This window comes from Chlamydiota bacterium (assembly GCA_012729785.1).
Classification (GTDB): Bacteria; Auribacterota; Tritonobacteria; order UBA1439; family UBA1439; genus UBA1439.
Genome location: JAAYCL010000044.1, coordinates 1 through 57671, shown reverse-complemented (window position 1 = coordinate 57671; position 57671 = coordinate 1). Strand labels below are relative to the sequence as shown.

At 68.9% G+C, this 57671-nt stretch carries 38 protein-coding genes and 1 pseudogene (1 of these 39 running past the window's edge); 8 read left to right on the top strand and 31 right to left on the bottom strand.

Annotated features, from left to right (window positions below):
• A protein-coding gene (locus GXY35_11295; protein NLW95161.1) for a hypothetical protein crosses the window boundary here: on the top strand, positions 1–1197 show its 3' portion. 456 nt of this gene lie to the left of the window's left edge; 1197 of the gene's 1653 nt are visible here — the last part of the coding sequence; the start codon falls outside the window, past its left edge; it ends in the stop codon at positions 1195–1197.
• A gap of 36 nt (positions 1198–1233) precedes the next feature.
• Here the strand turns inward: GXY35_11295 and GXY35_11290 are convergent, their stop codons facing one another.
• From GXY35_11290 to GXY35_11235, 12 genes are all read right to left on the bottom strand, one after another.
• Positions 1234–3402, bottom strand: a complete 2169-nt coding sequence (locus tag GXY35_11290; protein ID NLW95160.1) for a hypothetical protein — start codon at positions 3400–3402, stop codon at positions 1234–1236.
• Between the two features lies 1 nt (position 3403).
• Positions 3404–5482 carry a hypothetical protein gene (locus GXY35_11285; GenBank protein NLW95159.1) on the bottom strand — a complete coding sequence of 693 codons (2079 nt, stop codon included), beginning with the start codon at positions 5480–5482 and terminating at the stop codon, positions 3404–3406.
• Between the two features lie 131 nt (positions 5483–5613).
• The gene (locus tag GXY35_11280) at positions 5614–6732 is read right to left on the bottom strand and encodes a hypothetical protein (protein ID NLW95158.1); all 1119 of its coding nucleotides are present in this window, start codon (positions 6730–6732) and stop codon (positions 5614–5616) included.
• Entirely contained in the window at positions 6725–7342 is a 618-nt protein-coding gene (locus GXY35_11275) for a hypothetical protein (GenBank protein ID NLW95157.1), read from the bottom strand. The genes GXY35_11280 and GXY35_11275 overlap by 8 nt, the downstream gene beginning before the upstream one ends.
• 31 nt (positions 7343–7373) lie before the next feature.
• Positions 7374–8936: a glycosyltransferase family 39 protein gene (locus GXY35_11270; protein ID NLW95156.1), complete on the bottom strand. Its 1563-nt coding sequence runs from the start codon at positions 8934–8936 to the stop codon at positions 7374–7376.
• 77 nt (positions 8937–9013) lie between these two features.
• Positions 9014–10159 (bottom strand): glycosyltransferase family 4 protein, encoded by a 1146-nt coding sequence (locus GXY35_11265; protein NLW95155.1) that lies wholly within the window; start codon positions 10157–10159, stop codon positions 9014–9016.
• Positions 10156–11373 (bottom strand): radical SAM protein, encoded by a 1218-nt coding sequence (locus tag GXY35_11260; GenBank protein NLW95154.1) that lies wholly within the window; start codon positions 11371–11373, stop codon positions 10156–10158. The genes GXY35_11265 and GXY35_11260 overlap by 4 nt, the downstream gene beginning before the upstream one ends.
• Before the next feature lie 34 nt (positions 11374–11407).
• Positions 11408–13708 (bottom strand): ATP-binding cassette domain-containing protein, encoded by a 2301-nt coding sequence (locus tag GXY35_11255; protein NLW95153.1) that lies wholly within the window; start codon positions 13706–13708, stop codon positions 11408–11410.
• A gap of 4 nt (positions 13709–13712) precedes the next feature.
• The gene (locus GXY35_11250; GenBank protein NLW95152.1) at positions 13713–14567 is read right to left on the bottom strand and encodes an ABC transporter permease; all 855 of its coding nucleotides are present in this window, start codon (positions 14565–14567) and stop codon (positions 13713–13715) included.
• A gap of 69 nt (positions 14568–14636) precedes the next feature.
• Positions 14637–15668: a class I SAM-dependent methyltransferase gene (locus GXY35_11245; GenBank protein ID NLW95151.1), complete on the bottom strand. Its 1032-nt coding sequence runs from the start codon at positions 15666–15668 to the stop codon at positions 14637–14639.
• A 25-nt stretch (positions 15669–15693) separates the two neighbouring features.
• Entirely contained in the window at positions 15694–17445 is a 1752-nt protein-coding gene (locus GXY35_11240; GenBank protein ID NLW95150.1) for a radical SAM protein, read from the bottom strand.
• A gap of 74 nt (positions 17446–17519) precedes the next feature.
• Positions 17520–20372, bottom strand: a complete 2853-nt coding sequence (locus GXY35_11235) for a TIGR03663 family protein (GenBank protein NLW95149.1) — start codon at positions 20370–20372, stop codon at positions 17520–17522.
• 218 nt (positions 20373–20590) lie between these two features.
• On the opposite strand from GXY35_11235, the gene GXY35_11230 reads away from it, so the two are divergent.
• The 4 genes from GXY35_11230 to GXY35_11215 are packed head-to-tail and all read left to right on the top strand — an operon-like array spanning position 20591 to position 24430.
• Positions 20591–21367: a glycosyltransferase family 2 protein gene (locus GXY35_11230; GenBank protein NLW95148.1), complete on the top strand. Its 777-nt coding sequence runs from the start codon at positions 20591–20593 to the stop codon at positions 21365–21367.
• A gap of 24 nt (positions 21368–21391) precedes the next feature.
• Entirely contained in the window at positions 21392–22585 is a 1194-nt protein-coding gene (locus tag GXY35_11225; protein ID NLW95147.1) for a glycosyltransferase family 4 protein, read from the top strand.
• The gene (locus GXY35_11220) at positions 22582–23730 is read left to right on the top strand and encodes a glycosyltransferase family 4 protein (protein ID NLW95146.1); all 1149 of its coding nucleotides are present in this window, start codon (positions 22582–22584) and stop codon (positions 23728–23730) included. Before GXY35_11225 ends, GXY35_11220 begins: the two co-directional genes overlap by 4 nt.
• On the top strand, positions 23714–24430 hold the full coding sequence (locus tag GXY35_11215) for a class I SAM-dependent methyltransferase (protein NLW95145.1): 717 nt from the start codon (positions 23714–23716) through the stop codon (positions 24428–24430). Before GXY35_11220 ends, GXY35_11215 begins: the two co-directional genes overlap by 17 nt.
• A 17-nt stretch (positions 24431–24447) precedes the next feature.
• On the opposite strand, the gene GXY35_11210 is transcribed toward GXY35_11215, so the two are convergent.
• From GXY35_11210 to GXY35_11200, 3 genes are all read right to left on the bottom strand, one after another.
• Positions 24448–25821, bottom strand: coding sequence for a glycosyltransferase (locus tag GXY35_11210; GenBank protein NLW95144.1), 1374 nt, complete (start codon positions 25819–25821; stop codon positions 24448–24450).
• Positions 25822–26006: 185 nt separating this feature from the next.
• Entirely contained in the window at positions 26007–27503 is a 1497-nt protein-coding gene (locus tag GXY35_11205) for an oligosaccharide flippase family protein (protein NLW95143.1), read from the bottom strand.
• 34 nt (positions 27504–27537) lie between these two features.
• Positions 27538–29226: a hypothetical protein gene (locus GXY35_11200; protein NLW95142.1), complete on the bottom strand. Its 1689-nt coding sequence runs from the start codon at positions 29224–29226 to the stop codon at positions 27538–27540.
• Positions 29227–29353: 127 nt separating this feature from the next.
• On the opposite strand from GXY35_11200, the gene GXY35_11195 reads away from it, so the two are divergent.
• Together GXY35_11195 and GXY35_11190 are read left to right on the top strand one after the other, a co-directional pair.
• Positions 29354–31189: a glycosyltransferase family 39 protein gene (locus GXY35_11195; GenBank protein NLW95141.1), complete on the top strand. Its 1836-nt coding sequence runs from the start codon at positions 29354–29356 to the stop codon at positions 31187–31189.
• Positions 31186–33738 carry a hypothetical protein gene (locus GXY35_11190; GenBank protein ID NLW95140.1) on the top strand — a complete coding sequence of 851 codons (2553 nt, stop codon included), beginning with the start codon at positions 31186–31188 and terminating at the stop codon, positions 33736–33738. The genes GXY35_11195 and GXY35_11190 overlap by 4 nt, the downstream gene beginning before the upstream one ends.
• Before the next feature lie 25 nt (positions 33739–33763).
• Here GXY35_11190 and GXY35_11185 read toward each other — a convergent pair whose 3' ends face one another.
• From GXY35_11185 to GXY35_11175, 3 genes are read right to left on the bottom strand one after another with little or no spacing between them, the layout of a single operon-like run.
• Positions 33764–38911 carry a hypothetical protein gene (locus GXY35_11185; GenBank protein ID NLW95139.1) on the bottom strand — a complete coding sequence of 1716 codons (5148 nt, stop codon included), beginning with the start codon at positions 38909–38911 and terminating at the stop codon, positions 33764–33766.
• A complete protein-coding gene (locus GXY35_11180) occupies positions 38908–39672 on the bottom strand; it encodes a glycosyltransferase family 2 protein (GenBank protein NLW95138.1) in 765 nt (254 codons plus the stop codon). Before GXY35_11180 ends, GXY35_11185 begins: the two co-directional genes overlap by 4 nt.
• Entirely contained in the window at positions 39669–41939 is a 2271-nt protein-coding gene (locus GXY35_11175) for a hypothetical protein (protein NLW95137.1), read from the bottom strand. Before GXY35_11175 ends, GXY35_11180 begins: the two co-directional genes overlap by 4 nt.
• 227 nt (positions 41940–42166) lie before the next feature.
• Here GXY35_11175 and GXY35_11170 point away from each other — a divergent pair, with 227 nt between their 5' ends.
• Complete coding sequence (locus tag GXY35_11170; protein NLW95136.1) at positions 42167–43657, top strand: radical SAM protein; 1491 nt, start codon at positions 42167–42169, stop codon at positions 43655–43657.
• A gap of 45 nt (positions 43658–43702) precedes the next feature.
• On the opposite strand, the gene GXY35_11165 is transcribed toward GXY35_11170, so the two are convergent.
• From GXY35_11165 to GXY35_11105, 13 genes and pseudogenes are all read right to left on the bottom strand, one after another.
• Positions 43703–43915, bottom strand: coding sequence for a hypothetical protein (locus tag GXY35_11165; GenBank protein ID NLW95135.1), 213 nt, complete (start codon positions 43913–43915; stop codon positions 43703–43705).
• Positions 43916–43931: 16 nt separating this feature from the next.
• Positions 43932–45002: a response regulator gene (locus GXY35_11160; protein ID NLW95134.1), complete on the bottom strand. Its 1071-nt coding sequence runs from the start codon at positions 45000–45002 to the stop codon at positions 43932–43934.
• Positions 45003–45335: 333 nt separating this feature from the next.
• Positions 45336–47186, bottom strand: a complete 1851-nt coding sequence (uvrC, locus tag GXY35_11155) for an excinuclease ABC subunit UvrC (protein ID NLW95133.1) — start codon at positions 47184–47186, stop codon at positions 45336–45338.
• A gap of 92 nt (positions 47187–47278) precedes the next feature.
• The gene (gene uvrB, locus GXY35_11150) at positions 47279–49327 is read right to left on the bottom strand and encodes an excinuclease ABC subunit UvrB (protein ID NLW95132.1); all 2049 of its coding nucleotides are present in this window, start codon (positions 49325–49327) and stop codon (positions 47279–47281) included.
• A gap of 12 nt (positions 49328–49339) precedes the next feature.
• A complete protein-coding gene (locus GXY35_11145; protein NLW95131.1) occupies positions 49340–49564 on the bottom strand; it encodes a hypothetical protein in 225 nt (74 codons plus the stop codon).
• 29 nt (positions 49565–49593) lie between these two features.
• Complete coding sequence (locus GXY35_11140) at positions 49594–51339, bottom strand: PQQ-binding-like beta-propeller repeat protein (protein ID NLW95130.1); 1746 nt, start codon at positions 51337–51339, stop codon at positions 49594–49596.
• Positions 51340–51391: 52 nt separating this feature from the next.
• Entirely contained in the window at positions 51392–52696 is a 1305-nt protein-coding gene (rsmB, locus tag GXY35_11135) for a 16S rRNA (cytosine(967)-C(5))-methyltransferase RsmB (protein ID NLW95129.1), read from the bottom strand.
• 566 nt (positions 52697–53262) lie between these two features.
• Entirely contained in the window at positions 53263–54204 is a 942-nt protein-coding gene (locus GXY35_11130; GenBank protein NLW95128.1) for a methionyl-tRNA formyltransferase, read from the bottom strand.
• A 13-nt stretch (positions 54205–54217) separates the two neighbouring features.
• Positions 54218–54715 carry a DUF192 domain-containing protein gene (locus GXY35_11125; protein ID NLW95127.1) on the bottom strand — a complete coding sequence of 166 codons (498 nt, stop codon included), beginning with the start codon at positions 54713–54715 and terminating at the stop codon, positions 54218–54220.
• Positions 54705–55493 (bottom strand): DUF1189 family protein, encoded by a 789-nt coding sequence (locus GXY35_11120; protein NLW95126.1) that lies wholly within the window; start codon positions 55491–55493, stop codon positions 54705–54707. Before GXY35_11120 ends, GXY35_11125 begins: the two co-directional genes overlap by 11 nt.
• A gap of 58 nt (positions 55494–55551) precedes the next feature.
• Positions 55552–56523 (bottom strand): UDP-glucose 4-epimerase GalE, encoded by a 972-nt coding sequence (gene galE, locus GXY35_11115; protein NLW95125.1) that lies wholly within the window; start codon positions 56521–56523, stop codon positions 55552–55554.
• Positions 56520–57038, bottom strand: a pseudogene (gene def / locus GXY35_11110) (peptide deformylase). Before def ends, galE begins: the two are co-directional and overlap by 4 nt.
• Before the next feature lie 229 nt (positions 57039–57267).
• On the bottom strand, positions 57268–57671 hold a 404-nt coding region (locus tag GXY35_11105; GenBank protein NLW95124.1), incomplete at its 5' end, for a hypothetical protein.

Genomic DNA, 57671 nt, shown 5'->3' with positions numbered 1-57671 from the left:
GCCGGGATCGCAGCCGGGTACGCACTGCTCCGGCGGCTCGGAAGGCCCCCGAAGGTCGCCGCCGCGGCGGTGGCGGCCACGGTCCTCGGCCTCTCCCTCGGCTTCTACCTCATCTTCCAGAACGCCTGGACGCACGTCATCTCGTTCGCAGGGGTCACTCTCTACCTCCTCCTCTGCGCCCGGTGGCACGAGGACCTGAAAGGGCGCGCGGGGGGCACCTTTCGCCCTCTCCTGCCGCTTCTGGTCGGGATTTCCGGGGGGGTCTGCTGTTCGATCAGGTTCAACAATCTGCTGATCATGCCCGTCCCCCTCATCGCGTGTGTCCACGAGGGGTGGCGGCGCGCGCGCGAAGGGACGGGCATCGGGCGGGGCTTCCGGCCCAGCGCGCTCTCCTCCCTCGGCGTCATCGGCGCGGGGTACATCATCGGGTTTCTCCCGCAAATGCTCGTGTGGCGGTCCATGTACGGCGAGTGGCTGCTCAACACCTACGGGCGCTTCAGGGAACCCCTGTACCCGTACTCAAAGTTTTTCCTCCATGTGCTGTTCAGTCCCCTCTGCGGGCTCTTCGTCTGGACGCCCCTCGCACTGGTCGCCACGGCGGGAATGATCCTGGGGATCAGGCGGGAAGGGCGCGCGTCGCCGTGGCCGTGGATCTGCTGCTACATCCTTCTCGCGGACGTATGGTTCTCGGGCTGCTTTCCGGGGTGGCACATGGGCAATTCGTTCGGCGCGCGGTACCAGTCCGACTACACGTTCGTGTTCGCGTACGGCCTGTCGGTCGTCTTCATGCTCGCGCGGCGCGGGAGGGCGGCTTGGCTCGCCCTGAGAGCGGCCGTCGTCATCCTCGTGCTGTGGAATTTCTACCTGATGATGGCATTCCGCGCCTACATCATCGGCGCACCGGATATGTGGCGCGCGCAGAAACCGTTCGCTCCCGGCCCGCTCGTCGCGCAGCGGGAGGCGGTGCTGCGCCAGTTCAGAAAGGATCTCTCCACAGCATGCGACCCCGGCCTCTATACCGACTACCGGCGGCGCTACCCTCTCATGACGCCCGCGGACCTCGACCTTCCCACGCCGGAGGAACGCGAGCGGACGTTCGATCCAGCCGATGAGATGGGAGAGCTTGAGCGGTGGCGGCAGAGGTGCATCGAATACTCCGAGAGGATCATGAACCCGCCGCGGCAGGGAAGCCAGTGATCGTGCGCCATACCCCCACAGGCGGATCGCCGGGAACTACTCCCCCTCCCTCGTGATTCGAAGCTGCTCTGTGACGGAAAAATACTCGTCCCCGAGGAGCTCCACCTCGCCCACCCCCGCCTGAACGCGGAACGATCCGATGCGCTTCATCCCGCCGTTCGCTTCCCGCGGATGGCGTCCGATGACGGGCTTCCCGTTCACGGAGGCACGAGGAGGCGACGCCTCCCGATCCTTGAGTTTGATGGAAAGCGCGTACGTCCCTCCCCGCTCAAAGGAGAGGCGGTACCGGGCGAAGTAGGGCTCGGACGGGTCCCGGCGGGCGGGCGGCACGAGCGGGAACTCGAGGTCGTACGGGAAGAGGACGTCGTAGTCGCCGATCGTCGGAGGGCGCCGCAGCCGTTCGTCCACGCCGATCCGGGGCCAGGCGATGAAGACGTTGGCGCTCACCAGATGCGCGGCGGGGATGACGGCGTCGTCCTCCACGGGGAAGGGGGGCTTTCGCATCAGGAACGCGCTGACGCCGTCAGGGTACAATAGCTCGCGGTCGAGGAGTTCGTACCTTCGGTAGCTCTCGATGAGTCGCGCGAGGGTCGCGGGACCATTCAGATACTTCGCGCAGAGAGAGGCGCCGCTGCCGTTGCTGAAGTACTCCTCAAACCGCCGGAAGTCCGGCATAGGCTTGTCTCCCTCCTCCAGGACAACGAGGTAGTTGAAACTGTCCATGCACTCCAGGAACGAGTCGGTTGAAAAGTGGCTCCGGAACACATAGACAGCGGGATTCACCGACTCCATGAAGTATTCGAGCGAGTCGACGAGCAGGTAATCCTTGTTCGAATACTCGAATTCGCAGACGCCGATCCGCACATACCTGTTCCCTCGTTCGTGGGAGCCGATCTCTTCGATAAACCTCCGCGCGACCCTCTCCAGGTTGTTGGGGAAGGCCGGGTGCGCCCAAACGGGGTAGCCGTCCGCACGCAAAGCATCGCTCGAATACGGCCTGCAACCTCTGTATGGCGGAGGGCCAACGGCGAACGAGAGTTGCAGAAAGTGGATGAGGCCCCACCCAGCGGCGGCGGCACACAGAAAGTACTTCAGCGCCCTCGTCCTGAGGGACGCGAGCCCCGCACCGATGACCACGCCGACCGCGGGGAGGCTCGACAGATAGAATACGGAGTACTTCAACTCGATGAGGGTGAACATCGCGTACGGCACAAGAGCCCAGAGGAGTACGACCGCCCTCGCCTTGAAGCGGGAGAGGATGAACACCGGGAGGAGCAGAACCCCGAGCGCGAACAGCGGCGGCGAAACGTAGACGATCGCCGCCACGAGGTAGTATGCGAAGTATCGGGCGCTCATCACGGGCACGGAGAGGTGGTGCGGGTCGATGCCGTCGCGCGCCTCGGCGTGCCGGATGAACACCGCCGCGATGTTGTCGATGTTTCCCCACCAGAATGGAATCGAGAGAAGCAGCGCGGCGAGACCCGCGAGCGCGACGTTCGCGAACACCCTCCCGGCGGTGATCCCCCGATCGCGCGACCGACGCCACCCGCACACGAGCGCGAAGAGGAGCGGGCCGCAGAGGAAGATGAGAAGCTGCACCTTCACCAGAAGCCCGATGCCGAACACGCAACCGAAGACGATCGACGGAGCCCTCCGGGAAAAGGCCTCCGTCCTGATAAGCCAGTAGACGGCGAGCGCGGCAATCCCCATCAGGGAGAAGTCGAGACCGTAATTCCTTGAGAGGCCGTAGGTCGCGGGAAACAACGAGGTGATGAGCGCCGCCATGAATCCCGCTTCGGGGCTCATGCACCGCGATCCGATGGAGAAAACCGACAGGAGCAGTACCGCAAGCCAGACGATGTTCGAGAGGATGATCACCCGCGGCGTCAGACCCCAGATGGCCGCAGCTGGCGCGGTCACCACGTAGGTAAGACGGGGCCAAATCCATATGTGCTCCACCGGTATGCTCTCCTGGTGGAAGAGCGAGGCGAGTCTCGTGAAGCGCTCCAGCAGGGGTGCGCCGCTGCGGATCGCGTCCCTCGACTGGAGGAGATACTTCGTGCACACCTTGAGGTGCGCCGCAACGTCCTTCTGCTGGGGATAGAGATCGCCGGCGAGGTAGCGCCAATTGCAGAGGGCATGGCACAGCACCACCAGAACGAGGAGGAGGAGGAGGCATGCGTGTCTTCTCGCTGTCGTGTTCATACTACCCGCGCTCCCCTCCGAGTGGCGCGCGCCCTCCGCTCAAAACAAGAATCTCCTCGGCGCATACGATGATCGATCCCTCGACAAAATCGGTGCCCCCGAGCCTGCCGAGCACGGCTATGTGGTCCCCCTCCGCAAGCCGTTCGACCGTTCCACCGGGCGCAACGACGACCGCCCTTCCCGAGCCGATGGAGTCTGGGTCGCGGTAGGAATCCACGATCAGCATGAAGAAGCCGGGGTTCTCCATCTCCGACACGAACCTCGCCTGCGCCGAACGGAGGTAGTATTCGCCCTGGAAATCGGCCCGGGAGGGGGGGTTAATCCACGTGGCCTCGCCCCGCCATAGGATCTCCTTTCCCAATATCCCGCCGAGGTTTCCGGCGCCCTCCACCTGCCGCTTCCAGACCTCCCTGTACCCCGGCCCGCCTCCCCCCTCCCGCGCGCCCCGACCCATCCGGGCCTCGATGTCGGCATCCGAAACGCGCACGGCGCACTGCGCCCTCACCGCCTCGCGGAAACCGTGAAGATTCCACGAGCACCTCGCGGCGAGCGCCGCCGCGACGGCCGCCCCGGCGAGCAGGGCTGCGTTCGGCGCGACTCGACACGCCAACCGACGGGGGGGGCCTTCCGGCTCGCCGGCGATCCGGAATCCGAGGGTTCGAAGCCCCGCGCATACAAAGCGGAAGAGCGGCGAGAGCGCGCAGGCGATCCCCGCCCCGGCGACGACGATCATAAGGTATTCCAGCGGGAAGCGAAATCGCTGCATGGTGACGGAGATCGTGTTGGCGGCCGTGTACCCCGCGGCAACCAGCACGAAGAGGGAATACCTTCGCACCGCCTCTCCTGTCTTCCCCGCGAGATGCCGCGCATTGAGCGCCGCGCAGGCGAGGAGGGCGAGGGCCATGAGGTAGAATGCCCCTTCGAAGGAGAGCAGCGGGACGCGGACGCCGAGGATGCGGAGTTCCCTGCTGAACGGGAGCTGCTCGATGATCTCCGTGTCGCCGAGGTACACGGCCGGATCGAAGATCCGTCTCTTCCAGTATATGATCCCGTACGGATTCTCACCCGTGTCGGGGAGGACGGTGCCCTGGCCGTCAAGCAGGCCGGAACCGAGCCACGCGCGGTACACCCTCTTCACGCCGAGCGAGAGGCACCGCCGCGGATCCGCCCGGAAGAAACGCGACGTCTCCGCGGAGACGGCCGCCAGGTACTCCGCCTCCGGCATCCGCCAATACCTGAATCGAAGGGCCATCAACTGCGCCCACTCGTGCTCCAGTTCCCGCCCCTCCTCGGGCCCTCGCTGCGTGAAATCGCCCGCCTCGGGGTTGTAGGCCAGCCAGGTGTTGTACAGGCCCCGCAACGACGAGAAGATGACAGGGGAAACCGGCATGCCGAGCGTCAGGCGGCAGTAGGCCGCCCACGGCGCCGTCGCCGCCGCAAGGCCGAGCAGGAGGCACGCCGACCGCACGATCCGCCGGCCCCGCGCCGCGGCGACCCACGCGAGAACGAATGGGAACACCCCGAGCCACACCGGCCTCGTCAACACAAGCCCGCCCGACAGCGCCCCCGCGATGAGGCATGCCCACGGCCTGTTCCCGCGGCGGATCAGGAGCAGGAGGGAGAGCAGCATCAGGAAGCAAAAGAGGTTCTCCGAGAAGATGCGCGTGGCGAAGAAGGCCGCCGGGCGGTAGAGCGCCGCGAGGAGAAGGGCGATGCAGGCGGCCTTCCTCCCTGCGAGCTCGCGCGCGATGAGCGCGGCCAGAACGGCGCTGAGGGCGGAGAGCACGGCGTCCGCGATCCTGAGGTGGAGGAATTGCATCCCCGAGATGCAGTACACCGCGGCGATGAAGAGCGGGTAGCCCGGGGGGCGGAGCAGTCGATAGTCGAACCCGCCCTCCGAGAAGGTGCGCAGGCCCCTGCCCCGGCAAAGATTCTTGGCGAGCCAGTGGTACTCCATCCCGTCGTAGTTGCCGCAGGAGAGGTCCATCCCCGACAGGTCGTCGGTGAAGGAGATCCGCACGGCCAACGCCGCGACGAAGCCGAGGACAAGGAAAAGGAGATAGATGCTCAGGCGGTTCACGGATGCCTTCTCCCGATGGGGCGGTCCTGATCCGCGCGAGTATACCACCAGCGATGCAGCGATGCACGCGCTCCCGGTGTAGCCTCCCGACAGGCCCCTCCCGCAAGGCGGGTGAGCGCACACCCGAGGGATCAGCGGCGGCGATTGTTCTCGGGGGGCGGCGCGGGGGCAGCCGGGTAGGGGTTCCCGTCGGCCACCTCGCGCACCACCTCCTCCAGTTTTCGGGCGATCAGCGAATATCCCCTCGCGTTCGGGTGGGTATCCCGGGGGTAATCGATCGAGAGATCCTTAACCGCGTAGTCGGGGTTCTTGCACAGGATCTCGTTGACATCCACAAGGGGAATACCCGTCTCCGCGGAGAGTTTCTCGAGCCTGTCCCTGCAGGGGCATGTCCCGAGATAGAAGAGGAAGACAACCGCGCAGTTGTTCTGCCGCGCGAGGGAGATGATCTCCCTCATGTTCGCCTCGTAGTCGTCCGGGGAAACCCGCTGCGGCCACTCTTGAATCGGCGCGGCGCCCTCCCGTCCCAACGACGCCCTTTTCTTTATCCCAAGAAGTTGGTTCCTGAAAACTTGATAGAACCGACTCTTGCCGAGCATGGACTGGACAAGGATGACCCATTCCCCTATCCGGGGCTGCTCCCTGTCGGAAAAGAGCCTCGACCGTCTCGCGTCATTGCCGCCGAAGCATATCGTAACCAGGTCGGGGGCGAGCTGCCGGATGTACTTGGCGAGCAGTACCTTCCCCTGGTACGAGCTGTAGCCAACGCATCCGAGATTCAGCACCTCGAAGCGGCGAGGGGACGACTCGGCGTTGAGCACTTGGCAGAGCTGCGCCGGATACGTCTCATGGTCGTTGACCATAACCCCGTAGGTCCATGAATCCCCCAGGCAGACGATCCTATAGACGCCGTCCGGCTTCGAACCGTATTCCTCGCTCCCGCGGAAACCGCGCGAATTCGTGGTCTCCGTGTACATCGTGGCCGAGATATGGTTGTAGGAGAGGGGGCCGAAATGCGGCCTGATCTTCCAGAACAGATCCGGGTCGCGTATAAACTTGCTATGGAGGTCGAGAAAATCGCCGTGCCCGCTGTCCCCCGCGAACTGCTGTTTCAGGGAGTAGGGGTCGTACACCTCGACCTCGCAGAAACGCGCGACGTTCTCCAGCAGGCCAAAGGCGGCGATACAGACCAGGGCTGCGATGAGAAACTTGTGGAGGGTGGGAATACCGCTCTTCTCCGGTTCAGTCATGCGCCATCTGTCTTTCGATCCCTGAAAGCACGCGCGCCCTCTCCACGGGGGGGGGCATCCTTTCAGGAATCAGGCGCGCCTTCGTGAGCCGTTCGAGCTCGGTGAGGCCGAATATCCAGCTCCTGTCGTCGCCGATCTTCTCGCGCAGATGGGCGGTCACCGTGTGGATCTTCTCCCGGCGGCTCCTGCGCAGGTACTCTGTCCCGTTCCACGGGAAGGGCGTATCGGCGGAGACGAGGGAGACCGCGCGGCGGCTGATCACCTTCAGGAAAGCGCCATTTCTCAACATCTGCCCCTCTGGATACTCATCATCGATGGCGCAGCGGGCGAGCTCGCGAAGGGAGCAAAAATAGTCCCCCTCGGCAAGCCCGATGATCTCCCCCTCCTCGTCCGTCACGACGGTCGTCTCGGGAGACAGAAGCTCGATGGCGTGCCCGGCATCCCCCGCCTTGATGGAGAAGAGGAAATCCTCGATCACGGCGAATCTGACGCGGGAAGGGATCCAATAGCGTCTCGCCGCGTAGCCGGCCGCGTTCACGAACGCGAAGGCGGCGCCGATGCACAGCAGCAGCGAAAGGTAGACCCTGCAAAGCCGTATCGAAGGCGACATGCTCACAAAGACGGAGTGGAATTGACGCCCCTCAGTAGAAGAGGTATTCCCCGTCCCCGAACAACTCCCCGCGTCGCGCCGGCAAGGTGCGGCTCAGAACGCCGTTTCGCGCCGCGGCGTGGATCCCGAGCCAGAAGGCCGAGGAGGCCCCGTACTCGTCGCCGAAGTCCTGGGACATGTACACCGCCACGCCACCGGGAGCCATCGAGGCGACCTTCGCGCACTCCCCGGCATCCATCGGCATCTCGACCGCCGGCCTGTCCTTGAGCCACGCGATTTGCAGCGCCATGTCGGAGAAGAAGACCTTTTCTTTCGGGACCGTGTCGAGGTAGGCGCTGGCGGGCCATTCGTAGGGCGCCGCCCCCTGGTAGATCCAGAACGGGAGGGGAGCGGTGTTGACGACGACCAGTGCCGCCGTGATGGCGATACAGATGGAAACGCGCCGAAGGTTTACCGCAGTCGCGATGCGGAACATGAAACCCGATACGATGATACACGCGAGGGGCAGGAACGGGAGGGCCGCCAGGGGACCGATGACAGACGTCCAGCTTCCCACGAGGATCCAGATCGCCGCCCAGGAAACGTACAGCACCCGCCGCGTCCACTGCATCCGCGCGTCATCGCATTTCCAAAAGGCGGCGGCGATGAGGAGAACGATCAGCCAGTTGCCGTACATCGTGACCAGGGTGCCGGATTGCCATCGCAGGTTTCTTATCCGGGCCCCCGGGGCGAGCACGTCCCCAACGCTCTTGAGGACCGACTCGAGCGCGGATGTGAACGCCTTTCCGTATATCCCGGCCCCCAGGCGGAGCGTGAAGAACGGATTCCCCGTGACGATGGCGTTGCGGAGCCACCAGCACGCCGAGACGGCGCAGAATCCGCCGAGCAACGCAAGGACGTTCCCGCCCCTCCGCTCCCCGGAAGAGGCGAGGCAGGAGGCGCAGAGGGGAAGCAGCAGGACCCAGTACGGGTACGCGGTGAGATAGCACATGCCGGCCAGCGCGCCGATCAGCATGGCGTCCCGCGGGGCGCTCATCCGGCTTTTGTAGAGTTTCCAGAACAGCAGCGTCATTAACAACACCAGCAGGGCTATGTTCTCGCCCTTGATGACGTACCAGCGCATCGGCGCGCTGGAGAGGAAGAGTGCCGCCGCGGCTATCGCCGCATAGGGACCGAATGCGTCTCGTGCGAAGAAATAGATGCACACCCCGGTTGCCAGAAACAACACCCCCGTGCAGAGGAGTATGGAGTGGAAATGAACGCCGAACACGGCAAAGAAGACCCCGAGAAGGGCCGGGTAAAGTGGCGGATTATACAGATCGGGCACCCGCGCCAAGGATTGCGCGTAGCGCAGGGCTGCGGGGAGGATCCACTCGGTGGTGAACCCTCTGCCTCGCGCGAGGTTCTTCCCCGTCTGCGCAAAGGTGAGCGTTTCCACCGAGATCGGATTGCGCCACACGCCGGCAAACGGTTGGAGATAGTCGAGCAGGATAAAGAAACTTCCGTACGCGACCAGCAGGCAACAGATGCAGAGCGTCAGTGCGGTTCCGCGGCCGCCCGGCGAGACTGCGTCATGTTCACGCGGACTTTTCACTCCTGCCCCCCCTTGCGCGGGCCGCCGCCATGCACGAGCGGATGATACCACACCCGCGCGGCTTCCGTCCCGCCATTTCAGCCTCCGAGGCGACCGCGGAGGCCGGCCGCGCACTCGACCGCCTCCAGCAGGGCGTCCCCCATCACCCGATGGCAGTATCTCTCCTCCACCCTTCGCCGAGCCCGCGAGCCCATCGCTCGCCTGAGGCCCGCGTCCCCGGCGAGCGCGGCCAGCTTCGCGGCGAACTCCCCCCTCTCCGAGGCGAGGAACGCCTCCTGCCCGTCGGCGACGATGGATACCGCCTCCCCGTACCTGCTGGCCACGGTGGGGATCTCCATGGCCATGTACTCGAAAAGCTTTGTCGGGCTCTTGCACCGCATCCAATCGGAGTTTTCGGCGTCGGGGACCAGCGGGAGGAGCCCTATGTGCGCCCGCGAGAGGAAATCGGACATCCGGTCGGGGTGTATCCATCCGGCGAACTCGACACCGCCCGCGCCCCGCTCCCGGACATACTCTTCGATCCTCCCCATCCACGCGCCGTCCCCGGCGACGACAAACCGCAGGGACGGATGGACGCGCCGCGCATCGAGCACGCAGTCGACGCAAAAACGGAGGTTCTCGTAGATCACTCGCCCCCATACCTTCCCGCACCAGACCGCGGTGACGGGGCCTTCGGGGGGAGGTCCCGTCCTCCTGAACCTCTTCTCGTCGACGCCGGTCGGGACGAGAAACGCGGCGGGGTTGTACCGCCGCATGAGCTCGAGGAGAGGCCCGCTGGACGCCACCACCGCGTCCGCCGCGGCGGCCACCCGCCGCGTGATCGGCTCCACGCCGTCGGCCCCGAACAGCAGCCGGTTCATCCGCTTCCGGTCGAAGAACGGCGACCGGTCGAGATCCCAATCGTCGTAGTCGAGGACGAACCGGTTGAGCCGCAACCTCCGGAGGATGAACGGCGCCGCCGCATGCCAGTGCGCCTTCTGAACGTAAAGGATCGCCCGCCGCTTCCCCGCCAGCCGGCACAGCGCCCTCAGGGTCTGCCCGAGCTTCTGCGGGTCGCGGAGGCGGAGCATCCCGTCGTCCGCGACCGAGGGGGAGAATGCCTCCTTGAAGGAGAGCACCTCCGCCTCGACCCCCCGTTCCCTGAGCAGCTTCGCGAAGTTGTGGCAGCGCACCCGCACGTACGGATGGTCATAGCCGCTGAGCCCGATGAAGACGACCTTCACGCCCCCCCCTCCCCGCCCCGCCGACCCGCCAGTTTGAGAAACGCGGAGAGGATCCGTTTGGCCGGCCCGCGCCGGTCCCTCCCGCCGGGCCGCGCGCGGCTGCCGAGGTACGACCGGTGGACGATGGCATTCAGCCACCAGTCGTCGCAGAACTTCCCGCACCGGATCTTCGCGAAGTACGGGTCCGACTTGGAGAGGGTCAGCGCCCGCCTCCGGAACTCGTCGTACGCAGGCGAGAACCATATGTCGCGGAAGCGCCGCTCGCGCACAGAACCGAGCGGAAGACGGTCCGCCTTGCAGCACGGAACCACGTCGCCGTTGGCGAGTATCCGGCTCTCGTACCAACCCATGTAGCAGGGCATCGTGTCGATCACGTCGGAGTGGAAGACCCCTTCGTGGGCCCTGCTGTTGGAAAGCTTTCCGAGGAGCAGGCTGAAGTCGAGAAGCCCCTCCTGCCCGGGCCGCAGGAGGGGGCGGAACCGTGCGGCGCAGTTTTCGAGCGACGCGACGACGGCCGCGATCTCCGCCCGGCCCAGCAGGAGCGGCTTCAGACGCGGCGTCTCCACATCCGTCGGCTGGAACCAGATCTGGCCCGCGCCGAGCTCCACGGCAAGGCGCACCATCGCCTCGATATTCCCGGCGTTGCGCGCGCACAGCACGTGCGTCAGGATGAGCTGCGGCCCGCGTCCCGGAGGGAGGGGGGCCCCGAGGCCCCGGAGCAGCCCCACGATCCTCCCGAAGGTCCCGAAAGACGCGCCCGGATGCATCACGGCGTACGTCTTTTCGTCGCCGGCCCACAGACTCACCGCCAGCCTGCCGAGGCGCGCCTCGACAAGCGTTCGGATCGTCTCCGCCCCGGCGACAACGAGGTTGGTGATGAGGGTGGTCTCCAGCCCCCTCTCCGCCGCGGCCCGGAGCAGGTCCATCGTGCGGGGGTGGCAGAGGGGGTCGCCCCCGCCGCTGAATATGATCCGCCGAACCCCCATCGCCGCCGCGTCCTCGATGACGCCGAGGGCCGTCTCGTACGAGAGACGGTGGTCCGGCGACCAGTGGGGGGGAATATCCCCTGCGGCAAGGAGCGGCGAGCGGTGCCAGCAGCAGAGGCAGCGCAGTGTGCACGCGTTGGTGAGATCGAGATGGATCTGTTCGGGCCCGCAGAGGGCGCGGGACCCGCCGGTTATCCCTGCGAGCCGATGTTCGTCGCGATGGTCCATGGGGGGTGCGGGCCGCCGCTCCGGCCCGCAAGGATCAGATCCAGTCCTCGTCGGAAAAGGAGATCACGCTCAGCGAGTGCCGCGGAAGGAGATAGCGCAGCAACCCGTCCCCTCCCCGCATCCCCTCCGTGCGATAGGTCTGCTGCCCCATCGCCACCTGGCCGGGGCCGGGGAGGGTGTGGTCGCACTCCGGGCTCTCGGCGGAGACGGTCCTGACGGTGCAGAAGCGCGCCGCGAAGCCGTTCAGGTCGAGCCGGACGCTGATGGGACTGTCCAGGCTGCGGTTGATCAGGGAGAGGGCGATCTTTCCCCCTCCGGCATCCTTCACCGCCACCGCCTCGCAGATCGGGAGATCGCGCAGCGCCGGCACGAAGCCCAGCGCCGGGGTCGCGATCCGCTTCGTCTCCACCCGCGAGGGGACCAGCGTCTTGCCCGCGAATCTGTCGAGAAGTTCGTGCACGAGGTACTGCGGGTGGCGGGCTTGGCGACGCAAGTCCGCCACACTGGAGAAGAGCGTATGGAAGAGGGTCATGCGCGCCGCGATCTGCACCTCCGGCCGCCTGAGGCAGGCGTGGAGGACGCCTGCCTCGTATAGGGCGGCGGCGAGCGTGTGGTTCCTCCCCCACTCCACCGAGTCGGAGCAGCGGTCGTGCACCGCGTGGGTCCCGTGGACGATGTTCGGCACGCTCGTGAAGAAGCAGCCGTACTCGCTCAGGGCGATGGGGATGCCGGCCCGGCCCGCGCGCGCCGCCTGCGCCGCCAGCGCCGCCAGGCTCGCCTCGACGAAGGCCGGGGCTGCGAGAAGCGTACCGTAGGTCTCGGCGTCGGCGGGGGTGCGGTAGTCTCCGGTGATGTTCAGGATGGGGAGGGAGGCGTGGTGCAGAGAGAGGAAATCGAACGTTCCTGGTGGGAGCGCGAGGAGCGCCTCGTTCCAGCGGGGGTCGCGGTAACGCGTGAACGCCCCGTTCTCGATGCAGCACTGCGCGCCGATCCTCGCCTCGCCGTCCACTGCCCGCACGGCGCGCGAGAACTCCTCCACGGCTCCCGCGTAGCGAGCGGGAGTCCAGGGGAAGTCGGCCCCGAGGGGATGGAACTCGTCGTAGTAGAGCTCGTGCCCGATTTCGAGGTGGAGCGGCCCCCGGTAACGCTCCCGGATCCACGAGACCCATGCCGCCGCCTCCTCCGCTGTGCCCGTCCCCGCGTTCAGCGTGACCATCGGCGCCGCGGCGAGCGTGGTGCACATATCGAGGAACTCCGCGGGGCCGAAGGTGGGCGGCAGCGTGGATTTCGAGGAGGAGGTGCCGCACACCTGCGGGAGGCGCTCCTCGCCGACCGCCTCACGCCAGTGAAAATAGTCCGCATGGAACATCCCGGGGTATCTGAACAATGTGAAACCGAGCGGCGCGATCCATGCGTGGGCCATCCGGTTTGCCTGCCGCCGCTTCCCGTCATACACGATGCACCCGTCGCTGAAGATGTCGACGTTGCTTCCGAAGATCGTCTCCGGGATCCGCCGGAGCTCCCTCGCGGCGTCCACGGTCACGAGCACCGGGACCTCGGCGCGCGCCTGCCGCTTCACCGCGGGGCCGAGCGCGAGCTTCTCACGGTAGCGCTCCCGGTACGCCTCGATGACCTCCTCCGGCGCGCCCATCGCCTCGATTTTGCCGTGCTCGAACCAGAGGACGCTCGAGCAGATCTCCTCGATCTTGACGAGGTCGTGAGAGACGAAGATGACCGTCTTTCCCTCGTCCTCCCAGAACTTCCGCATCGTCCGGAAGCATTTCGTCTGGAAGGAGAGGTCGCCGACGGCGAGGATCTCGTCCATCAAGAGGACGTCGAACGGCACCATCACGGCGATGGCGAAGCCCAGGCGCATGTTCATCCCCGAGGAGTAGGTCGAGAGCTTGGCGTTCATGAACCTCCCGAGGTCGGCGTACGCCACGATGTCGTCGTAGATGGCGTCGATCTGCGTTTTCGAGAGGCCGAGGATGGCGCCGTTCAGGTAGACGTTCTCCTGCCCGGTGAGCTCGAAGTTGAACCCGGCTCCCAGCGAGAGGAGCGAGGAAACCCTCCCGCTGATCGAGACCTCGCCCTCCGTGGGCGCGGAGACCCCCGCGAGGATGCTCAGGATGGTGCTCTTCCCCGAGCCGTTGGGGCCGATGATCCCCACGCACTCCCCCTTCTGCATCGAGAAGGATACGCCGTCCAGCGCCCAAAACTCCTGCGCCTTCCCCTGGGAGACGAGGAACGGGAGGATGTTGCGGATGAGCGCCGGCTTCTCGAAGTAGACCCGGTACTTCTTCCGGAGATTCTTGACTTCAATACTGTGGCTCATGGGGTCAAATCAGGTCGACCAGGTCGACTTCCCTCCGCAGAAACATCCGGTAGGCGGCGACGAAGAGGAGAACGCTGAACACGACGGTCTGGGAGACCACAAGCCAGACCGGGTAGTACCGCGAGATGTCCACCGTCATCTCCGAGATGGCGGAGGGAAGAAGGACGATCCGGTACATCGCGAACAGGTCGTAGATCGGGTTCAACATGAACAGGTGCACGAGCCACGGAATCCCTTTCCTGGCGGCGCCGGCGGCGATCAGGTCCACCTCGTAGAAGGCGCCGGAAAGATAGAAGATGATCAGGAGGGCGATCTCCACGATGTACTTCACGTCCCGGTAGAGCACCTGGAGGGACGAGGTGATCAGCACGAACCCCGACGTCATCAGGAACGTCACCACGACCAGCGGGGGGAGCAAAAGGATCTGTACGGGGAGGATCGGGTGACCCGCCTTGAAGGTGGTGTAGATCAGGACCAGCACGACCAGCACCACGAGCGACAGGAGGAAGTTGATGAAGTTCGACAGCACGATCGAAAGGGGGACGATCTCCCGCGGGATGTAGACCTTCTTGAGCAGGCCCGCGTTGTCGATGATGGAGGTCGTGGAGCTCGCGATGCTCATATTGACGAACTGCCAGACGAAGAGGGCCGTCACGATGGAGAGGGGCGGTATCGGCCGCTGCCAGAGGAAGGCGAAGAGGAACCAGAAGACCAGCGCCATGCAGAGCGGCACGAAGAACGCCCAGAGGAATCCGAGGAAGGCGTACTTGTACTGCACCTTCAGGTTCTTCAACGCCAGGTGGAAGAGCAGTTCCCGGTGCACGGTGCACAGGGACTTCAGCCGCGAGAGCGCCCTCACGCACATTCCCCCTTGTCGACGTACCCAGGGAACACAGGATCACAGTATAGCACAGGCGTGGAGCGTTCTCTATGCCCCGGGGGGCGCGGACGGCTTTTGCAGGACACAGTACCCGATTGCGCCCGGCTTCTCGCTCAGCTCGTTCGCACCGGCGTATCTTCGGTAGATGAGCAACGCGAGGATCGGCTGGATCCAGTGGAGATACTCGACGATCCCCCTCCTGTCGAAAAAGGCCCTGATCACGAAGGTGTGGTCCCCGAAATAACCGTGTTCGACGAGCTCCAGACCCGACGGGGCGACGAGGGATTCCATCATCGTGCGTTCGTTGTAGAAGCGCGTGTAGCCTGGGTTGTATCCCTCCTTGAGCGTAATGAAATCCTCCTGGAGGCGGCGCGACGGATCCTTGCGCACCTCGTCCTGTATCCCCCTGATGTCGTCCATGGTGAAGCCATAATAGTAGCGCCCCTGGTAGATGAGCTCGTGGGCGTCCCGTGCGACATCGAAGGTGAGAAAGATTTTTCCCCCGGGCTTGAGGATGCGCGCGGCTTCCTTCATCGCGACGGAATCGTCGCCGTAGTGGATATGCTCCACCATCGAGAGCAGTATCACCCTGTCGAAATACCCTTCGGGATAGCCGGTGCGTCGCATGTCCCTGATCTCGACCCGCAGCCTCTCGAGATCCCTCTCCCGGAGCAACTTGTTGAGGCGGCATATCTTCGGTTGAAACCGCACGCCGGCGTCGATATCGGTGCTGTACACCGTCGCCCCGAGGGAGAGCAGAAAAGCGGGGAGAAGCGATCCCCCGCTCCCCACGTCGAGCACGCGCATCCCCTCCCCTATGTCCGCGAGGGCCCCGGCGAGGGCGTATTCGATATACCGCACGTAGTGGATGGGCTGGAGGCGCTCAGCCCCGTAGGCGAGGTTGAACCGCATAAGGCGCACAAGCATCGCGCGGTAATCGCGGGAGGGCGATACGCCGTCGGGGGGGCGGCCTGCGGTGCACACTCCGCGCTCCGCCCCGCATCCAGGCGCGAGCATCCTGACGAGCTGGAAGGCCCCCCGATAGGTGTGGTACTGATAGAGCTTCTTCAAGGACGCCACCCCGCCCCCCCTTCTGTCCCGATTCCTATCCGAGAAACCGCCGCAGGAGCCGTACGGCCTCGTCGGCGACCCGGCGCGCGGCGGACGGGGGCGGCATCTCGCCCCCGGCCGGCGTGAGGCAGCCCTCGACCTGGGCCGGCGTCGCCACCGCAACCACCGGCCGTCTCCTCCCCGCGTCGTGGATCGCCGAAACGATCACCCCGGTCTGCCCGAGGATGAGCGCCGTAAAAGCGGCGAACCGCACCGCCTGCCGCGGTTCCACGCCCGCCCTGCGGCCGGCGGCGGCGGCGATTTGGCGGATGGTATTCCTGCCGTCGCACAGTCTCCAGAAAAAGGAGAGAAAATCCCGGTACCGCGCCAGCGTCTCCCGCTGCCGGTCCCGGGGCACCGCCGCGTTGAAGTCGTCCCAGAAGGAGTACCAGAGGGCGTAACGGCAGAGCCGGTACTGGTACAGGTCGAGCGCCCGGATGTTGCGGGCGGGTATGTCGTCGAGGAGCGAGTTCGGCACGAAGTTGATCCGATGGTGGTGGTACTCCTCGAGCCGCTCCGCCAGCACCATCCCGAGCTTCGGCGCCTCGTCGTGGAGCTTCGTCCCCATATGGGGGGTCGCGAACTGCCCCGTGTAGAGCGGGAAGGGCATCGGGTGAAAGTGCGCGTACCACGGGAGCCCCGCGACAAGCTCGTCGATGAACCGCGCCTGGGCGTAATACCCGGAGATCGTCTCCCCCGGGTTGCACGCCATGTAGGTGAAGAGGGGGGACATCCCGTGCGCCTTGTGGAGGTGCGCCACCTCCCTGATGACCTGCAAATCCTCGTCTTTGTCGATCTGCGAGAACGTCTCCGGGTTCGCGCTCTCGATCCCCACCTCCAGGCCGATGCACCCTGCCTGTTTCAGGAGTCCCATCAGATCCCCGTTGCGCGCGATATGGGAGGCGCGCGTCAGACCGGTCCACCGCACGGCGAGCCGCTCCTCGATGATCAGACGGCAGAGCCGCTCGACATGGCGGCGGTCGAGCATCAGGTTGTCGTCCCAGAAATGGAACTGCGTGAGGCCGAGCGCGGCGATCGCGGCCTTCATCTCGGCGAGGATGTTTTCCGGGCTGCGCCACCTGACGCGGCGGCCCCACATCAAGGGGGAGCCGCAGTAGGTGCAGCCGTAGGGGCAGCCTCGGGAACCGACGATGGGGAGCCGCCGGCCGCCGACAACGTGGAGCGGCGAGTCGTACCGGTCCATCGGCAGGAGATCCCACGCGGGGAACGGGAGCGCGTCGAGGTCGGCGATGAACGGCCGCGGCGGGTTGACGCGCGGCTCCCGGCCGTCCCTCCAGGCGAGGCCCGCGATCCCCTCAGGCCCCCGCCCCTCCCCGGCGAGCAGACGGAGGAGCTCTACGAACGTCTCCTCTCCCTCGTGCATGATGCAGTAGTCCGCCGTCTCGAGCGCCGCGGAGGGATAGATGGTCGGATGGATCCCCCCGTGCACGATCGCGGCGCCCGGCGCCGTCTCGCGGAGCAACCGGGAGAGGAGGTGCGCCGCGGGGGCCTGGCAGGTCCAGTAGGTGATGCCGACAACCCCAGGATCCTCCGCCCGCACCTGCTCGGCGATCTGGGGGACGGTGAGCTTGCACGCCTGGCCGTCGACGATCCGCACGCGCAGCCCGGGGATTCGATCGCGGGCGTAGGCGGCCAGGTAGGCGAGCCCCAGGGGGAGCACCCGCTTGTGTCGCTCGTTCGCCGGGAGCGGCGGCTGCGCCAAAACGACGGTGCGCACTACGGTCATGGTTTCGATCCGCCTTCGGGCCGGAGGGGCCCCGCCGCGCTGCGCGTTCGCCGGCGGAAACGGGCGCGGCGCTCCTACCTCCGGCAGACCCGTTTCTCGGCGAACACCTGCACGCGGTGGTTGTGGGTATCGCTGACGTAGACGCGTCCGTCGGCGATGAAGATGCCGGTCGGGACGTTGAAGTCGCCCGGCTTGAACCCCTTCGCCGACCAGAGGGCCTGGAGCACCCCGTCGGGGCTGAAGATCTGGATGCGGTTGTTCCGGCTGTCGGTGAGCCAGATTCTTCCCGCGGAGTCCGCCGCGGCGAACGGCTCGGTGTAGTACTCCTCCCACCCGAGGACGCGGAACTGCCCGAGGAACCTCCCCTTCGTGTCGAATCTCTGCACGCGCTTGTTGGCGGTATCGGCGACCAGGACCGCATCCCCGGGCGTTTGTTTCGTATCGTCGCCGGCCGCCGCGGCGGCTTCGCCTGAAACCACGACGATCCCCACCGGTTCCCTGAACTCTCCCGGCCCCTCCCCCTGGTCACCCCAGTGCAGCAGGTAGGAGCCGCCGGACGTGAACTTCTGGACCCGGTGCCGCCCCGTATCGACCACGTACAGGTTCCCCTCCCGGTCGAACGCCATGCCTTTCGGAGCCCAGAAGCCGCCCGCGCCGCCGCCCCACTCCTTGACGAATCTCCCCTCCCGGTCGAACTTCTGGATGCGGTGATTCCAGGTGTCGGCGACGTAGACGAATCCGTCGCCGTCGACGGCGATCCCCATCGGCTCCTTGAACTCCGCGGGGCCGCTCCCCGGCTTCCCGACCGTGAGGAGGGGCTTCCCCTGCGCGTCGAGCTTCTGCCAGCGGTGATTCTTGGTGTCGGCGACGTAGATGGCACCGGTTGCGTCCGCCCAGATGCCACGAGGCTCGTCGAAGCGGCCCGCGGCGCTTCCCCGCTCACCGAAGACGGCGTCGGGGGACGTCGTCCCGATCACCGCATACTCCTTGGCCACCGCGGGCGCCTGCGGCGCCTCCGCGGCGGAAACGGGGCCGGGCGCCTCGCCGAGGAGGTCCCGCCGCACGTAGAAGGCGATATCCTGCGAGCCGAGGACGCTCCAGACCTGCCGGCTGAAGTAGTACCGCAGCAGCGCCCGGAGCCGGTGGGAGGAGTCCGCGATGAAGACCGAGAACGGCCGCCGGCCGAAGACGCGCTCGGCCCACCCCGGCCCGGGGCTCTTCAGGGAGCCCAGCGGGCTCGGCACCCACCACTCCCTGAGCTTCATCCGCGTCTCCCGGTAGTGCGGCTCGAGGACCGCGCTGAAGTCCCGGCGCTTGTCCCAGTCCACCGCCACGACCATCTTGCTCGGCGCGGTGAAGGTTCCCGGATGGAACCAGTCCTTGTAGTCGCGGAGGTACCAGGTGTACGGCCAGGTGGACTCGCCCTGGATGCCGATCGGGAGCTGCAGCCCCTTCCCGGTCTCCTCGGCGAGGGCGTTGATGATCCGCAGCGTCTTCTGGATGTCCGTGGAGGTCTGGGTGTAGACCATGCACTCGACCGGGTTGGCCTCGTTGACGAAGCAGAGCCGGAGCGAGGCCTGCAGGAAGAGGAGGAGCCCGACCCCGAGGAGCGCCGCGTACGCGTTCGTGTTCCGCCGGAACCGCTCCGAGGCGAAGAAGTCGCCCAACAAGACGCCCGCCCAGAGCACCATCGGCATCAGCACGTGCATCAGGAGCCAGGGGACCTTCTCCCCCGCGTACGAGTAGAGCAGGAGGCTGGTCCAGCTCCAGTAGGAGACGAAGGCGGCGAAGCGCCTCCCCTCCCGAAGGCAGGTGCAGGTGGCCGCCATCCCGAGGGCGAACACGTAGAGGGCGAAGACGACGTGGAGCGTGCTCGTCATGTGGAACAGCGTGTCCCACGCGACCGGCAGGGGCCGGTTCCAGAGGCACATCAGCGGAAGGGCGACGGCGCTCGAACCGGCCATGACGGCGAGGGAGAGACGATGGCGCCTGAGGGTGGCGACGACGCCGGCGAAGAGGACGGCCAGCAGGGGGAGCTCGTAGGTCGCGGCGATCGGGCAGAAGTAGGTGAACGGGCCCTTGATGCGCTGGATCTTGTCCTGGTGCATCCAGTAGCCGAGCGACTTCCGGTAGAGGCCGTCGATGAAGCCGGGCGGGTTGCGGAAAAAGGAGGTGAAGAACAGATAGAAGATCGCGAAGAAGATGCCGAGCGCCACGACGGTGTCGAGGAGGCCGAGGAGGCGGCGCCCCCCCCCCGCGGCGCACGGCGTTCCCGGGAGGGCGGCGCGCCCGAAGCACCGTTCGAAGAGGAGCATGAAAGCCCAGAACGAAACGAAGATGGCCAGGAACATGTACGAGTTCTCCTTGACGCAGAACATCAGGGAGAAGGCCGCCGAGGCCCCGTAGAGCCACCCCCTCGAGCCGGCACGCAGTCGATTCACGAAGAGCCCCACGGAGAGGAGGGCCCAGAAGGCGACGAAGACATCCTCGCGGAAGAAGCGGGAGAAGTACATGAACGTCGGGGAGACCGCGAAGAGCGCGGCCGCCGAGAGGGCGCCCGCCTTCCCGAGCTCTTTTCGGAACAGCCAGGCGCACCAGACGAGCCCCACACCGAAGAGCGCCGCGCCCATCCGGGCGACGAAGTCCCCGACCCCGAAGAGGGTGAAGAGGAGGGCGTCGAGGTAGAACATGAAGGGGCCGTGCATCATCGGGTCGTACTTGTACCCCCTCCCCTCGAACAGGTACCAGGAGTAGGTCGCGTAGAGGCTCTCGTCGTGGTGAAACGGTTTCAGGGAGAGGCCGTAAAAACGGGTCACGACGGTAAAGGCGAGTATCGCGGCGAATACGACGCGGAACCAGTCCAGGCGTATCGTCACGTACCCTTTCTCGGGGGCGGGGCTCTGTTCGACGGGGGCCGGGCGACTCATCTGCTCCTCCGCTATAGGCGAATGCGTCCAGGTGCCGGATTATCGCACACCCGCCGACGACGCGGAAGCCGAAAAACGGTTCGAGACGTATCGGGTGGCCGCCCGGCCTTCGTCGGGCACCGCCGCTCTTCCCATAGGTCCCATAGGACCGGCACACCGAAGCAACCGGAGACCTGACCGGCACGGCTGCGCGGCCGCCTTGTGCTATACTGCCCCCCATGTACCGGGGGATGCGGATCGCGGCGGTCGTGCCGGCGCACAACGAGGAACGCCTCATCGAGAGGGTCGTCGGCGGGATGCCGCCGTTCGTGGACCGTATCGTCGTCGTGGACGACGGCTCGACCGATGCGACGGCGGCCCGGGCGGCCGCGCGCGCGGACAAACGCCTCCTGCTCGTCCGGCACGCAAAACGGCGCGGCGTCGGGGCGGCCATCCGGACCGGCTATCGAAAGGCGATCGAGTGCGGAGCCGCCGTCGCCGTCGTGATGCCGGGCGACGCGCAGGCGGACCCGGCCGATCTCCCTCGCCTCCTCGACCCGGTCGCCGTGGGCGGGGCCGACTACAGCAAGGGGAACCGCCTCGCCGATCCGATCCTGGCGCGCCCGATGCCGCCGGTGAGGCGGTTCGGCAACCGTCTCCTGAGCGCCCTCACGCGCCTCGCCGTGGGGCACCCGGGGATACGGGACTCTCAGTGCGGGTACACCGCCGCGGGCCCGGCGGCGCTGCGGGCGTTGGCCGACCTTCCGTACCGCGACGGCTACGGGTACCCGAATGAGATGCTCTGCGGACTCGTCCTGCGCGGCCTTACAATCGTCGAGGTGCCGGTCAAGGCGGTCTACGCGGACGAGACGTCCGGGATATGGATCCCCTCCTACGCCGTCAAGATGGCGTTTATCCTGGCTCGGTGCGCCGTCCGGAGGATGCTGAGCGGCTTCCTCCGGGGGGCCGCCCGCCCGCCCGGAAAAGAGGGCCCGGAACCGAATTCTCATATCTGAGATCTCAAATTCGAGACAGGTCCCATGCACATCTGCCTCCTCACCTCCTCCTACCCGCGCTTCGAAGGGGATATCGCCGGCACCTTCATCCGCGACCTCTGCCGGGAGCTCGTCTTTCGGGGATTCGCCTTCACCGTCCTGGTCCCCGCGGACCGCGCATCCAGGCGCCTTCCCGAAGAGCCCGGGATCGCCGTGACGCCGTTCACGTACTGCATCCCCCGCCGTCTCCAGCGCCTCGCCTACGGGGCTGGGATCGAGGAGAACCTCCGCCTGCACCCGCTTCGTCGCCTCCTCATCCCCCCGTTCGCCATGACCTTGATCACCGCGGCGATCCGGGAAGCGCGGCGGAGCGACCTCCTCTGGTCGCACTGGCTTTTCCCCGCCGGGTTCGCCGGGGCTACGGCGGCGCGCCTCCTGGGCAAACCCCATCTCGTCACAGCCCATTCCGCCCCCCCCGGTATGACGCTCCGCCTCCTCCGGGGGGCGTTCGGAACCACGACGCGGGTCGCCGCGGTGAGCGCGGCGACCCGCTCCCGGATCGCGGCGCCGCTCGGGCGCGCGCCCGCCGACATCCCCCTCGCCCCGATGGGCGTGTGCAAGGAGTTCTTCTCTCCGCGCGGCGGGCGCGCGGCGCTCAGGGCGCGCGAACGGATCGGCAAGAAATTCGTCGTCCTCTTCACCGGGCGGTTCGTGGAGATCAAAGGGCTCGACCTGCTCGTGCGGGCGCTCGCGGGGCTCCCCGATACCCTCCTCGTCGCCGCGGGGGACGGACCGTGCCGCGCGGAAATCGAACGGCTCGCGCGCGGTCTGGGCGTCGACATGCGCTTCGAGGGGTTCGTCGACAGGGCGCGCAGGCTTGATTTGCTCGCCCTCTGTGATATAGTGGCGGCGCCCTCGCGCGTGCTCGCGGGAGTGAGGACCGAGGGGATGCCGGTCGGCGTGCTCGAGGCGCTCGCCGCGGGGAAACCGGTCGTCGCCGCCGCGTCGGGGGGGCTCGGCGAGCTTGTCGCGGACGGGGTGAACGGCCTCCTCGTGCCGCCGGGCGACGAGGCGGCCCTCAGGACGGCCGTCGAGAGACTCCGGGGAGACCGCCCCCTGTGCGACCGGCTCTCGGAGGGCGCCCGCCTCTCCGCGCGTCCCTATGCCGTCGCCGCAGTCGCGGACCGGTACGCGGCGTTATTGAGGGAATGCAGGCGCTGCACTGAAAGGACGGAATGAACAGGAGCCCCCGGGCGGACCGCGGCCGCGAGATCGCGATCGTCTCCAAGCCGCTCGCCCCGCCCTGGAACGACAGCGGCAAGAACCTCGCCCGCGACATCGTCACCCACCTTCCCGGCGAGCGGTTCAGGGTCTTCGTTCCGCGCAACACGACGCTCGGACTGCCGCACGCCGCGGAGGAGGCGATCTACCGCGACGCCGGGTCGTTCGCCCCCGCCCTCTCCGAGAACCTCCGCCTCTTCGCGCGTCTCCTCCTCCGGGGCCCGCGCCCCTCCCTCTTCCACTTCTTCTTCGCCCCCAACCCCAGAAGCTCCGCAGCCGCGCGGCTGCTCAGGCGCCGATGGCGGGTGCCCTGCGTCCAGAACGTCTCCAGCGAGCCGAAGGAGGGGGTGGATGTCGCCCCGCTCATCTTCGGGGACCGAGTCGTCGTCCACTCGGAGCACACGAAGAAACGGCTCGAGGCGTGCGGGGTGCGCGGCATCAGGCGGATCTACCCGGGGATCGACTTCCCCGCGGAGCCGGGGCCCGACGCCGCCGGGCGCGCCCGTGCGCTCGCCGGAGCCTCGGGGGGACCGGTCATCCTCTACCCGGGCGACTATCGCTTCTCGGGGGCGATCCCCGCCCTCATCGCGGCGATCCCCGCGGTGTTGAAGCGCCAGCCGGCGGCGCGGTTCGTCCTCGCCTGCCGGATCAAGGTGCCCGACGACAGGGAGTTCGAGCGGCGGATGATCGAAGAGCTCGAGGCGGCGGGGACGCGCGGGGCGGTGGCGATCGTGAACAACGTCCCGGACTTCGCCGCCCTGGTCGCGGTCTCCGACATCGCGGTCTTCCCCGCCTCGTCGCTCTACGCCAAGATGGACATCCCGCTCGCGCTGCTCATCTGCCTGGCGATGGGCACGCCCCTCGTCCTCTCCGATTTCGGCCCCCTCCGGGAGATCCTCTCGCGCCCCGCGGGGATGGTCGTGCCGCGGGGCTCCGCCGAGGCGCTCGCCCGCGCGATACTCGAGATCCTCGGCGACCGCGACCGGCTGCGCCTGATGGGCGGGGAGGGGCGGCGGCTCGCGCGGGAGCGGTTCGACGTACGGCACGCCGCCGCGGAGTACGGAAACCTCTACCGGGAGCTCAGGGATGAAGCGCAGCGCTGACTACTACGACGCCTTCAGCGACGGCTACGAACGGGGGCGCGACCGCGGCTACCACGCGATGATTGACGCCCTCGAGACGGAGACAGTCCTCCCGCACGCCGCGGCGGGACGCGTGCTGGAGGCGGGCTGCGGCACCGGCCTCATTCTCGAGCGGCTGGGCGGGGCGGGGGCGGAGCTGTTCGGGGCGGACCTTTCGCAGGGGATGCTGCGCCGGGCGGCCGCCCGCGGGTTCAGGGTCGCCCGGGCGGATCTGTGCGCCCTGCCGTTCCGAAACGACAGCTTCGACGCGGTCTACTCGTTCAAGGTGCTCGCCCATGTGCGGGAGATCCGCCGCGCGATGGAGGAGATGGCGCGCGTCACGCGCCCGGGCGGGCTCGTGTTGGCCGAGTTCTACAACCGTTTGTCGCTCCGGCACCTCGTGCGGGTCCTCAAGGGGGCGCGCCGGATCGCCCGCGACACGACCGACCGCGAGGTCTACACCCGCTACGACGGGTGGAGGGAGATCCTCTCGATGGCGCCTCCCGGGTGCCGGATCGAGGCGGTGCGGGGCGTGCGGATATGGACCCTCCTCCCGTTCCTGCTGCGGGTCCCGCTTCTGGGGAGGGCGCTGGAGGCGCTCGAGCGCCGGAGCTGCGACGGGCCGCTCAGACGGTTCGCGGGATTTGTGATCCTGGTGCTGAGGAAGAAGGCGGACCCCTAACCCCGGATCCGGGTTCGCTACTCCTTCCTGCCCACCGCCAGCAGGGAGAGGCCGAACGGGATCCTCAGGCGCCGCTCGAACCGGAGGAACGGGACGAGCAGGTCGAAGAAGGCGAGCTGGTTCTTCGGCAGCATTTTCCTTCTCAGTATCTTCCCGTTCACGAACCACCCGACCGCCCCGAGGAGGTTGAGGAACCCGATCCGCTCGACGCGGAAACCCGCCTCCTCCATTTTGCTGCAGAGCTCCGCGCGGCCGTAGCGCCGGTGGTGCTCGAGCCCGGCGTCGATCCTCGAGTAGAGCGACGGGCAGGCGGGGACGAGGAGCACGAGCCGCCCCCCGGGCACGAGCAGCTCTCGGAAGAACCGGAGGGCGCGGGCGTCGTCCCCGACATGCTCGAGGACGTTGAGGCAGAGCACGGTGTCGATCCTCTCGCCGGCGAGCGCGTCCGCGCCGCAGCGGTCGAGGTCGAGCGGGATGATCCTCAGGCGGGGGCTCCCGACGAAGCGGGTGCGCAGCGTCTGGAGGTGGCCCTCCGAGACGTCGGAGGCGATCACCAGCTCGCGGCCGAGGAGCTTGCGCGTGATGTTGCCGATCCCCGCTCCCGCCTCGAGGATGCGCCGCCCGAGGAACGGGCGCACCTGCTCGTGGATCCAGTCGTTGTAGCGCCGCACCTTCTCCATCCTGACAAGCGTCTCCCGCCCGATGTCGAGCGGCTCGAAACGGCAGCGGATGAGCCACCAGAGGGCGACGAAGCCGTCCCGCCAGGTGATCTTCTTCCCCTCCGTGTACGACCTGCCGTCGTACGAGATCGGGACCTCGTAGACCTTGTAGCCGCGCTTCATCACGTTGGCGGTGAATTCCGGCTCGAAACCGAAGCTGTCGGAGCGGAGGCGCATCCCCTCCAGGACCTCCCTGCGGAACGCCTTGTAGCAGGTCTCCATGTCGGTGAAGATGCAGTTGTAGAGGATGTTGGTGCAGAGGTTCAGCAGCTTGTTGCCGAGGTAGTGGGAGAACATGAAGACGCGGTGCGTGCCGAGGAAGCGGGAGCCGTAGACCACGTCCGCCTTCCCGCCGACGATCGGTTCGATCAGCTTCGGGTACTCCTCGGGGTAGTATTCGAGGTCGGCGTCCTGCACGATGAGGATATCCCCCGTCGCGTGCCTGAAGCCGGTCCGCAGGGCCGCGCCCTTGCCGAGGTTCCGGTCGTGCAACACGAGGGTGATCGAGGGGTCGGCCGCGGCGATGCGGGAGAGCTCCTCTCGCGTCCCGTCGATGGAGCAGTCGTCGACGACGACGATCTGCTTTTCGATCGGGACGGCCTTCACCCTGCGGAGGAGCTCGACGATGGTGCAGATCTCGTTGTAGGCCGGGATCACCACGGAGAGCTTCATGGCGGCATGATACCGCACGGCAAGGCTGGATTCAACCAGGAGTTTCCCCGTTGTCGTGCAAAATTCAAAAGCGCCTGCTTATCCGCCATTCCGGGGCGCGCAGCGCGACCCCGTGACGGCCCGGGGAGACGCCCGCGGGCGCGAAACAGGGGGCGCGGGACGAACTGCGCATCCCCCGGTTGCCCTCACCCCAGCCCGGCCGCCTTCCTCACCCGGGCGAGGTCCGCGGCCCCGAGCTCCCGCAGGGCGACAAGCAGGAGGAGGTACAGGGCGGCGAGCGCGGCGAAGCTGCCCGCGAGATAGATCCCCGAGGCGGGCAGCAGCCCCGAGGCAAAATAGACCGCCGCCCCCGCGGCCGCCACGCGCGCGGCGGATAGGATCGGGAGACAGGGGCCGAAACGCAGACGCAGACAGCCCCAGGCCGCGCACATCCCCGTCGCCATCGCGAGCGTGGTCGCGACCGCCGCGCCGCGGATGCCGTGCACGGGGATCAGCCAGGCGTTGAGCAGGACGTCGAGGGCGAGCGTGCCCAGCCCGACGAGGACGGAGAGGCCGGGGCGGCCGCTCCCGGAGATGGCGGTCGCCGCCACGAGGAAGAGGGAGAAGAAGACCACGCCGAAGACGAGCACGGAGAGCGCCCCGGCGCCTGCCTCGTATCCCGCGGGGAAGAGGAGGCGTATGGTCGCGGGGGCGTTCGCGGAGAAGAGCACCGCGATGAGACCGGTGAGCATCAGGCTGTACCGGAGCGCCTCCCGTATATACCCCCGCACCCGCCCCGCGTCCCCGAGCGCGGTGAGGCCCGAAACGAGCGGGAAGATGACGAAGGTGACCGAGACGATCGCCTGGTAGGGAATGAAGGCGAGCTGCTGGGCGGCCGCGTAGAAGGCGGCGAGCGTGTTGGCCTCCGCGGGGGAGGAGAGGCGCTTGAGGAGGAGCAGGTCCGTCTTGAGCAGCAGGTTGCTCAGGACCGTGAAGACGACGATGAAGAGCTGGAACGAGAAGAGCGGCGCGAGGGGGAACCGGCCGCGCGGCGCCACGGCGGGGGAGAATCCCATCGCGACGAGGAGGATCAGGAACGCGGCCAGGCCGAAGCCGCCGAGCGCCCCGGCCGCCCCGAAGCCGGCCGCGGCGAACACGAGCATCAGGCCAAGCTTCATCGTGGAGAAGGTCATGTCCAGAGACGCCTGGAGGAGAAATCTCCGCAGGCCGTTCAGAAAACCGACGTAGACCGGGTAGAACGAGTAGGAGAGCACGATCAGCGACGAGACCCGGAGCGGGCCGACGAGGGAGGGGTCGTGCAAAAAACGGGCGATCAGGGGAGAGAGGAGGTAGTAGGCGGCGAAGAGGCCCCCCCCGAGGAGGCACTGAAGCCTGAGCGCCGCCCGTTTGACGGACTCCGCGCGCGACGGATCCCCGGCGGCGAAGCGCGAAACCGCCTGTATCGTCCCGCGGATCAGCACGTCGCCGAGGATCGAGACGATGCCCGCCACGACCGCGTAGACGCCGTACTGCTCCTTCGGGAGGAGCCGGGTGAGGCCGAAGACGCCGGCGTAGCCGGCGACCATGAACCAGCCCTTCGAGAGGGAGAGGAAGGCGACCCCCCGCCCCGCCGAGGCGCCGCCCGGCGTCTTCGATCCGGCGGTCGAGGCCGGGGGGTGTGGCTCTTCGGTGCGCATCGACATCAGTGCCCTCCCTGGAGCGCGCGACGGGCGCTCATCATATGTTGGGGACGTTAGGCAGCCGGGCGTCCGACCGCGGCCGCGGCAGGAGCGACTCCACGAGATCGCACCGGTCTCCCCAGCACGCCACGGTGAAATCGTTCCACGCCGCGACGCCCCTTCCCGAGTCGATCTCCCTGCCTATGTGGCGCGCGAAGCCGTTTGTGCCGGGGATGCCGTATCGCTCCTCGAACTCGGCCAGGTCGTTGTTCTCGCAGATGATCCCCACGACGGTTTGGCCCTCCCGGCCGGCCACGTGCCGAACGATCTCCCCCCAGCCGACGATCCTCCGGTCGAGCGCGGCGGCGAACGCCGGGTCCCCGTAGAAGCAGGAGAACCTGTACGGGTTGCTGTCGGGGATGAACACGATGTCGATCCCCTCCCGTCCCGTCAGCGATTTGACCGTCTCGTGCATCCGCCGGGTCGGTCCCGCCCGGTGGTACGGGACGTAGGCGAGGTATTCGCTCCTCAGGGAGGCGCCCGCGCGCAGCGACGACCAGAGCACCAGCCCCGCGGTCGCGCAGGCGCAGGCCTTTCGCATGCGGGGGAAGCGGTCCCCGGTGACGATCGGACGCGCGCCGAGCAGCACGAGCGCCGAAATCCCCATCAGGGAACGCCTCAGCGTCGGCTGGTCGCTCATGATCGCCGGCGAGACGCCGGCGAGGAATAAGAGCAGAAGGAACAGGTCGCGCAGGAACCGGCGGCGCGCCTCCGCCGGCGCCGGACGAATGCACAGCAGCCGGCCGAGGTCGACGAGCATCGCGCAGAGCGCCGCCGCGGCCAGGAACGCCAGGTGCGGGGGGAGGGCCGAGGCCCGCACGGGGCTCATCACGTTCGCGGGGGAGGCGTAGTCGTTCTGCGCCGGATCGAAGAACTGGCGGTACAGGGCGACGGCGTTGTGCGGGTAGCGGGACACCGGCACGTACCTGCCCCATCCGGTGTGGCGGAAGTAGACGTCGCCCACCGCGCGCAGCCGGCCGGCGAAGGTCGCGCCCCCGTCCGCGCAGAGGCCGGCGTAGGCGAATCCGAGCGCGCAGGCGGTTAGGGCGCAGAGGAGGAGGGAGCCGAGCGCGGTCCCGACGCCTGTTTTCCGGGTCACAACGAGATAGGCGGCCAACAAGGGGGCGGCGAGGATGAGCGAACGCCCCCCCGCGTAGGTGAAGACCGCCCAGAATATCGCCGCGCCCAAAATCGCGAAGCAACACGCCACGCGCCTGCCGGCCGGCCGGGGCGACTCGGAGAGGTGGGCGAAGATCAAGAAGAAGAACCCCATCGGGAGCAGGAGCCAGGTGACGTGCCAGAAGATATGCGCGGTGAGCCCGATCCGGGAGGCGCACAGGGTGAGGCCCGCGACGCACAGCCCGTAGGCGCCGAACAACAGGAACGCCGCGCACAGGATCGCCGCCTGCCCCAGCGCGGCCTCGATGCCGCAGATCGTCCTGTTGATCTTGTACGGCTCGGACACGAGCCGGGCGATCGGGGCGAAGGCGAACGCCCGCAGCGACAGGCCGCCGTTGATGATATGCAGTTTGAGCGGCTCGCCGTTGAGGTACCGGAAGGTCGAGAAGAGGTAGTCGGCCTCGTCGATGGTCAGGCCTTCCACCGGGACCAGCGCCCGCACGGCGAACCCCGCCCCCAGCAGCGCGGCGCACGCGACGAGAAGCGCCGCGGTCGTCCTGTGCCGCATCCGTCGCCCCCCCCCCCCGCCTTCGCCGCCCGCGGCGCCCGACGTTGAACGGCCGGGTAGTTGTTGCGCGGCGGCGGCGTTTCCGATATGGTACTGCGTAAGTGTAGCATACGCCGCGAGCTCGACAATGCCGAGTCTGCCTGCGCATCCGTTTGACACGCTCCTGTACATCCAGGCCGTTCTCCTGGGGGTGCAGCTTCTGGGCTCCGGGAGGGCCTCCCCCCGTCCGATCCTGCTTACGGCCATCCTGGCCTGCGCCACCGTCGGCCAGTCGCTCGTCTACCCGCCCGCGTCGTCGCACCCGGTCCTCGGCGCCTGGCTGCTCGCGGCCTCCGTCCTCGCCACGATGCTCCTCTTTTTGCGCGCCCCCGCCTCGGACGGCGGGGGGGGGGCGCCCCGATCCATCCCCCGGGCGGTCCTGCCCTGGGTCTTCGCCCTCCTGATGGCGCTCTCCCTCTTCCTCCGCCTCTACCGGTACGCCGACGCCATCCCCGGCCTCGACATCGACGAATCGGTGAAGGCGCGGGTGGGGATCGAGATCGCCGAGGGGACGCTTTCGTACCGCCCGTTCTTCCATCTGAGGGAGTCGTTCTACTTCTATCTCGTGGCCGCGGCGTTCAAGCTGTTCGGCGTCTCCATCCCCGTCCTCCGCTCCGTCTCGCTCGTCAACGGCATGCTGATGCTCGTCGTGCTTTTCTTCTTCACGAGGCGGCTCTTCGGCGACTACCCCGCGATCGCGGCGACCTTCCTCCTCTCCTTCTCGCTCTGGCACAACGTGATCAGCAAGATCGCGGAGCGCCTCGGCCTCGCCCCGCAGTTCCAGCTCCTGGTGCTCTGGCTGCTGTACCTCTCGTACCGGACCGGGCGCTGGTATCATTTCCTTCTCTGCGGGGCCTGCCTTGCGCTCGGCTTCTTCGGCTACCCCCCGTTCAGGGCCGTCCCCGTCTCCGTCGCCCTGATCCTCGCCTACATCCTCCTGGCCGACCCCGGCTTTTACCGCCGCCGCCTCCCGCACCTCGCGCTGGGGGCCGCGGCGTTCCTCGCCGTCAGCCTCGTTCCGCTGGGGAAGGACTGGGCGCGCTGGCCCGACTACTACCTCACCAAGAAGCACCTCGGCTACACCGTCGACCCGTCGGTCAAGGACTGGGCGGAGTTCAAGAAGAACCTCCCGTTTCTGCTGCAGACCTGGAACCGGTCCACCGCCCCGTACGGCACCCCGCGCCCCTACGAGAACGTACCGCTGCTCAGCCCCACCGTGGGCATCCTCTTCCTCGTCGGGCTCGGGTACAGCCTCTCGCGGCTGCGGGAGCTTCCCTACTACATGGTCACCGTCTCCTTCTTCGCGGGGCTGATCCCCGGCCTCCTCGCGTGGCCGTTCGAGAGGCGCCTCGTCTGCGCGACCGTCATGACCTTCATCTTCGCCGGAATCGCGCTGGCCCTGCTCGACCGCACGTTCTGCGCCTTCTCCCGCCGCGCGGCGGCAATCTGTTTCACCGCGGCGCTCCTCCTCCTCGGCAGGGAGAACTGGAACGTGCTGGCCGCGCGCTTCTACCCGTGGGACACCTACGCGGCCACCACCCTGCCGTACGCCTATGCCGCCCGGATGGCGGACAACTACTTCATCTACTTCGACGGGCCCGGCTTCAACGTGAACAGCTACATCGTCCACCGGCACGGCGCGCTGGTACCGGGCCACAGGCACGAGATCACCCCGCACCTCCTGGGGGAGCTGAAGCAGACGCGGCTTGAGGACGCGCTCCCCCTGAAGGAATCCCACGGCAAGGACGCCTGCCTCATCCTCGCCGACCCGTCGCGGCGGGAGACGGTCACGCGCCTGGTGCGGCGCCACCATCCCGACGCGATCCTGGAACGGCATCGCGACGCCCGGGGAAGGGAGGTGTTCTGCTCCTTCCTGATCCCGCGCGCGTCGCTGGAGCCGTCCATGGAGGACGAGTCCCGATGAAGCGCTCCTCGCTCGCGCGCGCGGCCGGCGCGGCGTTCGTCGTCTGGGGCGCGGTGCATCTCTTCCCGGCGCTCTCCTTCTTCGCCCTCTCGTCCTTCCTGTTCGGCTTCCTCGCCCTGCGCCTGGTGAGCGACGACTACGCCGTCATGAACGTCAGGAACGCGATCGTCTGCGCCACAACCAGCCTCGCCCTGAGCTCCCTCTTCCTGCACTACGCCGCCTCCCTCCTCGGGTTCGCGCCGTCGTCGATCCTGGCCGCGTTCGCCGCCGCGGCGTGGGCGCTGTTCCTCGCCTCCCCCCCCTCCCCCCCGTCTATCTCCTTCCCGCGGCCGACGCCGTGGCGCGCCGCCCTCTGCCTCCTGTGCCTGGGCACCCTCTACGCCGTCTACCTGCCCTACGCCTGCTGCTTCTTTCCGCACCTCGGGAAAGCGATCGCCTATCTGCCGGAGGTCGGCGATTTCAAGAAGAACCTCGCCTTCACCGGCGCCCTCCTCTCGACCGGGTACCCCCCCGCCAACCCGTTCTTCGCCCTGAAGACGCTGACCTACTACTTCGGCTACCATCTGCCCGTCGCCATGCTCCAGGCGCTCTCGGGGGGGGCGCTCGGCCTGCCGACCTGCTGGGGGATCCAGATCCTCGTCACCAGCCTCCTGTTCATCGGGATGGCGTACCTGGTGAGCCGGTCGTATCTTCGGTGCCGGTGCGGCGTCTTCATCGCGCTGCTCTGCATGACCGTCGCCTACGGCCTCGATATCCTGCCGCTGCGCCACTTCGGGATCCTCGACCACCACCATATCGACCGATGGAACGGCACGATGGGGATGCTGGGCGAGCTCCCGCTGGTGAATACCTTCTACTCCCTTTTCATCTGGGTCCCGCAGCACCTGTTCGGCGCCGCCGTCCTTCTGCTGATCGCCGTTCTGACCCGGGAGATGCAGGAGGCGCCCGGGGCCTCGGTCCGGTACAGGTACGCCCTGCTGGCCGCCGTGCTCTTCAGGGCGATGGTCGGGTACAGTCTCTTCATCGCGGGCATCGGAGGGATGCTCCTGCTCGCGGCGGGAGCGGCGCAGCTCCTGATCGGCGTTACCCGCCGCGGCCGGCTGACCCCGGCCCTCCTCGTCATCCTGATTCCCGTCTGCGGCGGCCTCCTCTCCCTCGATCAGATCCTGGCCGCCTCGGGGGCGAACGCGCTGACCCCGTTTTACCCGCACGCATGGCAGTTGAAGATCGGCCGTTTCTGGCAGTACGCGACGGTCTGGTTCGTCGCCTACCCGCTGGAGTTCGGCGCCACCTATCTTTTGGGGATCGCGGGGATCTGCTGGGCTCTCCGCCGGAAGGAGTTCTCGTTCCTCCCCCTCTTCCTGTATTGCGCCGCGCTGATCCCGTTCGCCGCGATCAGCGTGCGGAAGTCCGCGCTCTGGAACGACTGGGGGATGCGCTGCATCATCCCCGCCCAGATCTCCCTCAGCGTCTTCACCGGCCGGTTCTGCTGTCTGTTCATGGAACGGTTCAGGGGGATCCGCGCGCGCCTCTGCCTCCTGCTCCCCCTCCTCGCCTGCCTGGCGATCGGGCTCTACGGCACCGTCTACGAGGTGCGGCACCGGTCAAGACCGCTGACCATGCCGTGCACGCTTCACGAGGAGTTCGTCTGGATCCGGGACCACACCCCGCCCGACAGTTTCATCGTCGCCCCGAACGAACCGCTCGACTACCTGGCCTCCATGCTCGCGACGATCTCCTTCCGCGGCTCCGTCTCGCACATCGTTCCGGAGTACGTGAACGATTCCCCGTTCCACGCCGAGATCATGCGGGCGAGGGACGAGATCTTCGCGGCGAGGGATTTCCAGACCGCCGCAACCTTGAGCGGGCATCTGGGCGCCGACTACCTCCTTCTGAACAGGCGCGGGCTGGACAATCTCTTCAAACAAGCCGGGTTTTCCGCCGTCCCGCCGTCCCTGTTCCGCGTGGAGTACGAATCCGACCACCTCATCCTCTACAAGGTGCTGAAGACGGACAAGGGGGCGATCAGGCCCGCCCCGGCGCGCCGCGCCCCCCCGAGCCCGGCGGTGGAGGAGGCTGCCTCCCCCGGCGGGCCGGCGACGCTCCAGAACCCCAGCTTCGAGCTCGTGGACAACCAGGGGATGCCCGAGGGGTGGAGCGCCAAGACATTCAAGCCGTCCGTAGAGACGCGCGTGGAGGAGACCCCGTCCCGGGAGGGAAAACGGTGTTTGAGGATCTGCAGCGCGGAGGGCGGCGACGGGGGCGTCGTCCAGCAGGTATTCCTGGAGGCCGGCCGCACCTACCTTTTGAGCGGCTGGGCGAAGGCCGAGCGCCTCTCCACCGGGGGCAAGGGCGCCCTGGTGGGGCTGGAGGGGATGGAGGACAAATCCCTCGTCTGGCCCGCGGGGACCTACGACTGGACCTACCGGGAGATGAAGTTCCGCATCGAGAACGACCAGCGCCACCCGCTCGCCGTCTACATCGGCGGATGGGGGACCTCGAAGGGGTGCGCCTGGTTCGACGACATACGCCTGACGCGGGAGCGGTAGCGTCCCCTGCCGGCAGGCCGCCGCCTCAGCGGAACTCCCGCGCGTCGAAGGAGCGCACCATGTGGTTCCGGCAGTCGACCAGGAGCACCGTCGCGCCGTCGTTCCCGACCGCGATCCCCATCGGGAACTGGAGGAGCGGTTTTCCCCCCTCGGACGGTTCGAGCGTCCCGAGGAGCTCACCCCGGCTCGAATATTTGAGGACGCGGTGCCCGAGGGGGTCGGTGAGGTAGATGCCGCCGCGCCCGTCCAGCGCGAGGTACGGCTCGTTGAAGGCCCCGCCCCGCCACCCGTCGACCGGGAACTGGCGAAGGTAGTTCCCCTCCCGGTCGAGCACCTGGACGCGCCGGTTGCCCGCGTCGGCCACGTACACCCGCCCCTCCCGGTCCACCGCGATCCCGACGGGCATGTCGAACTCCCCGTCCCCGGTCCCTTTGCTTCCGATCAGACGCGGCGGATCGCCGGGCGCCGTGAACAGCTTGACCGCCCCGTTGCCCGTGTCGGAGACCCAGACGCGCCCCCGTCCGTCCACCGCGATCCCGCGCGGCGCGAAGAGCCCGCCCTCGTACGATGCGACGAATGTCCCGTCGGCGACGAACGACTGGATCCGGTGGTTGAACGTGTCCGCAACCCAGATCCCCCCCTTCGCGTCCGCCTTGACGTCGCACGGGTCCTTGAACTGCCCGGGGAGATCCCCCTCCTCCCCCCACATCCCGATGAAGAGCCCGTCGGGGCCGAACCTCTGGATCCGCGCATTCCTGAAATCCGCCACGTAGACGTTGCCGTTCACGTCCACGGCGATCCCGCGCGGCTCCCTGTACTCGCCCGGCCCCTCCCCCTCCCCGGCGCCGCGGAGGGAGGCCTTCGGGGCCGCCGTCGAAGCGGGGGCGGGACCCGCCGCGGCGGGCGCCTCCCCGGCGTCCGGCGCCGGCGCGCGCGCGAGGCGGTACACGGTGACCGTTTTGTTCCTGAACGCCGGCCTGAACAGCCCCGGCATCCGGTCGAACTTGGCGAGCTGCGCCGGCGTGTAGGCGCGGCGCTCCGTGGCGCCGACGCAGACGTAGTCGATGCCGTACTTGGCCGCGAGCGTTCGGATCTCCTCGGGGTCGTCGGAGCGGTAGAGGGCGGAGACGTCGTTCCTGCGGATGTCGCGGAACGGGTAGCCGCGCTGGTCCACATGGCTCCACCAGCCGAGGACCGCGGGGAGTCCGGTGTTGGAGCTGATGCGCGCGTACTCGTACCGGTAGTCCTCGAGCGTCGCCTCGGCGATCACCGGCTGCCCGCCGACGCTCCGGCGAAGCCACTCGACCGCCTCGCACTCGTCGGGGAGCCGCTCGCGCATCCAGGCGAGCCCGTCCAGCGTCGGGTCGATCCGCAGGCGCGGCAGGAGGGTGCGCGGGAAGCCGACGCGGCCCGCGGCGGGCGGTTCCAGCCCCGTCCTCGGGTACAGGTCGTCCCCGGTCGTCCGCGCGCGGGGCCCCATCACGGTGAAGACGGACGAGGCCGCGACGAGAAGGGAGAAGACGGTCCACCAGGACGTTCGCGTCAGGCGGCCGATCAGGCGCGCCATCCGGCCCGGCGGCTGCGGCCCGCGCGCCGCCACGCGGCTCAGGATGTAGGCGCCGCCGATGGAGAAGAAGAACCATACCGGGATGTAGAACTTGAAGATGGTGTTCATCCTCTTCCAGACCCCGCCCTGGAGGAAGTCGCGTATGTGGAACAGCTCACAGGCGGCCACGATCGCCAAACCGTAGAGGACCAGGAGGAGGGAGAAGACCGCGCCTGCGTCGCGCCGGTTCCTCCAGAGGACAACGAAGCCGGGCAGGAGCAGCAGGAGGACGAGGGAGAGGGAGGCGTAGTCCGGCGCGCCCGTCCGCCCGGCGGCCGCCCACGGCAGGCACGCCGCGAGGAAGAGGAGGAGCACGAACGCGAAGCGCCGCACGAGGCCGCGCCCCCCGTCGATGAACCGGAAAAGCTCCATCGCGACGTACGCGGCGATCAGGGACAGGAAGAGCCCGAAGAAGCGGAGCAGCGCCCCCGCGGGCGTCGTGAGCCCCCCCACGAGGCCGATCCCCATCCCCTCGCGGCCGAACCAGAGAAAAAACGGCGTAAACGCCGCCACCGCCGCCGCCGCGAGGAAGAGGAACGAGCGGGAGGCGTCGAGCAGCGCCCCGAGCGGCCTCCCGACCGGCCCCTCGAGGCGCATAACGCTCATCAGGGAACGGATCAGGCGGCCGCCGAACCCGCAGCCCCACCAGATCGAGTAGGCGGCGAGCGGGACCCCGCGGGCCTCCTCCCGGCGCCGGATGAGCCCGCGCAGGAAGAGGGCGAGGGCGAGGACGCCGCCGAGCGTCGGGAAATCCCAGGTGTTCGTCGGCACGAGCGTCCCGAACGCGATCGCCGTCGCGGCGAAATTCGCCGCGCCGGACTCCCCGGTGCGCGGGTCGGGTGGACGGCGCCGCAGCACGAGGTCCAGCGCGCGGGCAACGAGGAGGAGGACGAACGGCATGGCGATCAGGTGCGCGTGGAGATCGACGAAGATGAAGCTCCAGAACGGGAACTCGTGGACCGTGTTCGGGATCACCTCGTGCGCGCAGCGGAAAAACCGGTACGAATGCTCGAACCCCGTGGGCATCCTCAGGCGGAGGAGGCGGTAGAACGCCTCCCGCCCTCGGAACCCGTCGATCAGGAGGAAGAAGCCGTCGAGGTTTCCGAGGATACCGGCCGCGGCGGCCCCCGCCAGCCCCCACCGGATCCGCCCGGCGAGGGTCAGCGCGATCGAGAAGACGGACGAGATCACGAGGGCGGGGATCAGGCAGAAGGCGAGCGGATAGGCGACGGTCGACGGGACGCCGGCGAGCATCGCGAGCATCGCGACAAGGTAGTGCCCGTAGTAGTAGTAGTTCAGGAAGACGCCGGATGCCCACGGGTCGATCGGGGGGAGATAGCGGGAGCGGAGGATCGAGTTGATGAACGAGAAGTCCATTGAGCTCTCGCTCCAGAATATGTCGGGGTTGTACAGGCGGAAGAGGGCGAAGAGGAGAAACGAGGCGAGAAAGACCGCCTCGGAGGCGAGCGCCGCCCGGTACGCCCCCCCCGAGAAGCGGCGCCAGCCGCACCCCCGTCCGGCGAGCGCGAGCGAGGCGAGGAGCACGAGGCCGCAGGCCAGGAGGATCGACGGGAGCGAGAACGGGGCGATCCGCAGGCTCGAGGAGAACCAGACGATCCAGCCGACGAGGGCGATGCCCAGGGTCTTGGCGAACGCGCCGCCCCGGTCCCTCAGCCCGCCGAGGAGGGAGGCGGCCAGCGGCAGGGCGATCAGACCGAGCGCCTCCGCCGCGAAAAGCCAGGCGAGGAGCGCCCAGGCCCCCCGGCGCCCCGCGGCGGCGTCGGGGGGCGCGGGGCCGGCCTCCGCCCCGCCCCAGGGCGGTTTCGTCTCGTCCGCGGCGAGCGCCGCGTCGAGCACCGGCCACCAGTCCCTCTTCGGCTCGGCGCGGATCAGCCGCTCGATCCGCTCGGCGGAATAGCGCCCCGTGTTCCGGAAGATGAGGACCTTCGGGTGGTCGTAGACGGTGAAGCTCTCGTCGGCGAAATCGTCGTTGAAGACGACCCCCGCCAGACGCGGACGGGAGCTGAAGCTCTTGACGAGCGTGTAGCCGAGCCGCCCCTCGAAGAGGAGCCGGTAGTAGTTGGCGCTGAACGGGTACCGATCGGGCACCCGCAAAACCGATCCGTACATCCGCTTCGTCGGGAGGGCGATGACGTCGCCCTTGGCGAGTTGCGCGGCGAGGAGGCGGACCTTGGCGCGGTCGTCGGGCCGGTAGATGTCGAGCGCGGTGACCGTGTAGCGCAACCTCCCCGGGTCCCCGGCGGGGGTGTGCGCCGGCAGGACGCAGAACTCCCACGTCTCGCCGAGGATGGTGGAGCGGGGCGGGACGTTCCGGTAGATCCAGTTCGACGCCTCGATGCGCGTGTCCTCGCTGCGGTAGATGCTCGTGTAGGCGGCGGCGTAGAAGAGGGAGAAGGCGACCGCGGCCCCCGCCGCCAACGCCAGCAGGCGCCGCACGAGGGGGCGCCGCGCCTCGGCGACGAGAAGGCAGATCCCGCCCGCGCCGAGCACGCAGAGGAACGGGACGAGGGGGGCGAGATAGCGGAGGAACTTCACCTTGAAGGAGACGGTCGCCGCCGCCACCGGCACAAACCAGGCGAGGAGGAGCACCACCCCGCGGTCGGGCCGGCGGACGGTTCGAACGACGAGGAACCCCGCGCCGAAAAGGAGGAGGGCGCCCGCCGGGACCCCGAGGCCGTAGGCGAGGAGGTTCTTGAGCTGATAGAATCCTTTCAGGGTGTGCTCGTACTGGAGCGTCCACGGCGGGGCCCAGTGCCCCCGGACCATGTTCTTCTGCTCGATGAGCTGACGCATGAACTCGCGGTGATCGCGGAAGAAGAACGGCTCCGCGGCCGCAAAGACCGCCGCCGTCACGAGAAGAGCCGCGAAAAGCTTCGCCCACCCGGCCGCCGAGAAGGGGCGGCCGCGCCGGACGAGAAGCGCCCCGTGGGCGAAGAGGAGCGGCAGCAGCACGGGGAGGGCGGTCACCTTCGTCGCGAGCGCCAGCCCGGCAGAGGCCGCCGCGAGGGCGTAGTCCCTGCACCTCCCCTCCGCCATCACCCGCGCCGAAAACCAGACCGAGGCGGTGACGAGGCTCGCGAGCATCACATCCACCGTGAGCAGGTGGGAGAGCTGAATCTGCAGGACCGCGAACGAGAAGAAGAGGGCGGCGAGGCAGCCGGCGCGCCGCGAGAAGAGGCGGGCGCCGAGCAGGTAGACGAGGAGGATGGTGAGCGTGTCGAAGGCGGCCGAGAGGGCGCGCCCGACCAGGAACGGATCGCTGCGCGCGAAGAGGCGCTGCGCGCCGCGCATCATGAGCAGCGGGAGGGAACCGTAGGCGAAGAAGTGCGGGTTATGGGCGTCGAGACGCTCGAGAAGCGTCACCGCCTCGCCCCGCCCCGCGCGCGCCTCGATCTCCCTGACCTGGCGGTCGATGTCGCCGAGCGCGTAGGAGATGCGCGCCTCATCGGGGTGGAAGATGTTCGGCCTCCCCCAGTCGAGGCCGTAGAAACGGAGCGCAGCGCCGAAAACGAGGGCGGCGATGAGCGCCGCGCGGTGCCGCGTCACGATCGTTCCCTCCGCCGGGGGGCGCCCGGCCGGTACCGGCCCCTGAGGTCGTCGAGCCGTATCCGCAGCACGTCGAGGAACATCCGCGCCGGGTCGCCCACGATACTCACGCGGCTGCGGGGGGAATTGTACCAGGTCACCGGCACCTCCGCGATGCGGCGGCCCGCCTTGCGCGCAAGGTAGAGCGTCTCCACGTCGAACGAGAAGCCCTCGACCCGCTGGGCGGCGAAGAGCTCCCGGGCGACCGCGCCGCGGAAGAGCTTGAAGCCGCACTGCGTGTCCCTCAGGCCCCGCACGGCGACGAGACGGACGATCTTGTTGAATATCTTGCCCATCAGCTCGCGGTACCAGGGCTGGTGGACGCGCACATCGGAACCGCGGGCCGCCCGCGACCCGATGGCGATATCGCACCCTTCCTCGAGGAGGGGCGGGAAGAGCCGCCGCAGCTCCTCGATCGGGGTCGAGAGGTCGGCGTCGGAGAAGAGGATGTACTCCCCTCGCGCCTCCTCCACCCCCCGGCGGACCGAGTACCCCTTGCCCCGGTTCGTCTCGTTCGGGACGAGCCGCACGGATCGGTGCGTTTCCGAAACGCGCCGCGCCACCGCCGCGGTCCCGTCGGTGGAGCCGTCGTCCACCACGATGATCTCGAACGGGTACCCGCACCCGGACAGGTAGTCGAGGATCCGCCCGAGCGTCGGCCCGAGCCGCTCCTCTTCGTTGTAGGCGGGGATCACCACGGAGAGGCGGACGGAAGCGTTCACGAGGCGGCCCCCTCCCCCGGGACGCGGTAGATCAGCACGTCCCTCCCCCGGTAGACGAGCGGGAACGCGCCGGCAAAGGCGTCCAGACCCGCCCGCGGGTACTTCTTCCGCTCCAGCGTGCCGACGTAGACGTAGGAGACGCGGTGCTTCCGGAGCAGCGGCAGCGCCTCCCGCTTGACGGTCGCACCGTAGATGCGGGCGATCTCCCCGCTCCGCTCCGTGATCTTCTTCCAGCTCCAGTCGCGCCAGAGCGACTCCTGGTTCCCCCAGCCGAGCACCGTCGGACGGCCGGTGAAGGTGGAGACCCTTCCGTGGAAGCTGTACGGGTCGCCGGTGGCCTCCAAAACAACCGCCCCGGGGGGCACCCAGCCCCGCACCCAACCGAGCGCCCGGTACTCGCCCGGGTACAGGTGCCTGATGTAGGCGGCGCCGTCGAGCGTCGGCAGGTACGGGGCCGCCCCCCTCCCCCCGCCGCGGAAACGCCCGCACCGGTGCCAGGTCCCGAGCACCGGGTAGATGAGCGACGGGACGACGAGGGCGGCGAGGAGGACCCGCCACGCAGCCCGCCACGCCCCCGAAAGCGACGCCGCGACCCCGCACCCCCCGGCGGCGAAAACGACCGAGGCGAGGATCCAGGCCTGGAAGTAGTATTTGAAGACGGTGTTCTGCCGCTGCAACCTCTCCCCGTAGAAGTCCTTGAGGTAGACGATCTCGCAGCCGAGGAAGAGGGCGAAACAGACGAGGGCCAGGAGGAGGACGAAGCGGCGCTCCGGCGGCGGGCCGGAGCGCGGGAAGGCGAGCGCCGCCGCGGCGGCGGCGCCGCCCGCCGCGAGGCCCGCGACCGCCGTCCCGGTGAGCAGCCACGCTGCGGCCGCCGCCACGACGGCGGGGAGGAGAAGACGCAGGCCGCCGCCCCCCTCTTTCGCCCGCGCGGCCACGGCCGCCTCCGCGGCGAGGAGGGAGAGGAGGGCCGCCGCGGCGAGGCCGTTGACCGTCAGGAACGGCCCGAGCGCCGAGCGGTAGGCGGGCGCGACCAGGCCGACGCTCGGCTTCGCGGCGGGCGCGAACCGGAGGCGGAACGGCAGGAACAGGACGACGCTCACGGCCACGACGAGCAGGAGCCACGCCGCCGTCGGCCACACCGGCGCGCCGCGACGGCGCAAACGCAGGAAGGCGCACGCGCAGAGGACCGTGAGCAGGACGTAGGTCGGATAGTCCCAGGTGTGGAACATGAACACGGCGCCGAGCGCGAAGGCGAGGAAGAGGGAGGGGAGCCCCCATCCCGGCGCCGCGGCCCGCCCCGGGGAGGCGGATTCAGGCGCGGGGGGCGGGCTCGCCGTGCCGCCCCTGCGCCCGGCGCGAACGGCGGGGGGAGGGGGCGCGCATGCATCCCCGCCCTTGATGAGGACGAGGAGCAGCGTGAGGGGAAGGAAACAGAACGCCATGAACATATAGTGCGGGTGCAGATCGCCGAGCAGGAAACTGAAGGCGGGGAACTCGTGGATGGTGCCGGGGAGGATCTCCCGGGAGCCGTGAGCGAACATCTCGATCCACCAGTCCCTCCCCCCGAGCCCGCCGGCCCGGACGGCGCGGACGAGCGCGTCGAGATTGCCGAGCCCGAGGAGGAACAGCGGGGCGAGGAGCGCCCACCCGCGGCGGCGGATGAGATTGTACGCCAGGCTGAACGATCCGAGCGCGGCGAGCGGGACCACCGTGGCGACGGCGAGGTTGAAGCCGATTTCGGGGCGCGCGGCGGCAAGGCGCACGAGGCAGGCGAAAAGCGCGTAGCCGAGATAGTAGTAGTTGACCGGCTCCCCGGCGAACCAGAGATCCTCCGGCGGCATCGCCCCCCCCCTGAGCACGGACTGGAGAAACATCATGTCCGGCTCCTTCTCGGCGAGGGTGATGTCGGGCTTGTACGCCTGGATGAATACGGCGGCGGCGAAGACGGAGAGGAACAAAAGCTCCTCGAAGACGAGGATCCCCTTCCGTTCGGAGATGAAGCGCCGCAGTTCCCGGCGACGGCCGCGGGCGGCGAGGGCGGAGGCGGAGAGGAAGACGAGGAAGACCGCGGTGATCGAGGCGCCGTCGAACGGGAAGAGGCCCACGCCGGCCGGGAGCCAGGTCGCGTAGCCGACCAGAAGGAGGCCGAGCAGCCTCGCCACGCCGAAACCGCCGTCGGGGAGGCGGCCGAAGAGGGCGAGGCAGAGCGGCCAGGAGGCGACGCCCAGCAGTTCGACGACCAGCAGCCAGCGCACGACGACCATTGACGCCTCCGGGTGAACCGGCTTCCGTTTCCCCGCTTCGCGGCGCGCGTCCGTTTCGATGCCGTCGCGAGGCGCTATTCTGTCCGAAAACCCCCTCCGGGTCAAGCCCGCCGCGGAGCCCCGCCTCCCCCCCGCCTGCCGGGGGCCCTCGCGCGGCGGTCGCGCCGGGGATCCGCGACCCGCCCCCTCCGCCGTCGCACTCGACAACAGGGCGGGGATGAGGCAGAATGTCGGCCATGAAGGTGCTCCTCGGCAACCCCCCGTGGCGCAAGCCGGGCTACTACGGCGTGCGCGCCGGGTCCCGCTGGCCCCATTTCGAGCACCAGAGCAGCCGCTACATGCCGTTTCCGTTCCACCTCGCCTACGCGGCGGCGGTGCTGGAACGCGACGGCTTCGAGGTGCGCATGGTCGACGGCTGCGCCGAGCGGATCTCCGACGAGGCGTATCTCGACCGGCTCGCCGCCTTCGACCCCGACCTCCTGATCCACGAGATCTCCACGATCTCGCTCTCGCAGGACCTCCGCATCGTCGACGCCGTGCGGCGGCGCGTCGGGAACCGGCCGCGGATCGCGGTCTGCGGCCTCCACGTCCTCGCCTTCGAGCCGGAATTCCTCCGCCTGAACCCCGCCGTCGACTTCTCGTTCATAGGGGAATACGAGCAGACCGCCCTCGAGCTCGCGCGACGCCTCGCCTCCGGGACTTCCGCGGACGGCATCGCCGGCCTCGTCTATCGCGACGCGGAAGGGGACCCGCGGGCCGCCCCGCGGCGCCCCCTCTGTCGGGAGCTGGATACCCTCCCCTGGCCGGCGCGGCACCTCCTCCCGATGGATGCCTACCACGACACGCCCGGGGGGATACCCGAGCCGAGCGTGCAGATGTGGGCGAGCCGCGGCTGCCCGTTCCGGTGCAGCTTCTGCGCCTGGCCGCAGATCGTCTACGGGAACCGCCTCTACCGCCCGCGCGACCCGATCAAGGTCGTCGACGAGATGGAGCACCTCGTCAGGGAGGAGGGGTTCAGATCGGTCTACTTCGACGACGACACGTTCAATATCGGGAAGGAGCGGATCCTCGCGATCTGCAGCGAGATCCGGAGGCGGCGCCTCGATATCCCGTGGGCGGCGATGGCGCGGGCCGACCTGATGGACCGCGAGATGCTCCGCGCGCTCAAGGAAGCGGGGCTCCGCGCCGTCAAATACGGCGTCGAGTCGATCGACCAGGGCATCCTCGACCGCTGCGGCAAACAGATGGACTTGAAAAAGACCGAGGCGATGATCCGGAAGACGCGGAGGCTCGGGATCCTGTACCACCTGACCTTCACCTTCGGCCTCCCCGGAGAGACGAGGGAAACGATCAGGAGGAGCGTGGACTGGTGCCTGCGGATGGACCCCGACACCGTCCAGTTCTCCGTGAGCACGCCGTTCCCCGGGAGCCGCTTCTACGCGGAGCTCGAGTCGCGGAAACAGATCACCAGCAGGAACTGGGAGGAGTACGACGGCTTCTTCCACGCGGTGGTGAGGACAGAGAGCCTCGGCCCCGAAGAGATCCTCGAGGAGCGGAACGCGGCGGCGAAGACCTGGGAGGCGCACGCGGCGCGGCGCGCCCGGAGGAGGGCGCTCCGGCGCTACCTCACCCCCCGGTACGCCGCGGCGGCGGTCCGGTCGCCCCGGAAGGCGTTGCGGAAACTCCGGGAGCTCGGCGTCATGAAGAGGCCGCGCTGACGCCCCCCTCTTCCCACCTCACCCCTTCCGCCTTGCGCGGAAGTCTCACCACCACCGTCCCCGCTCGCGGAAGGTCTTGACGAAGCGCTCCACGCTCCGGTCGTACGTCCTCTCCACGTCGGGGGGGAAGAGGCATCCGGGCAGCTCACCGGCGGCCCAGTGGCTCCGCAGGCATTCGCAGCAGAGCCCCTTGTTCGCGCACGGTTCGTAGGAGCAGCCGCACCCCGCCGCGTTTCGTTCCTGCGCGCACCCGGCCATCGGAAACACCCCCTGTTCAGTCGATCAGGGTGAAACGGCGTATCTCGTGCCACGTCTTCGGAGGGATGTCGAGGAAGCAGTCGACAATCGTCGGATCGAAGTGGCTGCCTCGGCAGCGCCTGATCTCCTCGAACGCCGTGGCGAAATCGACCGCGGCGCGGTACGGCCGATTGGTGGTGATGGTATCGAAGGCGTCCACGACCAGGAAGATCCTCGCCCCCGCGGGTATCGCCTCCCCCTTGAGACCGGCCGGGTACCCGCTGCCGTCCCAGTGCTCGTGGTGGTTGTGGACGATCTCGAGCGCCGGGGCGAGGAAATCGATATCCTTGAGGATGGTCTGCCCGATGACCGGATGGCGGCTCATCAGCGCCCACTCCTCCTCCGTCAGTTTCCCCGGCTTGAGAAGGACGCTGTCGGGGACCCCGAGCTTGCCGATATCGTGCAGCAACGCCCCAATCGAGAGGTCCTTGATGCGCGCGTTTGTCAGCCCCAGCGCCTTGGCGAGGACGACGGTGTACATGCTCACCCTCTGGGAATGGTTGCCCGTCTCCCGCTCGCGTGCGTCCAGCGAGGCCACGAGGGCCTGGAGGGTCGTGTCGTAGGAGTGCTTCAGCATCTGGAGGGTCTTCTTCAGCTCGTTCGTCCGTTCCTCGACGAGCGACTCGAGGTTGAGCTGGTACTCCCTGTTCTCGATGATCAGCCGGCGCTTCTCGAGCGCCTTCTCGACCGAGAGGGCGAGCTCCTTCAGGTTGATCGGCTTGACGATGTAGTTGTCGGCCCCCTGCGTCAGACAGTTCACCGCACTCTGGGTTTCGTCGAGGGCGGTGAGCATGATGACGGCGGTGTCGGGCCAAAGCTCCTTGATCTTCGAGAGGAGCCAGAACCCGTTCTCGTCCGGCATGTTGATATCGCTGATGACCACCGCTGGCGGACGGCGTTCGATCAGGGCGATCGCCCCCCGGGAATCCGCCGCGGCGGCGCAGACGTACCCGTGGAGCCCCAGGCCGCGCGTGACGATGTCGCGGACACTCGGCTCGTCGTCCACCACCAGCACCGTCCTGTCATCCTTGTCGGGAAGCGGCCCCATATCGTGCAGTATACCCCGTCCGCGGTTCCGGTTCAACCGTGGGCGGGGCCTGGCCTTTCCCTGGTTTGTAGATGCGGGGTGAAACGCGCACATGGATCTGAGAAACCGGGGCTACACCATCCCCAGTCTTGAGAATCGCCTGGCACGCAATGAACGTTCCAACCGATCTCATTACAATGGGATACGTTCCACCCAACCTGCGTCTCGAAGACTCTTGAAACACAGCGTTGTTTCGGTCTTGTGTAACCGCACGCGCTTTGATGCAGAAATGGCGGATTCCACTTCTTGAAATTGTGAATCAGCATCTACCCGACACGGTATGACTCCCTACGGCTACAAACTGGGGAATGTCCCGTGGGCGGGGCCGGTCTCCGCTCTTTCCCCGGAGAGGCGCTCCCGCACCCGCGCCGCGAGGGCCGCGTCCCCGAGCACCCGCGCGAGCTCGGCGGCGTCCGCGGCGGCGACGCCGCGGATGTCGCCGAAGGCGCGGATGAGCGCTTTCCTCCTCGCCGGCCCCACCCCCTCCAGCCGGTCGAGCGCGGAGTCGAGGAGCCGCCGTGTCCGAAGGCGGCGATGCCCGCGCAGGGCGAACCGGTGCGCCTCGTCCCTGACGCGCTGGAGGAAGAGGGAGGCCCGGTCCCCCGCCCGCAGCGGGATCGGATTTTTCCGTCCCGGGAGGAATACCCGTTCGGGCGCACGGCGCCCGGGGAGGCCGCGCTCCTTCGCGAGGGCGATGGCGGCCGTACCTTGCGCGCCCTCCTCCCTGAGCGCGCGCAGGGCGGCGTTGAGCTGCCCCTTCCCCCCGTCGACCAGGAGCAGGTCGGGCATCCCCCACCCGTCCCGGGCGCGCCGGGCTCGCCGCCGGACGATCTCGTGTATCATCCCGCAGTCGTCCCCGGCCTCCGAGACCTTCACCCCGAACCGGCGATACCCCTCGGGGCGCGGCGCGCCGTCCCGGAACGCCACGATCGAGCCCGTCTGCGACGCCCCCCCGAGGTGCGACACGTCCACGCACTCGATGTCGCGCGGCGGGGCGGCGAGGCGGAACCGCCTCGCCAGCTCCCTGCTCACCTCGAACGCCTCCTGCGTGCGTTCGAGGCGGGAGGCGAGCGAGGCGGCTGCGTTCTCCTCCGCCATGTCGATGAGTGCCCGCTTCCTGCCGCGGCGCGGGACGGCGATCCGGACGCTCCCGCCGCGGGCGGCGGAAAGCTCCGCGGCAAGTCCGGCCGCGCCGGCGGGCGTCGAGGGGGCGAGGATCTCCGGGGGCACGAAGGCGCCCCCGAGGTAGTGCCGCCGGAGCGCCTCCGCGACCACGGACGGGTCGTCGCCCCCCCCGTCGACGGAGAGCAGGCGCCTGCCGAGCAGGCGCCCGGCGCGCACGAAGAGCAAAGCCGTCTCGGCGCGGTCCCCCTCCCGGGCCACACCCACCGCATCGCGGTCGGCGCCGTCGAGGGCGACGCAGTGCTGCCGTTCGATCGTCGTGCGGATCGCCGCGAGCGTATCGCGGATCCGGCCCGCCTTCTCGAAACGGAGCGCCGCGGCCTCGCGGCGCATCTCCCGCTCGAGTTCGCGGAGGAGGCTCCCGCTGCGGCCGGAGAGGAACAGGGACACGCGGCGGACGAGCGCGGCGTAGCCGCGCCTCGAGACGCGGCCGCAGCACGGGGCCGCGCAGCGCCCGATCTGATGCTTGATGCAGGGGCGGGAGCGGCGCTGAAAGGTTGCGGCGCCGCACTCCCTGAGCGGGAACGCGCGCTGGAGGAACCGGGCGGTGTGCCGCGCGGCCCCCACCGACGAGTACGGCCCGAACCAGCGCGCCCCGTCGCGGCAGAAGCGGCGTACGACCTCGAGGCGCGGGTACTCCTCGTCGGTTGAGAGGCGCAGGTGGGCGCAGGCGGAGGCGTCCTTGAGCGCCAGGTTGTAGGGGGGGCGGTGCTCCCTGATGAGCGTCTCCTCGAGGAGAAGCGCCTCCTTCTCGGTGCCGGTGACGATGAAGTCGACGTCGTCGGCCCGCGCCACCATCGCCGGGATCGCGAGGCGGCCGTCGCCGCGCTTCGTGAAGTAGGAGGCGACGCGGCGGCGGAGGTCCACCGCCTTGCCGACGTAGAGCACGAGGCCGTCGGCGCCCTTCATCAGGTAGACGCCGGGGCGCCGGGGGATCTTTTTGAGTCTGTCGGGGGAGCGCATCGTTTCAGATTCCGCTTTTGGGGATCGGGTCTCAGATCCCAGATTCCAAATATCGGATCTCAAATCTCAAATTCCAGGTCTCGGATCCCGAATTACGGTTTTCGGCCCCGGCCTTTCGTTCGCCGGCGCCCGGCGGGGAACGGGGCGGACGGGCGCTCCCGCAGCTCCATCTCGATCCTCTCGAGCCCGAGGATCCGGTCCCGCAGCTCCGCGGCCGTTTCGAAATCGAGCCGCGCCGCCGCCTCGCGCATCCGCGTCCGCAGCGCCCGGATCGTTCTCGCGGCCTCGTTCGGATCCGCAACGTCGGGGCGCCGGAGAGGGACCGTCACGTAGTCCGCCTCGCACACCCTGCCGATCGGCTCCCGCACCGCCTTGCGCACCGAACGCGGGGTGATGCCGTGCGCCGCATTGTAGGCCAGCTGCGCCTCCCGGCGCCGCGCGCACTCCCGCACCGCCGCCTCGATCGACCGCGTCATCGTCCCCGCGTAGAGAACGGCGCGCCCGTGGACGTTCCGGGCCGCGCGTCCGCACGTCTGGATGAGCGCGGTCTCCGACCTGAGGAACCCCTCCCGGTCCGCGTCGAGCACCGCGACCAGGGAAACCTCGGGGAGGTCGAGCCCCTCCCGGAGCAGGTTGATCCCCACGAGCGCGTCGAATTCGCCTTTGCGGAGGTCGCGCAAAATCTCCGTGCGCTCGAGCGTGCCGATATCCGAGTGGAGGTAGCGGACCCGCACGCCGTGCTCCTCGAGGTACTCGGCGAGGTCCTCGGCGTTCCGCTTGGTGAGGGTGGTCACGAGCGTCCGCTCCCCCCGTGCCGCCGCCGCGCGTATCTCCGAGAGGAGGTCATCCACCTGGAGGGACGCGTCGCGGATGACGATCTCCGGGTCCACCAGCCCGGTCGGGCGCACCACCTGCTCGACGACCGCCCCCTGGCTCCGGGCGCGCTCGAACTCCCCGGGCGTCGCCGACACGTAGATCGTCTGTCCGGAGACCGCCTCGAACTCCTCGAACGAGAGGGGCCGGTTGTCGATCGCCGACGGGAGCCTGAACCCGTACTCGATGAGCGTCTCCTTGCGGGAACGGTCGCCGTGCTGCATCCCGCGGAGCTGCGGCACCGTCACATGGCTCTCGTCGATGAAGAGGAGGTGGTCGTCGGGGTAGTAGCTCAACAGGGTCGCCGGCGGCTGCCCCGGCATCCGCCCGTCGAGGTGACGCGAAAAATTCTCGATCCCCGGGCAGAAGCCGAACTGCTCCAGCAGCTCGAGGTCGTACTCGGTCCGCTGCCGCACACGCTGGGCCTCCACGATCTTTCCCGCCTCGCGCAGTTCCCGGTGCCGGCGCTCGAGCTCCTCCCTGATCCCCTCGATCGCGCGCCGCATCCGGTCCCCGGGGGTGACGTAGTGGCTCGCGGGGTAGATCGAGACGGCGCCGAGACGCCGCACGACCGCGCCGCGCAACGGGTCGATCTCCGCGACCTCCTCGACCGCGGCGCCGCCGAACCGGACGCGCACGGCGCGCTCCTCGTCGCTCGCCGGGAACACCTCGACGACGTCCCCGCGCACCCTGAACGTCCCCCGGTGGAAGTCGAAATCCCCGCGCGCGTACTGGATCTTGACGAGGAGGCGCAGGAAAAGGTCGCGATCCAACGCCGCCCCCTCCTCCGCCCGGACGTGCATCCCGCGGTAGTCCTCGGGGGTCCCGAGCCCGTAGATCGCCGACACGCTCGCCACGATGAGCACGTCGCGCCGCTCGGAGAGCATCGTCGTGGCCTCGTGCCGCAGGGCGTCTATCCGCTCGTTGACGGAGGCGTCCTTCTCGATGAAGGTGTCGGTCCGCGGCAGGTACGCCTCGGGCTGGTAGTAGTCGTAGTAGCTCACGAAGAAGCCGACGCCGTTGCGGGGGAAAAGCGATTTGAACTCGGCGTAGAGCTGGGCGGCCAGGGTCTTGTTCGGCGCGAGCACGAGCGTCGGGCGGTTGGTCCGGGCGACGATCTGCGCCATCGTGAACGTCTTGCCGGATCCGGTCACCCCGAGGAGCGTCTGGCGCCGCCGCCCCTCCTCTACGCCCCGGACAAGGGCGTCGATGGCGCCCGGCTGGTCCCCGCACGGGGCGAGGTCGGTCACGAGTTCGAAGGCGGGCATGGGGATGCGTCCCTAGACACGGTCCATCAGATAGCAGAGAAACGCGACGACGCCGAGCCCGGCGGCCGCCACGGCGGCCGCGGCCGCGAGCCGCGCGGACGCGCCGCGCAGGACGACGAGGTGCGCCAGGACAAACGGGGCGGCGGCCGCCCCCGCCCAGAGGACGAGGCTCAGCGCCGCGACGAGCGCGAGCCGCGCCAGCGTCCTGCCCCACGAAGATCCGCCGCGCTTCGCCATCTCACCTCCCCGCCCGGCGCGCCGCGCTTCTATCTGCGCAGCCGTTCCCGCAGGTCACGCGCCCGCGGGTTCGCCGGATCCGCCGCGAGGAGGCGCTCCAGGAGCAGACGCGCGCGGTCGAAATCCAGCCGCGCAACGGCCGCCTCCGCCAGGCAGGCGAGCACCTCCCCCTCCGCGCAGCCGCGCTCCATCGCGAGGACGAACTCGCGCTCGGCGGATTCGTTCTCCCCGCGCGTGAGCATCAGCTTCCCCGTGTTCAGATACGCGCTCGGGTCGGAGGGGGCGCACTGTTTCGCCGCCTGGAACTGGGCGAGCGCCTCCCTCGTGCGCCCCATCCGCGCGTAGTGGCCTCCCAGGGCGTTGCGGTACGCGGCGTCGCGCGGCTCCAGTTGCACCGCGAGACCGTACTCGCGGCCGGCGAGGCCCGGTTCCCCCGCGCCGTCCCAGCCGCGCGCGAATTCGAGGCGCGCCGGGGCGGAATCCGGGCGCGCCGCGACGAGGTCGCGGGCGGCCTCGACCGCCTCGCCGTGACGTCCGGCGTCGTTGAAGGCGCGCGCGGCGGCGAGCCGCGCGGCGAACCCCGCGTCCGTCATCTGCGCGGGGCCGCGTGTCCGCCGCATGGACGGGCTTTTCCGGCCGAGGCGGTAGAGGAGCCGATCCCTGGTCCCGATGTAGATCGCTTCGCCCGAGAGCACCGGGGAGGCGACGAGGGATCCTTTCGCGTCGAATGTCCAGACCCCCTTCCCGGTCGCGGCGTCGACGCCGTGCAGCGAACCGTCGAGGCTCCCCGCCACGACCCTGCCGCCGGCCAGGCAGGCGGAACCGACCACCTGGTCGCCCGCCTTGAACCTCCACCGCCGCGCGCCGTCGGCCGCGTTCCAGCAGTACAGGTACCCGTCCCTCGACCCGGCGACGACCAGCCCCCCGTCCAGCGCGGCGGCGGCGGCAATCGTCTTTCCGGTCTTCGATCTCCAGAGCCGCTCCCCGGTGGCGAGATCGAGGCAGTGCATCGTCCCGTCGGCGGCGCCGACGAACACCCTACCGCCGCTCACCGCGGGCGAGGCGGCGACCGCGGAGGCGAGGTCGGCCTTCCAGATCCTCCGCCCGCCCTCCCGGTCGAGGCAGTAGACGTTGCCGTCCTCGCTGCCGAAGACGATCGTCCCGCCCGCCGGGGCGGGCGAGGACCGGATTGCCCCGCGCACGGCGAAATCCCAGATCCTCTTTCCGTCCGCCGCGTCGAGGCAGTCGAGGCGCCGGTCCATCCTCCCGAGGTAGATGCGCCCGCCCGAGACGGCGAGGGGGGCCAGCAGCCTGTCGGGGAATCTGCGCTTCCAGACCTCCTTCCCGGTTCCGGCGTCGAGGCAGTAGAGCAGCCCGCGGTCCTCCAGGAGCAGCTCCTCCTCCGAGAGCGACACCTCGCGGAGACTGGAGCTGAAGAAAAGTTTCCCCCCCTCGATCGCGGGCGTTCCCAGATCCTTGTAGCGCGCGTCGAATTTCCAGGCCGCCTTCCCGGTCTCGGCGTCGAGGCAGTAGAGCACGCCGTCGGCCGCGGGGACGTAGATCCGGCCGTCCGCGGCGAGCGGGTCGCGGTTGATGGGGCCCCCGGCCTTGAACCGCCAGACCTCCTCGACTTCGGAGGGTATCTCGCCCGTACCGCCCCTGCGCGCCGGTCCGCCGCGGTAGAGCGCCGTGCTGTCCGCCGCGGCGGCTGCGGCGGCCAGCAGCGCCGCCGCGGCCATCGTCGCCGTCTTCATCGCCGTATTCCCGCCGGCCATCCGGCCTCCCCGCCGCGCCGCGTCCCGGAGACGCCCCCCGGCGCCGCCCTCCTCACAGGTTCCTTTTCACCATCCGCGCCGCGTACCCCCCGTCGCATCCGCCGGTGCGGGGGAGCATCCTCAGCTCCTCGTCGAGCAGATACGCCGGGTGCGCCAGAAGAAACGCCGCGACCACCCGCTCGTTTTCATCGGGCTCTATGCTGCAGGTGCCGTAGACGAGCACCCCGCCCGGTTTCACGACGTCCGCGGCCGCCGCCAGCAGCGCCCCCTGTGCCGCCGCGAGGCGCGGTATGTCCTCCGGCCGGAGGCGCCACCGCGCCTCGGGCCTGCGCCGGAGCACGCCGGTGTTCGAGCACGGCGCGTCGACCAGCGCCCGGTCAGCCGGGGCGAGCCCGGGGATGCGTCCCGCCTCGCGCGCGTCGCCGACCACGCAGCGGATCGACCGCAGCCCGAGGCGGGCGGCGTTCCCGCGCACCATCTCCGCCTTGGCAGGGTTCAGTTCCACGCAGAACAGCTCCGCCCCGTCCCCCGCCGATGCGGCCAGCGCCGCCGCCTTGCCGCCCGGCCCCGCGCACAGATCCGCGATCCGCTCGCCGCGCCGGGCGCCGACGAGGTCGGCGACGCGCATCGCGGCCACATCCTGTATCCAGAAGAGGCCGTTCCTGAACGCCGCGAGTTCCGGGATCGGCCGGGGCAGTTCCTCGATATCCACGGCGAGGGGGTGGCCGGGATTCGGGACCGCGCGGACTCCCTCGGCGGCGAGGGCGGCGAGCAGACTTTCGCGCGTCGCCCGGACGGTATTCACGCGCGCGGTGAGCGGGGGCGCCTCGTTCCCGGCGAGGCAGAGCGCCTCCGCCTCCGCCTCGCCCATTCGATCCGCCCATCGCCGGACCAGCCATTCCGGATGCGACCGGGCGGCCGCGATATGCGCCGCCGGATCGACTGCGCGGTCCGGCATTCGCACCTGCCCGACCTCCTTGGGCGCGTTCCTCAGCACCGCGTTCACGAATTTCTCCGCCCCCTTGCGCCCATGGCGGAGGGCCAGCTTCACGGATTCGTCCACGGCCGCGTACGCGGGGATCCTGCCGAGATACAGCAGCTGGTACATCCCAAGGCGGAGGATGTCCCTCAGTTCCCGCGAGATGCGCCCCATCGGCCTCCCGGCCGACTGTTCGATCGCCCGGTCGAGCGTGCCCCGCATCCGCAGGCACCCGAAGACGAGTTCCGTGGCGAGCCCGCGGTCGTCCGGGCGCATCCGCGCGCCCCTGAATTCGCGGTCGAGAAGCTCGGAGACGAAGAGCCCCGAACCGAGCGCGCGCCGGAGCACCGCGAGCGCGCAGGCGCGCGCGGTCAGCACCCGCTCCCGCGCGGGCCTCCTTTTCGGAGCGGCGCCCTCGCGCGGCGAGACGTTCTCGCGGGCCTCGGGGACGGACTGACGGGACGCGGGCGCGGCGCCGGAAGCGGGGTCCTTTTCCCTCCGAACGCCCTCCGACCGCGGGCGGTATCCGAACCCGCCGCGCTTCCGCCCGCCGGCCTGTCCGCCGGGCCGATACCCTTTCCGCGCCCGTTCGCGTTTTTGCTCCACGCGCCCGGCGGCATCCGCCTCTCCGCGATGCGTCCGCGTCTCCTCCCCGGGCGCGCCCTCCGGCCGCGGGCGGTATCCGAACCCGCCGCGCTTCCGCCCGCCGGCCTGCGTGCCGGGCCGATACCCTTTCCGCGCTCGTTCGCGTTGTATCTCCACGCGCCCGGCGGCATCCGCCTCTCCACGATGCGTCCGCGTCTCCTCCCCGGGCGCGCCATCCGGCCGCGGGCGGTATCCGGGGGCGCCTTCCCCGCCTTTCCCGCCGCGCCCGCGCGAGGGGCGCGGCTTCCGTCCCCGGACGCGGTCATACCACGGGCGCCCGGCGGGCGTCTTTGCACGGCTCACCTGCCGAGTACCGTCCCCTCGATCCCGCGGTGCCCGCGGGCGAACTCCGGCGCCGTCATCGCTCTTCCCCCCTCCGGCTGCACCGTCCGGATGACGAGGACCCCGCGTCCGGTGCCCACCCGTATCCCCTCGTTTCCGCATCGCAGCACCCTTCCCGTTTCCCCGGACTCCCCGGCGCACACCGAGGCCTCCAGGATCTTGAGCATCCTCGGGGCGCCCGCCGCGGCGGCGGACGTGTACGCCCCCGGCCACGGCTGCAGCGCCCTGACCCTCAGCGCGATCTCCTCCGCAGGCGCCCGCCAGTCGATGAGGCCGTCGGACTTGGCGAGTTTCGGCGCGAACGTCGCCGCCGATTCGTCCTGCGGCGTCCGGACGGATGTGCCCCGCTCGATCGATCGGACCGCCGCCGCGAGGAGGGCGCCCCCGCGCAGGGAGAGGATCTCCGCGAGGGTGCCGCCGGTGTCGTCCGGCGCAATCGGCACCCGCTCCTGCGCGATGATGTCCCCCGCGTCCATCCCCTCGCCGAGGTACAGCACGGTCACCCCGGTCTCCCGCTCGCCGGCGAGGATCGCGCGCGGTATCGGGGCCGCGCCCCGATATCTCGGGAGGAGCGACGGGTGCAGATTGATCGCGCCGCGCGGGGGCAGGCCCCAGAGCGCCTGCGGCAAAAAGTTCCCGTACGCGACCACGGCGATCAGATCGGGGGCCGCCTCGCGCACCTCGGCGAGGAACCGCTCCTCGCCGGGGGAGGCGGGCTGGAGGAGGCGCAGCCCCCGCTCGATCGCGCGCCGCTTAACCGGCGGCGCGGCGGCAAGGCGCCCCCTGCCGCGCGGGCGGTCCGGCTGCGTCGCCACGGCGACAAGCTCGTGCCCTCCGTCCGCGAGGGCGTCGAGGGAAGGGAGCGCGAATCCAGGCGTTCCCATGAAAAGGATTCTCATCGCATCGCACACCCTAGCGAATTCCGCCGGGGGAGGACGCCCCATGGGGCGCGCCGATCCGCGCCTCGCCGGGGATCTCCACGACGTCCCCCGCCCCCACCCCGTGCGCCGCGAACCAGCCGCGGTTCATCTCGAGCGCGTACCGGGCGGGCTCCCGCGAGACGGTCCGCCGGAGCTCGTCGTACGGGCGCATCTGCTCGATCTGGAGGATCCTGCCCTCCCCGTCGAGGAACGCGATATCGAGGGGGATGCGCGTGTTCTTCATCCAGAAGCTCAGGGGGCGCGGGGAGGCGTACGAGAAGAGCATCCCGGAGTCTTTGCCCAGTGTGCGGCGGTACATCAGGCCGCGCGACATCTCCCGCGGCGCGCGGGCGACCTCGGCCCTGATCTCGCGCCCTCTCACCCTGAGCGTCGCGACCGGGAGCGGTATCCGCGGCGGCTCCCCGCCGCACGCCTGCATCAGGAGCGGCAGCGCGCAGAGGATGAGGATGCGCCGGGGATCACGCGGCACGGGCGCCTCCCTCCGCCGATACCACCGCGGCGACGAGGAACGCGACGTGCACGAATGCGTAGACGCCGAGGAGGACGCGCGGGTCGAGGCGCACGCCGACGAGAAGGATGGCGAGGATGAAACAGACCGCCAAGGCGGCGGCGTAGAAGCTCATCTGGAGCACCGCCCGGAACGGAAGCCCCGCGCCGCGGAGGCGCGACGCGAAGACGCCGACGGCCGCCGCGGCGGCGGACTGGAGGAAGAGGGCGGCGAGCGCGGCCGGATAGACCCCCGCGGCGAGGAGGGCGATCCACCGCCGCCGGACGACGAGACTCTCGAAGTAGCGGCGGTCGATGGTGAACGAGGCGTCCGCGAGATAGTCGCGCGAGAAGACCGTCTCCCCGACCCTGAAGACGACCCCCCGCTTCTTGACGAGGACGCCGGCGCGGTACTTCAGATCGACGCCTTCCGTCGCCCCGGTCGTGTCGATGATCACCGCGAACGGCTCGCCCGCGCCCGACCGGTGCTCGATGACCATCGGCTGGGCGACCTCGGCGCTCGCCGTCCCGTTCAGGACCGTCACGGCGGGGAGGTTGTCCGCGCACCAGCGCCAGACGTTGTTCAGGAAGAAGAGCTGCGCAGCGAGCATCACCGCGAGCATCGAGCCGATCGCGAGGGAGACTTTCACGAGGTGGAGGAAGGCGGAGCGGAACGGTAGGGCGGCCGCCGTCCCGTAGAAGCGCATATCGGTCGCGCTCCGCCAGACGTCGGAAAAGAAACAGCCGATTCTCCGGGCCATGGAGTGGCCTTTCGATGAGACGCCCGATCGTTCGCCCCCCCGGCGGGGGATCGGGGCGTCAGTCCCGATACCCTTCCGGGTTCCGCCGCATCCACTCCCACGCGCCGCCGATGATCTCGTCGAGGCCGGTCCGGCGCGGCGTCCAGCCGAGCTCGCGCCGTATCCTCTCCGCGCCCGCGATCAGCACCGCGGGGTCCCCGGGCCTCCGGGGCGCCGCCTCCTCGGGTATCGGCAGTCCGGTGACGCGTCGCGCCGCATCGAGCACCTCGCGCACCGAGAAGCCCCTGCCATCGCCGAGGTTGTAGGTTCGTTCCCCCCGGCAGTTCAGGGCGAGGACGTGCGCGTCGGCGAGGTCGCCTACATCGACGTAGTCCCGCACGCAGGTCCCGTCGGGGGTTTCGTAGTCGGTCCCGAACAGCTTCACCGCGGGCGCCTTCCCGAGGGCCGCCCGCAGCACCGACGGGATGAGATGCGTCTCGGGATCATGGTCCTCTCCGCATGCCGGCGTCGCTCCCGCCGCGTTGAAGTAGCGGAGGGAGACGCACTCCAGCCCGTAGGCGCGGTGATACCTGCCGAGCACCCGCTCGAGGAACAGCTTGGACTCGCCGTAGGGGTTGATCGGCTCCGCGGGGTCGTCCTCCGCGATCGGGATCCTCCGCGGCGAGCCGTAGACCGCGGCCGAGGAGGAGAAGACGATTCTGCCGACGCCCGTGCGGCGCATCGCCTCGAGGAGCACGAGGCCGTTGGAGACGTTGTTCAAAAAATACCGCGCCGGCTGCGCCACCGATTCGCCGACGAGGCTGTAGGCGGCGAAGTGCACGACCGCCTCCGCGCGATGCGTTCGGAGCGCCTTCTCGATCGCGCCGCCGTCGGCGAGATCCCCGACGACCAGGCGCGCGCCCGGCGCGACCGCCCCGCGGTGCCCGTGCTCCAGGCTGTCGAAGACGAGGACCTCGTGGCCGCCCTCGAGAAGCGCCGCGACCGTCACGCTTCCGATGTAGCCCGCCCCTCCCGTGACGAGGACCCTCACCGGTGCTCCCCCCGCCGGCCGCGCTGTCGCACGGCGCGCAGTTTGGCGGCGAGCACCGCTTTCCTGGCCACGCTCAGCCTGTCGACGAAGAGCACCCCGTCGAGGTGGTCGAGTTCGTGCTGCACCGCCTGGGCGGTCACCCCGGCGACCTTTCGCGACCTGCGCGCGCCCGAGAGATCGGTGAACTCGATTGTCACCTCGGCGGCCCGCGCGACGGTCCCGGTGACGCCGGGGAAACTCAGGCAGCCCTCGTCCATTCTCCTCATCGGCCCGCGCTCCCCCACGACCGGATTGATGCACACGAGCTTGTCGTGCCCCTCGCGCGGGACATCCATCACGAACAACCGCAACGGGACGCCGACCTGGGGGGCGGCAAGGCCGAGGCCGTCGTGGTAGTACATCGTCTCGAGCATATCCGCGGCGAGCCTTCTGACCTCCGGGGTGATCGCGGAGATCTCGGCGGCCTTCCTCCTCAGGATCTCGTCGCCGAACAGCAGGACATTGCGGAGCATCCGCGTTTCCTCTCGTCAAAGTGCGCCCCGCCCGGCGCGCGGACGAAACACGACGCTACTATAGCACCTTCGCCGGGGATAGTACACCCCGGGTAAAACGACAGGGGAACGCCGCCGCGGGATCGTCGGCGGAAAGGAAGTCGCCAGAAACGCCGGGTCGGGGGCGTTGGCGCTATCCCCGAGAAACTCGCCTGTACCCTCGCCACTCGGCGCTGTCGATCGTGCACGTACGCTATGGCTTCCAGCCATAGACATACGAACCGTGTTTCCCGTATTCCCACCCAGGGTCCATGATAAACCCTAGCGGAATCGACGAGGTGGCGGGCTGGCAGTTCACCTTCAGCAGCAGCGGGGGGGCGGCCTGCGCCAGGTCGCACATTCCCTTGTCCCAGTACGTCGACCCGTCCGCGCCCACATATAGCCACTGGTCGCTTTGGCCGCTGATCGCCGGGAAGTAGACGTTCGCCGTCAACCCGCCATCGTACGTCACCGTCACGTAGTCACCGGCTTGGATGGCGAAGTCCTCGGAGTCCCGCCCCACCCACACCCCCACCGCCTGCGCCGGCGTATAGCTGCCTCCGTCCGTGAAGCCATTGCCGTTGTCGTTCACGATGCCGAGGGGGTTCTCGTAGATGT

What these genes read in the sequence shown, in the direction of transcription:
- GXY35_11160 (NLW95134.1), bottom strand. Translation starts at nt 45,002, where the DNA reads ATGGGGCCGCTTCCCGACAAGGATGACAGGACGGTGCTGGTGGTGGAC.
- GXY35_11280 (NLW95158.1), bottom strand. Translation starts at nt 6,732, where the DNA reads ATGACTGAACCGGAGAAGAGCGGTATTCCCACCCTCCACAAGTTTCTC.
- GXY35_11175 (NLW95137.1), bottom strand. Translation starts at nt 41,939, where the DNA reads ATGGTCGTCGTGCGCTGGCTGCTGGTCGTCGAACTGCTGGGCGTCGCC.
- GXY35_11195 (NLW95141.1), top strand. Translation starts at nt 29,354, where the DNA reads ATGCCGAGTCTGCCTGCGCATCCGTTTGACACGCTCCTGTACATCCAG.
- GXY35_11235 (NLW95149.1), bottom strand. Translation starts at nt 20,372, where the DNA reads ATGAGTCGCCCGGCCCCCGTCGAACAGAGCCCCGCCCCCGAGAAAGGG.
- GXY35_11130 (NLW95128.1), bottom strand. Translation starts at nt 54,204, where the DNA reads ATGAGAATCCTTTTCATGGGAACGCCTGGATTCGCGCTCCCTTCCCTC.
- GXY35_11200 (NLW95142.1), bottom strand. Translation starts at nt 29,226, where the DNA reads ATGCGGCACAGGACGACCGCGGCGCTTCTCGTCGCGTGCGCCGCGCTG.
- GXY35_11255 (NLW95153.1), bottom strand. Translation starts at nt 13,708, where the DNA reads ATGAGCCACAGTATTGAAGTCAAGAATCTCCGGAAGAAGTACCGGGTC.
- GXY35_11240 (NLW95150.1), bottom strand. Translation starts at nt 17,445, where the DNA reads ATGACCGTAGTGCGCACCGTCGTTTTGGCGCAGCCGCCGCTCCCGGCG.
- GXY35_11170 (NLW95136.1), top strand. Translation starts at nt 42,167, where the DNA reads ATGTCGGCCATGAAGGTGCTCCTCGGCAACCCCCCGTGGCGCAAGCCG.
- GXY35_11215 (NLW95145.1), top strand. Translation starts at nt 23,714, where the DNA reads ATGAAGCGCAGCGCTGACTACTACGACGCCTTCAGCGACGGCTACGAA.
- uvrB (NLW95132.1), bottom strand. Translation starts at nt 49,327, where the DNA reads ATGCCCGCCTTCGAACTCGTGACCGACCTCGCCCCGTGCGGGGACCAG.
- GXY35_11120 (NLW95126.1), bottom strand. Translation starts at nt 55,493, where the DNA reads ATGGCCCGGAGAATCGGCTGTTTCTTTTCCGACGTCTGGCGGAGCGCG.
- GXY35_11220 (NLW95146.1), top strand. Translation starts at nt 22,582, where the DNA reads ATGAACAGGAGCCCCCGGGCGGACCGCGGCCGCGAGATCGCGATCGTC.
- GXY35_11290 (NLW95160.1), bottom strand. Translation starts at nt 3,402, where the DNA reads ATGAACACGACAGCGAGAAGACACGCATGCCTCCTCCTCCTCCTCGTT.
- GXY35_11225 (NLW95147.1), top strand. Translation starts at nt 21,392, where the DNA reads ATGCACATCTGCCTCCTCACCTCCTCCTACCCGCGCTTCGAAGGGGAT.
- GXY35_11190 (NLW95140.1), top strand. Translation starts at nt 31,186, where the DNA reads ATGAAGCGCTCCTCGCTCGCGCGCGCGGCCGGCGCGGCGTTCGTCGTC.
- GXY35_11165 (NLW95135.1), bottom strand. Translation starts at nt 43,915, where the DNA reads ATGGCCGGGTGCGCGCAGGAACGAAACGCGGCGGGGTGCGGCTGCTCC.
- GXY35_11140 (NLW95130.1), bottom strand. Translation starts at nt 51,339, where the DNA reads ATGGCCGGCGGGAATACGGCGATGAAGACGGCGACGATGGCCGCGGCG.
- GXY35_11210 (NLW95144.1), bottom strand. Translation starts at nt 25,821, where the DNA reads ATGAAGCTCTCCGTGGTGATCCCGGCCTACAACGAGATCTGCACCATC.
- GXY35_11260 (NLW95154.1), bottom strand. Translation starts at nt 11,373, where the DNA reads ATGGACCATCGCGACGAACATCGGCTCGCAGGGATAACCGGCGGGTCC.
- GXY35_11145 (NLW95131.1), bottom strand. Translation starts at nt 49,564, where the DNA reads ATGGCGAAGCGCGGCGGATCTTCGTGGGGCAGGACGCTGGCGCGGCTC.
- GXY35_11275 (NLW95157.1), bottom strand. Translation starts at nt 7,342, where the DNA reads ATGTCGCCTTCGATACGGCTTTGCAGGGTCTACCTTTCGCTGCTGCTG.
- GXY35_11205 (NLW95143.1), bottom strand. Translation starts at nt 27,503, where the DNA reads ATGTCGATGCGCACCGAAGAGCCACACCCCCCGGCCTCGACCGCCGGA.
- GXY35_11230 (NLW95148.1), top strand. Translation starts at nt 20,591, where the DNA reads ATGTACCGGGGGATGCGGATCGCGGCGGTCGTGCCGGCGCACAACGAG.
- uvrC (NLW95133.1), bottom strand. Translation starts at nt 47,186, where the DNA reads ATGCGCTCCCCCGACAGACTCAAAAAGATCCCCCGGCGCCCCGGCGTC.